At 62.5% G+C, this 57,495-nt stretch carries 49 protein-coding genes, 2 tRNA genes and 1 pseudogene (1 of these 52 only partly in view); 39 read left to right on the top strand and 13 right to left on the bottom strand.

Translation table 11 applies throughout. The features are described from left to right. Positions 1-1,927, bottom strand: the 5' portion of a protein-coding gene (gene ppc / locus O3301_RS25700; RefSeq protein WP_305057849.1) for a phosphoenolpyruvate carboxylase. It extends 914 nt beyond the left edge of the window; the window shows 1,927 of its 2,841 coding nt (coding positions 1-1,927); its start codon is at positions 1,925-1,927; the stop codon falls past the left edge of the window. A 243-nt stretch (positions 1,928-2,170) separates the two neighbouring features. On the opposite strand from ppc, the gene hemC reads away from it, so the two are divergent. From hemC to O3301_RS25680, 4 genes are read left to right on the top strand one after another with little or no spacing between them, the layout of a single operon-like run. Further along, the gene (gene hemC / locus O3301_RS25695; RefSeq protein ID WP_305057848.1) at positions 2,171-3,175 is read left to right on the top strand and encodes a hydroxymethylbilane synthase; all 1,005 of its coding nucleotides are present in this window, start codon (positions 2,171-2,173) and stop codon (positions 3,173-3,175) included. Continuing rightward, positions 3,168-3,950, top strand: a complete 783-nt coding sequence (locus O3301_RS25690; RefSeq protein WP_305057847.1) for a uroporphyrinogen-III synthase — start codon at positions 3,168-3,170, stop codon at positions 3,948-3,950. The genes hemC and O3301_RS25690 overlap by 8 nt, the downstream gene beginning before the upstream one ends. Further along, a complete protein-coding gene (locus O3301_RS25685; RefSeq protein WP_077401782.1) occupies positions 3,947-5,095 on the top strand; it encodes a uroporphyrinogen-III C-methyltransferase in 1,149 nt (382 codons plus the stop codon). The genes O3301_RS25690 and O3301_RS25685 overlap by 4 nt, the downstream gene beginning before the upstream one ends. 4 nt (positions 5,096-5,099) lie before the next feature. Beyond that, a complete protein-coding gene (locus tag O3301_RS25680) occupies positions 5,100-6,296 on the top strand; it encodes a heme biosynthesis protein HemY (protein WP_071653290.1) in 1,197 nt (398 codons plus the stop codon). A 109-nt stretch (positions 6,297-6,405) separates the two neighbouring features. Here the strand turns inward: O3301_RS25680 and O3301_RS25675 are convergent, their stop codons facing one another. Further along, a complete protein-coding gene (locus O3301_RS25675; RefSeq protein WP_251351839.1) occupies positions 6,406-8,835 on the bottom strand; it encodes a membrane-bound PQQ-dependent dehydrogenase, glucose/quinate/shikimate family in 2,430 nt (809 codons plus the stop codon). A gap of 624 nt (positions 8,836-9,459) precedes the next feature. Here O3301_RS25675 and ppa point away from each other — a divergent pair. Further along, positions 9,460-10,002, top strand: a complete 543-nt coding sequence (ppa, locus tag O3301_RS25670) for an inorganic diphosphatase (protein WP_034786159.1) — start codon at positions 9,460-9,462, stop codon at positions 10,000-10,002. A gap of 52 nt (positions 10,003-10,054) precedes the next feature. Here ppa and O3301_RS25665 read toward each other — a convergent pair whose 3' ends face one another. After that, entirely contained in the window at positions 10,055-11,188 is a 1,134-nt protein-coding gene (locus O3301_RS25665; protein WP_305057950.1) for a GNAT family N-acetyltransferase, read from the bottom strand. A gap of 90 nt (positions 11,189-11,278) precedes the next feature. Here O3301_RS25665 and O3301_RS25660 point away from each other — a divergent pair, with 90 nt between their 5' ends. Continuing rightward, positions 11,279-12,895, top strand: a complete 1,617-nt coding sequence (locus O3301_RS25660; protein WP_305057846.1) for an NAD+ synthase — start codon at positions 11,279-11,281, stop codon at positions 12,893-12,895. A gap of 41 nt (positions 12,896-12,936) precedes the next feature. Beyond that, positions 12,937-13,275 (top strand): P-II family nitrogen regulator, encoded by a 339-nt coding sequence (locus O3301_RS25655; RefSeq protein ID WP_034758685.1) that lies wholly within the window; start codon positions 12,937-12,939, stop codon positions 13,273-13,275. A 215-nt stretch (positions 13,276-13,490) separates the two neighbouring features. On the opposite strand, the gene O3301_RS25650 is transcribed toward O3301_RS25655, so the two are convergent. From O3301_RS25650 to trxB, 3 genes are all read right to left on the bottom strand, one after another. Beyond that, complete coding sequence (locus O3301_RS25650) at positions 13,491-14,120, bottom strand: trimeric intracellular cation channel family protein (protein WP_034786156.1); 630 nt, start codon at positions 14,118-14,120, stop codon at positions 13,491-13,493. Positions 14,121-14,243: 123 nt separating this feature from the next. Next, the gene (locus O3301_RS25645) at positions 14,244-14,918 is read right to left on the bottom strand and encodes a Smr/MutS family protein (protein WP_305057845.1); all 675 of its coding nucleotides are present in this window, start codon (positions 14,916-14,918) and stop codon (positions 14,244-14,246) included. Positions 14,919-14,925: 7 nt separating this feature from the next. After that, positions 14,926-15,879 carry a thioredoxin-disulfide reductase gene (gene trxB / locus O3301_RS25640; protein ID WP_034786153.1) on the bottom strand — a complete coding sequence of 318 codons (954 nt, stop codon included), beginning with the start codon at positions 15,877-15,879 and terminating at the stop codon, positions 14,926-14,928. 216 nt (positions 15,880-16,095) lie between these two features. On the opposite strand from trxB, the gene O3301_RS25635 reads away from it, so the two are divergent. From O3301_RS25635 to O3301_RS25625, 3 genes are all read left to right on the top strand, one after another. After that, the gene (locus O3301_RS25635; RefSeq protein WP_099664816.1) at positions 16,096-18,456 is read left to right on the top strand and encodes a DNA translocase FtsK; all 2,361 of its coding nucleotides are present in this window, start codon (positions 16,096-16,098) and stop codon (positions 18,454-18,456) included. A gap of 3 nt (positions 18,457-18,459) precedes the next feature. After that, the gene (gene lolA / locus O3301_RS25630) at positions 18,460-19,116 is read left to right on the top strand and encodes an outer membrane lipoprotein chaperone LolA (RefSeq protein ID WP_035826475.1); all 657 of its coding nucleotides are present in this window, start codon (positions 18,460-18,462) and stop codon (positions 19,114-19,116) included. Positions 19,117-19,189: 73 nt separating this feature from the next. Continuing rightward, on the top strand, positions 19,190-20,509 hold the full coding sequence (locus O3301_RS25625; protein ID WP_305057844.1) for a replication-associated recombination protein A: 1,320 nt from the start codon (positions 19,190-19,192) through the stop codon (positions 20,507-20,509). Positions 20,510-20,512: 3 nt separating this feature from the next. On the opposite strand, the gene O3301_RS25620 is transcribed toward O3301_RS25625, so the two are convergent. Both O3301_RS25620 and O3301_RS25615 read right to left on the bottom strand, forming a co-directional pair. Then, on the bottom strand, positions 20,513-21,253 hold the full coding sequence (locus O3301_RS25620) for an NAD(P)-dependent oxidoreductase (protein ID WP_305057843.1): 741 nt from the start codon (positions 21,251-21,253) through the stop codon (positions 20,513-20,515). Continuing rightward, complete coding sequence (locus O3301_RS25615; RefSeq protein WP_305057842.1) at positions 21,250-21,540, bottom strand: DUF2917 domain-containing protein; 291 nt, start codon at positions 21,538-21,540, stop codon at positions 21,250-21,252. The genes O3301_RS25620 and O3301_RS25615 overlap by 4 nt, the downstream gene beginning before the upstream one ends. A 180-nt stretch (positions 21,541-21,720) precedes the next feature. Between O3301_RS25615 and O3301_RS25610 the strand changes: the two genes are divergently transcribed. From O3301_RS25610 to O3301_RS25590, 5 genes are all read left to right on the top strand, one after another. After that, on the top strand, positions 21,721-23,142 hold the full coding sequence (locus O3301_RS25610; protein WP_251351833.1) for a PLP-dependent aminotransferase family protein: 1,422 nt from the start codon (positions 21,721-21,723) through the stop codon (positions 23,140-23,142). Between the two features lie 276 nt (positions 23,143-23,418). Next, complete coding sequence (locus tag O3301_RS25605; protein ID WP_099664811.1) at positions 23,419-23,616, top strand: hypothetical protein; 198 nt, start codon at positions 23,419-23,421, stop codon at positions 23,614-23,616. 146 nt (positions 23,617-23,762) lie between these two features. Next, positions 23,763-25,052, top strand: coding sequence for a serine--tRNA ligase (gene serS, locus O3301_RS25600; protein WP_305057841.1), 1,290 nt, complete (start codon positions 23,763-23,765; stop codon positions 25,050-25,052). Between the two features lie 111 nt (positions 25,053-25,163). Continuing rightward, a tRNA-Ser gene (locus O3301_RS25595) sits at positions 25,164-25,253 on the top strand. Between the two features lie 346 nt (positions 25,254-25,599). Then, positions 25,600-25,689 (top strand) — tRNA-Ser (locus O3301_RS25590). 161 nt (positions 25,690-25,850) lie between these two features. Here O3301_RS25590 and O3301_RS25585 read toward each other — a convergent pair. After that, a complete protein-coding gene (locus O3301_RS25585) occupies positions 25,851-26,471 on the bottom strand; it encodes a hypothetical protein (protein WP_305057840.1) in 621 nt (206 codons plus the stop codon). A 125-nt stretch (positions 26,472-26,596) separates the two neighbouring features. Between O3301_RS25585 and hisC the strand changes: the two genes are divergently transcribed. The 10 genes from hisC to O3301_RS25535 all read left to right on the top strand — a co-directional run bounded on the left by hisC (position 26,597) and on the right by O3301_RS25535 (position 37,449). After that, entirely contained in the window at positions 26,597-27,652 is a 1,056-nt protein-coding gene (gene hisC / locus O3301_RS25580; protein ID WP_305057839.1) for a histidinol-phosphate transaminase, read from the top strand. Positions 27,653-27,656: 4 nt separating this feature from the next. Continuing rightward, on the top strand, positions 27,657-28,094 hold the full coding sequence (locus tag O3301_RS25575; RefSeq protein WP_305057838.1) for a GNAT family N-acetyltransferase: 438 nt from the start codon (positions 27,657-27,659) through the stop codon (positions 28,092-28,094). A 63-nt stretch (positions 28,095-28,157) separates the two neighbouring features. Beyond that, positions 28,158-29,027 (top strand): NAD(P)-dependent oxidoreductase, encoded by an 870-nt coding sequence (locus O3301_RS25570; RefSeq protein ID WP_305057837.1) that lies wholly within the window; start codon positions 28,158-28,160, stop codon positions 29,025-29,027. Positions 29,028-29,231: 204 nt separating this feature from the next. Continuing rightward, the gene (locus tag O3301_RS25565) at positions 29,232-30,296 is read left to right on the top strand and encodes a YeiH family protein (protein WP_251352042.1); all 1,065 of its coding nucleotides are present in this window, start codon (positions 29,232-29,234) and stop codon (positions 30,294-30,296) included. Between the two features lie 16 nt (positions 30,297-30,312). Next, entirely contained in the window at positions 30,313-31,617 is a 1,305-nt protein-coding gene (locus tag O3301_RS25560) for a D-amino acid dehydrogenase (protein WP_305057836.1), read from the top strand. Continuing rightward, positions 31,614-32,429 (top strand): thiazole synthase, encoded by an 816-nt coding sequence (locus O3301_RS25555; RefSeq protein ID WP_305053434.1) that lies wholly within the window; start codon positions 31,614-31,616, stop codon positions 32,427-32,429. The genes O3301_RS25560 and O3301_RS25555 overlap by 4 nt, the downstream gene beginning before the upstream one ends. A gap of 83 nt (positions 32,430-32,512) precedes the next feature. Then, positions 32,513-33,523, top strand: coding sequence for a porin (locus tag O3301_RS25550; protein ID WP_305057835.1), 1,011 nt, complete (start codon positions 32,513-32,515; stop codon positions 33,521-33,523). Positions 33,524-33,748: 225 nt separating this feature from the next. Then, positions 33,749-35,563: a sulfoacetaldehyde acetyltransferase gene (xsc, locus tag O3301_RS25545; RefSeq protein ID WP_071078494.1), complete on the top strand. Its 1,815-nt coding sequence runs from the start codon at positions 33,749-33,751 to the stop codon at positions 35,561-35,563. A gap of 121 nt (positions 35,564-35,684) precedes the next feature. Next, the gene (pta, locus tag O3301_RS25540; RefSeq protein WP_099664801.1) at positions 35,685-36,686 is read left to right on the top strand and encodes a phosphate acetyltransferase; all 1,002 of its coding nucleotides are present in this window, start codon (positions 35,685-35,687) and stop codon (positions 36,684-36,686) included. A 1-nt stretch (position 36,687) separates the two neighbouring features. Then, positions 36,688-37,449, top strand: a complete 762-nt coding sequence (locus tag O3301_RS25535) for a TSUP family transporter (RefSeq protein WP_289906542.1) — start codon at positions 36,688-36,690, stop codon at positions 37,447-37,449. On the opposite strand, the gene O3301_RS25530 is transcribed toward O3301_RS25535, so the two are convergent. Beyond that, entirely contained in the window at positions 37,446-38,843 is a 1,398-nt protein-coding gene (locus O3301_RS25530) for an RtcB family protein (RefSeq protein ID WP_305057834.1), read from the bottom strand. The genes O3301_RS25535 and O3301_RS25530 overlap by 4 nt on opposite strands. A 446-nt stretch (positions 38,844-39,289) precedes the next feature. On the opposite strand from O3301_RS25530, the gene O3301_RS25525 reads away from it, so the two are divergent. The 3 genes from O3301_RS25525 to O3301_RS25515 all read left to right on the top strand — a co-directional run bounded on the left by O3301_RS25525 (position 39,290) and on the right by O3301_RS25515 (position 42,442). Beyond that, positions 39,290-40,177 (top strand): RNA ligase family protein, encoded by an 888-nt coding sequence (locus tag O3301_RS25525; RefSeq protein WP_305057833.1) that lies wholly within the window; start codon positions 39,290-39,292, stop codon positions 40,175-40,177. Next, positions 40,174-41,313, top strand: a complete 1,140-nt coding sequence (locus O3301_RS25520; RefSeq protein WP_305057832.1) for an AAA family ATPase — start codon at positions 40,174-40,176, stop codon at positions 41,311-41,313. The genes O3301_RS25525 and O3301_RS25520 overlap by 4 nt, the downstream gene beginning before the upstream one ends. A 220-nt stretch (positions 41,314-41,533) precedes the next feature. Then, positions 41,534-42,442, top strand: coding sequence for an NAD(P)H-binding protein (locus tag O3301_RS25515; protein WP_305057831.1), 909 nt, complete (start codon positions 41,534-41,536; stop codon positions 42,440-42,442). Positions 42,443-42,445: 3 nt separating this feature from the next. Here O3301_RS25515 and O3301_RS25510 read toward each other — a convergent pair whose 3' ends face one another. Genes O3301_RS25510 through O3301_RS25500 form a run of 3 tightly spaced genes read right to left on the bottom strand, consistent with a single transcriptional unit; the run spans position 42,446 to position 46,017 of the window. Next, positions 42,446-44,170: a cobalt chelatase gene (locus O3301_RS25510; RefSeq protein ID WP_305057830.1), complete on the bottom strand. Its 1,725-nt coding sequence runs from the start codon at positions 44,168-44,170 to the stop codon at positions 42,446-42,448. Further along, a complete protein-coding gene (locus O3301_RS25505) occupies positions 44,167-45,141 on the bottom strand; it encodes an AAA family ATPase (protein ID WP_305057829.1) in 975 nt (324 codons plus the stop codon). Before O3301_RS25505 ends, O3301_RS25510 begins: the two co-directional genes overlap by 4 nt. Positions 45,142-45,180: 39 nt before the next feature. After that, positions 45,181-46,017, bottom strand: a complete 837-nt coding sequence (locus O3301_RS25500) for an IclR family transcriptional regulator (RefSeq protein ID WP_369811606.1) — start codon at positions 46,015-46,017, stop codon at positions 45,181-45,183. Between the two features lie 224 nt (positions 46,018-46,241). Between O3301_RS25500 and xsc (O3301_RS25495) the strand changes: the two genes are divergently transcribed. The 11 genes and pseudogenes from xsc (O3301_RS25495) to O3301_RS25445 all read left to right on the top strand — a co-directional run. Next, on the top strand, positions 46,242-48,050 hold the full coding sequence (gene xsc, locus O3301_RS25495) for a sulfoacetaldehyde acetyltransferase (protein ID WP_305057949.1): 1,809 nt from the start codon (positions 46,242-46,244) through the stop codon (positions 48,048-48,050). Positions 48,051-48,249: 199 nt separating this feature from the next. Further along, positions 48,250-48,657 carry a nuclear transport factor 2 family protein gene (locus tag O3301_RS25490; protein ID WP_305057828.1) on the top strand — a complete coding sequence of 136 codons (408 nt, stop codon included), beginning with the start codon at positions 48,250-48,252 and terminating at the stop codon, positions 48,655-48,657. A 58-nt stretch (positions 48,658-48,715) separates the two neighbouring features. After that, on the top strand, positions 48,716-50,125 hold the full coding sequence (locus O3301_RS25485; RefSeq protein ID WP_289899364.1) for an FAD-binding oxidoreductase: 1,410 nt from the start codon (positions 48,716-48,718) through the stop codon (positions 50,123-50,125). Between the two features lie 121 nt (positions 50,126-50,246). Next, positions 50,247-51,299: a taurine ABC transporter substrate-binding protein gene (gene tauA / locus O3301_RS25480; RefSeq protein ID WP_369811605.1), complete on the top strand. Its 1,053-nt coding sequence runs from the start codon at positions 50,247-50,249 to the stop codon at positions 51,297-51,299. A gap of 84 nt (positions 51,300-51,383) precedes the next feature. Beyond that, the gene (locus O3301_RS25475; protein WP_070219220.1) at positions 51,384-52,199 is read left to right on the top strand and encodes a taurine ABC transporter ATP-binding protein; all 816 of its coding nucleotides are present in this window, start codon (positions 51,384-51,386) and stop codon (positions 52,197-52,199) included. Positions 52,200-52,278: 79 nt separating this feature from the next. Beyond that, a complete protein-coding gene (locus O3301_RS25470) occupies positions 52,279-53,073 on the top strand; it encodes an ABC transporter permease subunit (protein ID WP_058049276.1) in 795 nt (264 codons plus the stop codon). A 280-nt stretch (positions 53,074-53,353) separates the two neighbouring features. After that, positions 53,354-54,787, top strand: a complete 1,434-nt coding sequence (locus O3301_RS25465) for an amino acid permease (RefSeq protein ID WP_305053425.1) — start codon at positions 53,354-53,356, stop codon at positions 54,785-54,787. Continuing rightward, entirely contained in the window at positions 54,780-56,006 is a 1,227-nt protein-coding gene (locus tag O3301_RS25460; RefSeq protein WP_305057827.1) for a molybdopterin-dependent oxidoreductase, read from the top strand. The genes O3301_RS25465 and O3301_RS25460 overlap by 8 nt, the downstream gene beginning before the upstream one ends. Positions 56,007-56,016: 10 nt before the next feature. Continuing rightward, positions 56,017-56,631, top strand: coding sequence for a c-type cytochrome (locus O3301_RS25455; protein ID WP_305057826.1), 615 nt, complete (start codon positions 56,017-56,019; stop codon positions 56,629-56,631). A gap of 475 nt (positions 56,632-57,106) precedes the next feature. Then, positions 57,107-57,292: a hypothetical protein gene (locus O3301_RS25450; protein WP_305057825.1), complete on the top strand. Its 186-nt coding sequence runs from the start codon at positions 57,107-57,109 to the stop codon at positions 57,290-57,292. A 2-nt stretch (positions 57,293-57,294) separates the two neighbouring features. Next, positions 57,295-57,495, top strand: a pseudogene (locus O3301_RS25445) (hypothetical protein); the annotation flags it as partial.

Here is a 57,495-nt window from a genome sequence, read left to right as displayed (position 1 = left end):
AGCTGGGTCCGCCGCCACGGCCCACCGTGCCGCCGCGGCCATGGAACAGGCGCAGCTTGACGCCGGCCTTCTGGAAGTCGGCGACCAGCGCCAGTTCCGCCTTGTACAGTTCCCAGTTGGACGTGAGGAAGCCGCCATCCTTGTTCGAATCGGAATAACCGAGCATGACTTCCTGCAACTGTCCCTGCTTGGCGATCAATTGTTTGACCAAAGGCAAGGCCATGACCTGGCTCATGATGCCGGCCGCGCGCTGCAGGTCGGGGATCGTCTCGAACAGGGGGATGACCATCAGCTCGCAGATGCTGTCGCCAGTTTGCCAGTCGGTGCGCAGCAAGCCTGTTTCCTTTTGCAGCAGCAACACTTCCAGCAAGTCGGACACGGTTTCCGTGTGCGAAATGATGTAGTTGCGGATGGCCCGCGCGCCGTAGCGCTGGCGGATGCCGCGCGCCGCGCGCAAAATCGCCAGTTCGGAATCCGTTTCCGCCGCGTAGGCGATGTAGGGCGAGTACAGCAGGCGCGGCTGGGCCAGTTCGTTCAGCAGCAGCGCCTGCTTGTCTTCCTCGGACAGGGCCGTGTAATCGGCGGCCACGCCGCTTTTCGCGAACAGGTCGGCCAGCACGCGCTCGTGCACGTCCGAGGTCTGGCGCATGTCCAGCGACGCCAGGTGGAAACCGAAGATGTCGGCCGCGCGCGCCAGGGTGGCCAGGCGCGGGCGCACGAGGGCGGCGCCGTGGTGCGACTCGAGCGAGGCGACGATGGTGCGCAGGTCGGCCACAAAGGCGGCCGCGTCCGGGTAGGCGGCCGCGGCGCCCACTTCCTTGCGCAGGATGTTGGTGGCGCCCAGGGCGCGGGCCGTGGCGGCCAGGCGCGCATAGATGCCGATCAGGGCGCGGCGGTACGGCTCGTCGCTACGGTGCGGCGAGGCGTCCGGCGACTGGTCGGCCAGCGCCTGCAGTTCGGCGCTCACGCCCACCATCAGGGTCGAGACGGACAATTCCGCGCCCAGCGCATGCGCTTCGTCGAGGTAAAAGTCGAGGATGGTGGTGGCGTGGCGCGCCAGCGCGTGCTGCATGGTGCCCGCGTTGACGTTCGGGTTGCCGTCGCGGTCGCCGCCGATCCAGCTGCCCATCTGCACGTAGGCGGCGTTGATGGGCTCGATCGTGCCGTCGCCGTTCGGGTATTCGGCGGCGATATCGTCCTCGATGTCGTCATACAGGCCCGGCAGTTCGCGCAGGAAGGTGATGCGGTAGTAGGACAGGGCGTTTTCGATCTCGTCGGCCACCGTCAGCTTCGAGTAGCGCAGCATGCGCGTCTGCCACAGGGTGGCCACGCGCGAGCGCAGCAGCTGCATGTTGGCGTGCCGTTCTTTCGGCGTCTGCGGCAAATCGCGCTCGACCAGCAGGCGGGCGATGTCGTGCTCGGCGTCGAGGATGCTCTTGCGCTGCACTTCCGTCGGGTGGGCCGTCAGCACGGGGGCGATCAGTGCGTCCTGGAAGAAGGTGTCGACCGTCTTGCGCGGCACGCCGGCCAGGCGCAGTTTTCTCAGCGCGAAGCTGACGCTGCCCTTTTGCGCTGGCGAGCCGGCCAGCAGGTGGGCGCGGCGGCGGCGGATGTGGTGTTGATCTTCCGCAATGTTGGCCAGGTGCGAAAAGTAGGAAAAGGCGCGCACGACGGAAATCGTCTGTTCGCGGCTCAGTTCCTTGAGCATGGCGTCGAGTTCCAGCGCGGCGTCCGCGTCCGCTTCGCGGCGGAAGCGCACGGACGTCTGGCGTATGGTTTCCACCACATTGAAGACGGCGTCGCCTTCCTGTTCGCGCAGCACGTCGCCCAGCAGGCGGCCCAGCAGGCGGATGTCTTCTTTCAGCGGCGCGTCCTTGTCGGAGCCGGCCGCTGGAACTATTTCTGGTGCTACTGCGTCATTGAGCATAATAAAGAACCAAAGTAAGTGTAAAAGCAAGGGAATGTGGATCGCACCGGGCGTTTGGCCGCAGAGGGGAGGGGGCGCATGATAAAATTTGTGGTCTTCAACATGGACGCTAGCCTGACTTGGCCTTCTAGGCTAAGCGATAACGATTATAGCGACGCCAGGCGCCACCCGATACAAAATTGATATCAGACGGGCGAAATGGCAACGATAATGACAACGACAGCCACAGCGAAAGAACTTGTTTTGAAAGCATCCGAATTGACCCCGAACGAATTGAATATTCCTGCCCGCCTGGTGATCGCCACGCGCGAGAGCCGTCTTGCCATGTGGCAAGCTGAACACGTGCGCGCCCGCCTGGCCGCCCTGTATCCGCAGTGTAGCGTCGAAATTCTCGGCATGACCACACGCGGCGACCAGATTCTGGACCGCGCCTTGTCCAAGGTAGGCGGCAAGGGCCTGTTCGTCAAGGAGCTGGAAGTGGCGATGGAAGAAGGCCGCGCCGACCTGGCCGTGCATTCGCTGAAAGACGTGCCGATGGAGTTGCCGGAAGGCTTTGCCCTGGCCGCCATCCTCGAGCGCGAAGACCCGCGCGACGCGTTCGTGTCGAACGATTACGCCAGTCTGGCCGAGCTGCCGCACGGCGCCGTCGTCGGCACCAGCAGCCTGCGCCGCCAGTCGCTGATCGCCGCGCGCTATCCGCACCTGACGATTCTGCCCCTGCGCGGCAACCTCGATACGCGTTTGGGCAAGCTGGACCGCGGCGACTACGCGGCCATCATCCTGGCCGCCGCCGGCTTGAAACGCCTGGGCCTGGCGTCGCGCATCCGCGCCGTGCTGGCGCCGGAAGACAGCTTGCCGGCCGCCGGCCAGGGCGCCATGGCGATCGAGATCCGCAGCGGGCGCGCGGACGGCGCCGACCTGGTGCGCCTGCTGGCGCCGCTGAACCACACGGCCACGGCGCAAGCCGTCACGGCCGAGCGCAAGGTGTCGAAGATCTTCGGCGGCAGCTGCCAGATTCCGCTGGCCGCGTTCGCGACAGTCGACGGTGGCAACATGCGCTTGCGCGCCATGGTCGCCACGCCGGACGGCGCGCGCATGGCCAGCGCCGATGTTAGCGGTGCTGCCGGCGCGCCGGAACAGCTGGGCGAGCAAGTGGCCGAATTGCTGCGCGGGCAAGATGCCGCCGGCATCCTCGCCTCGTGCGCCGTCACTCCCGACAACCATGAAGGCCTGGCGCCGCATGCCTGACACCGTGGTGATCACGCGGCCCGCGGCGCAAGCGGGGCCGCTGGCCGCCCGGATCGCGGCGCTGGGCTTGCCAGTGCAACTGCTGCCGCTGCTGGAAATCCACGCGCTTGACGGCGTAGAGGAATGCGCGCGGCTGCAAGCCGTGCTGGCCCGCCTGAGCGATTACGACCTGGTGGCGTTCGTCTCGCCCAACGCCATCGATTGCGTCTTTGCGCATCTGCCCGCCTGGCCGGCCGGCCTGCCGCTGGCCGTGGTGGGCGAGGGCAGCCGGATGGCTCTGGGCGCGCATGGCGTCACGGACGCCAACGCGACCATCACGAGTCCGCTGGACACGGCGCGCAGCGACTCCGAACATTTATTATTGGCGCTGGACTTGCCGGCCCTGCGCGGCAAGCGCGTGCTGATCGTGCGCGGCGATGGCGGACGCGATTATCTGGCCGACGGCTTGCGCGCTGCGGGAGCAACTGTCGAGTTCGTCACGGCTTACCGCCGCAAGGTGCCAAGGCTGACGCCGGCCTTGCGGGCGACCCTGGAAAACCTGTTGCAGCATAATAATGACTGGATCATCACCAGCTCGGAAGCGCTGCGCGGCTTGCTGGCGCTGCTGGGCGAAATGGATGCTGAAAAGGCAGCTGTTGTGAAAATGCAACAGCAGCATCTGATCGTGCCGCACGCCCGCATTGCACAAACGGCGGCGGCCCTGGGTTTTGCCCGAGTCACCTTGACAGGATCAGGCGACGCAGGAGTGCTCGCCGCGTTACAATCACGACCATGAACGAAATGCCTACACTCTCCGAACCGAATGCAACGCCTGGCAGCGCCGTGAAGACGGCGCCGCAGGCGGCCGACCAACCTGCCGGCCGCGCGCCGACCCTGCTGGAACAGCTGCAAAAGCCCATGAGCATCGCCGTCATCGTGCTGGCCGTGCTGCTGGCTGCGCAAAGCTGGTCGACCAGCAAGCAGATCCGCAACCTGCGCGAAGAAGTGGCCAAGCGCCTGCAAAAAGGCGATGTCAGCAACGCCGAAACGGGCGTGCTGGCGCGCAACGTGCAAGAAGGCACGAAAGAGCTGCAAATCAAGGTGGGCGCGCTGGAAAACCGCCAGAGCGAAACGCAAAGCCAGCAGCTTGCGCTGGAGCAACTGTACAACGACTTGTCGAAGAACCGCGACGAGTGGGCGCTGACGGAAATCGAGCAAGTGCTGTCGACGGCCAGCCAGCAGCTGCAACTGGCCGGCAACGTGCCCGGCGCGCTGATCGCCCTGCAAAACGCGGACCGCAGCCTGTCGCGTTCCGACAAGCCGCAATTCATCACCATCCGCCGCGCCATCGGGCGCGACATGGAAAAATTGAAAGCCCTGCCCAGCGTCGATTCGACGGGCGTGGCCCTGCGCCTCGACGCCGTGATCGCCCAGGTCGACTCGCTGCCGATGCTGTCCGACGAAACGCCGGCCTTGCCGGCCGCACCGGAAAAACCGGGCAAGGCCAAGCCCGTGCGCGATGCGAGCGGCAAGCTGATGGGGCCGCCTGCGCCGGAACCGCTGCTGCAAAAAGTGCGCGACGGCTTCAATACCTGGAGCGGCGACATGTGGGCCGACGTGCGTCAATTGATACGCATCCGCCGCGTCGATACGCCGGAAGCGCTGATGCTGTCGCCGACGCAATCGTATTTCTTGCGTGAAAACGTCAAGTTGCGCCTGCTCAATGCCCGCATGGCCTTGTTGTCGCGCAATGAAACGGCTTTCCGCAACGATTTGATCGCCGCACAGGATGCGTTGGCCAAGTATTTCGACACCCGCGCCAAGAGCACGCAGACGGCGCAAGCCCTGCTGCGCCAGGTGCAGGGCAGCAACCTGGCCATCGAAATGCCAACCTTGTCCGACAGCCTGACGGCTGTGCGCAACTACAAAGCGAAGTCCTGAGCCCATGCGTCTATTTCTCTGGTTACTCGCCCTGATGGCCGCGGCGATCGGTATCGCCGTGACGGCCCGTTTCAATCCCGGCAACGTGGTGCTGTTCTATCCGCCATACCGCATCGATTTGTCGCTGAATTTCTTCCTGTTGCTGCAGGTCGTGCTGTTCGTGCTGCTGTACCTGCTGGTGCGCGCCGTGCGCGCCACCGTGCGCATGCCGGCGCAAGTGGCGGCCTACCGCCAGCGCAAGCGTGAGCGCGACGGCAACAAGGGCTTGCGCGAAGCCTTGAAAGCCCTGTTCGAAGGCCGTTTCGGCCATGCGGAAAAAGCTGCCTTGCGCGCCGCCGAGCTGGAAGAAAACGCCGGCCTGGCCGCGCTGATCGGCGCGCGCGCCGCGCACCGCATGCGCCAGTCCGAACGCCGCGACAGCTGGCTGTCGCGCGTCGAAGGCGATGCCAGCCTGAAAACGGCCCGCTTGATGACGGTGACGGAATTGCTGGTCGACGACCACCAGCCGGAAGCGGCCCTGGCCGCCGTGCGCGAACTCAATGCCAGCGGCACGCGCCACATCCACGCGCTGCAATGGTCGCTGAAAGCCGAGCAGCAGGCGAAGAACTGGCCGGAAGTGCTGCGCCTCGTGCGTTCGCTCGACAAGCACCGCGCCCTGCATCCGGCCCTGTCGTCGCGCCTGCGCGAACTGGCCTACGACCATCTGCTGTCCGACCCCTCGCATGACGCCGAGTCGCTGATGCGCGTGTGGTCCACCGTGCCAAGCGCCGACCGGGTCAAGCCATACATCGCCTGCCGCGCCGCCACGGCCCTGAATGCGCGCGGCCTGCACGATGAAGCGCGCCTCGTGTGCGAAGAATCGCTGGCCGCCGACTGGGACGAGCGCGTCGTGCGCGCCTACCGCGAAGCGGCGGCGCCAAGCGGCACGCCGGCCCTGCTGCTGCAGATCGAGCATTGCGAGCAATGGATGAAGCAGCGTCCGCTGGATGCGGAACTGGCGTTGACCCTGGGTACCTTGTGCCTCAAGCAAAAACTGTGGGGCAAGGCCCAGCGCCACCTGGAGCAGGCTTTGTCGGATGCCAACGAGCCGCAGATGGTGCGCGACGCCCACCTGAAGCTGGCGCAGATGCACGACGCCCTGCAGCAGACGGAACAGGCCGCCGCGCATTACCGGCAGTGCGCACTGGCTACCATCCTGTAAGCCGCTCGCAGACGTAAAAAAGCCGTTCAGTGCAGACTGAACGGCTTTTTTTATGCGCGCACTCCATGGCGGAGTGCGCTGCTACCTTGCTAATTTACTTCTTCGAGCTTTACTTCTTCGTTACTGCAGTGCCTTCCGGCAAGGCATACGCGACCAGGGTATCGCTCATCTTCGTGCCCAGCGAACCGTGGCCGCCGGCCATGACGACGACGAACTGGCGTCCCGACTTGTTCGACACATAGCTCATCGGGGTGGCCTGGCCGCCGGCTGGCAGGCGGGCTTTCCAGATCACCTTGCCGTTGCTGACGTCGTAGCCGCGGATGTAGTAGTCGAGCGTGCTGCTGAGGAAGGTCACGCCGCCGCCCGTGGTGACCATGCCGCCCAAGCTGGGCACGCCCAGCGGCAAGGGAATCGGCACGGGACCGCTGTCGCGCGTGGTGCCGTTCTTGTGCATCCACACTTTCTTCATGGTACGCAGATCGACGGCGGCCACATAGCCCCACGGCGGTGCCTGGCATGGGAAGCCCAGCGGCGACAGGAAGGCCTTGATTTCCACGGCGAACGGCACGCCCGTCTGCGGCTGCAAGCCCATTTCGCCACCCGTGCCGCCCTTGGCCGTCGTTTCCGCGCGCGGCACGAGTTTTTCCAGGAAGCCCATGTAGTCAGGGTTGACGATCAACAACTGGCGCACGGGGTCGATGGCCGCGCCGCCCCATTCGAAGATGCCCAGCGGGCCCGGCGAGATGACGGCGCCCTTGCCGGCCGTTTGCGGCGTGAACGGGCCTTCATAGCGGCGTTCCTTGAAGATGATGCGGCAGGCGAGCTGGTCGAACGGCGTGGTGCCCCACATGTCCGCTTCGCTGATATTGCGTTCTGGCAAGAAGGTCAGGGCCGAGAACGGCTGCGTGGGCGACAGGGTGTCGCCGGCGGCAGGATTGCTCGTCGGTACGGGTTTTTCCGGTGCCGGCACGACCAGGCTGCCGTCGCGGCGGTCGATCACGTAAATGTCGCCGCGTTTCGTCGTGGCAACAACAGAGGGTACTTTACCTTTCGGCGTGTCGATGTCGACCAGGCTCGGCTGGCCGCCGATGTCCATGTCCCAGATATCGTGGTGCACGGTCTGGTAGACCCAGCGTACTTTACCCGTCGCCAGGTCCAGCGCGACGATGGCGCTGTTGAATTTCTCGCCATTCTTGTTGCGGTTGCCGCCCCAGGTATCGGGGGTTTCATTGCCCATCGGAATGTAAACCATACCCAGCTTTTCATCGATGCTGGCCACGCCCCACGAGTTGGGCGAGTTGTTGGTGTAGTTCTTGCCTTCAGGGAAAGGCGCCGTATCTTCCGGCGTGGCCGGGTCCCAGTTCCACATCAGCTTGCCGGTGACGGGATCGTAGCCGCGGATGACGCCCGATGGCTCTTCCGTCGAATGGTTGTCCGTCACGCTGGCGGCGATCACGGCCATTTTCTGCGAGACGGCCGGCGGCGACGTTGGCATCAGGAAACCGCGCTTGATCATGGCCATGTTTTTATACAGGTTGACGACGCCGTTGTTGCCAAAGCTCTTGCACGACTCGCCCGTATCGGCATTGACGGCGATCATGGTGCCATCCATGGTCGGCGCCAGGATGCGGCGCGGGCATTCCATGCCGGCAGCTTCGGGAGCCGGATTGTTCTTCGCCCGGCCCGCGTTCACGTCCCAGTACGCCACGCCACGGCAGATCATGTGCTGGTAGCTGGCCGCGTCGCGGTTGATTTTCGGATCGTGGCGCCAGATTTCCTTGCCCGTGTCCGGGTTCAGGGCGATGACGATATTGTGCGGCGTGCACAGGTACAGCATGTCATTGACCTTCAGCGGCGTGACTTCGTTGGCGATCTCGCCCGGGTCGTTGGGACCCTTGAAGTCGCCCGTGTGGTAGGTCCAGGCTTCTTTCAGGCCGGAAATATTCGCGGGCGTAATCTGTGCGGCCGGGGCATAGCGGTCGCCATAGCCGGAGCGGCCATACGCGGACCAGTCGTTGTGCTCGACGCCGGGCGCGAAATCGCCGGAGGCCGTGGCGGCCATGTTTTCGGCCGGCACGTCGCCATGCAGGTCATGGTAGTCCTGGAACAGGGCGATGACGCCGGCGATGACGGTCAGGGCCACGGCGGCGGAGAGGGCCGTCTTGCCCGCTTGCGGCTGTTTCGCTGCGTCGGCGGGTGGGGCCAGGCGGCGGCTGACGAAGGGCAGCAGCAGCCAGACTGCGGCGGCAAACCAGATGTCGAGGCGCGGCAGCAATTGCCACCAGTCGAATTTCACTTCAATGAGGGACCAGATCAGGGTGGCGAGCAGCAGCAGCGCCATGCACGGTTGCGCGCTGCGCTTGCCCTGGAATACCAGCGCGCCGGCGATCAGCATGCCTATACCGGCCAGCAAGTAGTACCAGGAGCCGCCGAGCGTGGCCAGCCAGATGCCGCCGCCCAGCAGGGCGAGGCCAAACAGAATGAAAATAACGCCGGTGACCTTTAATAAAGGACCGGGCCGGAAAGAGGGAATCATCATATTCCTTTTTGCAAGGATTTATCGGTGGCGCGTGAGGCGCCATATTGAATTCAGGGAAGGCGTCGATTGCAGAATATACAAAGTTTGGAATCACCAGAATGTGACAGTTTATCAGAATTGATGATTGTCTTCCGGTAGTTCCATTTTTTGGCGGGGCTCTTATTTGAATCAAATAAACACTTCAAATAAGAACAAATATTATGCTGGATAAGGGTGTTTCGGGGCTGGCAGGCCGCCTGGAGGGCAGGGGACGGGGTGTCGCGCAATAATGCAGGGGCGCCGCGGAATGAATGAGAATAAAACTGTTGTTATAAGTGCCTGCAAAAAATGCAATGCGGATTATAATAACCATGCCTGGCGTGTGGCGATATTCAAATGAAAATACGCGGATATTCCATCGGCATTAATTCAAGGCGTCGGTAGTATTGCTTAAGTGTTTGTACTTATTATTGCCGATGGTTTGTTTATTCTCTCGATGGCCGGCTGTGCGCGCCGGCGGGCCAGGCACGCCACTGTTGCTGGCTGGACGCGCAAAACGCCGGCGAGCCGCTGCTGCATCGCACAAGCTGCCTGTACTTCGCTATAATTGCGCGGTTAAAACACAATCCGCTAATGAGGAACCCCATGAGTTTGAATAACGTCTCTTCCGGCCGCGATCTGCCGAACGATTTCAACGTCGTCATCGAAATCCCGATGAATGCCGATCCGATCAAGTACGAAGTCGACAAGGAAAGCGGCGCGATTTTCGTCGATCGCTTCATGGGTACCGCCATGCATTACCCGTGCAACTACGGCTACGTGCCGAACACCCTGTCGCCGGACGGCGACCCGGTCGACGTGCTGGTCATCACCCCGTTCCCGCTGATCCCGGGCGTCGTCGTGCGCTGCCGTCCTATCGGCGTGCTGAAAATGACCGACGAGTCGGGCGAAGACGCGAAAGTGCTGGCCGTGCCAGTCGACAAGGTCCTGTCGATCTACAGCCACTGGCAAAAGCCGGAAGACCTGAACGAACTGCGCCTGCGCCAGATCCAGCATTTCTTTGAGCACTACAAGGATCTGGAAAAAGGCAAATGGGTCAAGATCGACGGCTGGTATGGTCCTGAAGTGGCCAAGGAAGAAATCCTGAACGGCGTTGCCGCCTTCAAGACCGACGCCGCCAAAGCCTAAGAACACCCGGTAAGAAAAACGCTCCCCGCCTGCGATGGCCGGGAGCGTTTTTTTATGCGCGAAACGGGCTGTGCTCGTTCAATTCATCGAGGTAGGCGTCGATCCCGCCCCGTTCGCGCTCGAGGAAGCGCTGCACGGCGTCCGCAAAGGCCGGGTGCGCCAGCCAGTGGGCGGACCAGGTCTTTTGCGGCAGGAAGCCGCGCGCCATCTTGTGCTCGCCCTGGGCGCCCCCTTCGAAGGTGGCGATGCCGTTGGCGATGCAAAACTCCAGCGGCTGGTAATACGCCGTCTCGAAATGCAGGCAAGGCACGTGTTCGAGCGCGCCCCAGTAGCGGCCATACAGGGTGTCGGCCGTGTGGATCACCAGCGAGGCGGCAATGGCCCGGCCTTCGCGCTCGGCGATTACCAGGAGTATGTTCTGCGGCATGCTGGCGCCGATGCGCCGGAAGAAGTCCAGGCTCAGGTAAGGCGAGGAGCGGTGTTCCGCATAGGTATTGCTGTAGCAGCGGTGGAACAGTTTCCAGTCGGCATCAAGAGCGTCCACGCCGCGCACCTGGCGCAGGGTGACGCCCGCTTCCCGCACCTTGCGCCGCTCGGCGCGGATATTCTTGCGCTTCTTGTGTTCCAGGGTGGCGAGGAATTGCTCGAAATCCGTGTAGCCCGGATTGAGCCAGTGAAACTGCACGCCACTACGCATCAGGTAGCCGGCTTCCTCCAGCTGGCGCGCCTCGCTTTCCGGCGGGAACAGGATGTGGCAGGACGATACCTCGCTGGCTTGCTGCTGCGCCTGCAGGAAGGCCAGCAGGGCCGCGCGCGCCTCGCCATCGCGGGCCAGCAAGCGCGTGCCGCCGACGGGCGTAAACGGTATCGCGGACAGCAGTTTCGGGTAATATTCGAGACCATGTTGCTGATATGCATCGGCCCAGGCCCAGTCGAACACGTATTCGCCATACGAGTGCATCTTCAGGTACAGGGGCAGGGCGGCGGCCAGGGTCTCGCCTTGCCACAGCGCCAGGTAATTCGGTTGCCAGCCCGTATCCGCGCTGGCGCAGCCGGACTCGTGCAGCGCGTGCAAAAAGGCGTAGGAAAGGAAGGGAGTGGCGTCCGCCTGGCTTGCCAGCAGTTCAGACCAGGCCGCTTCGCCAATTTCAGCCAGGGTAGTGACGATAGCCGTGCGATAATTCATTGTTGTAGTGTGCATTCATCACTCTCGGGGCGCCGCCATCGGCCTGCGCGCCCCTGTCTTGTTTAATAGAACGAAATATCCATCATCATCATGACAGTCAAAGTCGCAATTGTTCAAATGAATAGTACGGTCGGCGATCTGGCCGGCAACCGTGCCAAGATCTTCGACCTTTCCCGCCGCGCGTTCGAGGCGGGCGCCGATATCGTGCTCACGCCGGAACTGTCGCTGGTCGGCTATCCACCCGAGGACCTGTTGCTGCGCAATGCATTCTACGCAAAAACGCAGGAAGCGTTTGCGGGACTGGCTGCCGACCTGGCCCAGTTCAAGGATTTGCACGTGGTGGTGGGCTTGCCCCTGCAGGACGAGAAGGGCGTGCGCCACAATGCCGCCTCCGTGCTGCTGAACGGCGAAGTGCTGGGCACCTATCGCAAGCACGACTTGCCGAATACGACCGTGTTCGATGAAAAACGTTACTTTACGTCATCCGACCAGGCTTTCGTGTTTGGCGTGAAAGGCGTGCGTTTCGGCATCAATATCTGCGAAGACACGTGGTTCGAGCATGCGCCCATGCGCGCCCGCGCGGCCGGCGCGCAAGTGCTGCTGGTGCCGAACGGCTCGCCCTACCACATGAACAAGCAGCATCTGCGCTATGACACCATGCGCAAGAACGTCAGCGCGCAAGGCATGGCCCTCGTCTACGCCAACCTGGTCGGTGGCCAGGATGAGCTGATTTTCGATGGCGACTCGTTTGTCATGGATGCGGCCGGCACGATCTGCGCCCAGCTGCGCCATTTCGGGGAAGACTTGCAGGTCGTCGATTTCGACGGCGCCACCCCCGTGCCGCAGCCGCTGGCCGCACCGTTGACCACCGAAGCGCAGGTGTACCAGGCGCTGGTGCTGGGCGTGCGCGACTACATAGGCAAGAACGGCTTCCCTGGCGTGCTGATCGGCATGTCGGGCGGCGTCGATTCCGCGCTGACCCTGGCCATCGCCGTCGATGCGCTGGGCGCCGACAAGGTGCGCGCCGTCATGATGCCGTCGCAATTTACGGCCGATATCTCGTGGATCGACTCGCGCGACATGGTAAAACGCCTCAATGTGCGCTACGATGAAATTCCGATCAAGCAAACTTTCGACGCCTTCCGCGCCACCCTGGCCGAGGAGTTCGCGGGACTGGCGGAAGATGCGACGGAAGAGAATATCCAGGCGCGCATCCGCGGCACCTTGCTGATGGCCCTGTCGAACAAGCATGGCAGCATCGTCTTGACGACGGGCAACAAGAGCGAGATGGCCGTCGGCTATTGCACCCTGTACGGCGACATGGCGGGTGGCTTTGCCGTGATCAAGGATATCGCCAAGACCCTCGTCTACCGCCTGTGTGCGTACCGCAACAGCGTGTCGGACGTGATACCCGAGCGCATCCTGACGCGCGGACCGTCGGCCGAGCTGCGCGCCGACCAGCTGGACCAGGATTCCTTGCCGCCGTATGAAATACTCGACGGCATCATGCAGTTGTACATGGAAGAAAATCGGCCGATCGCCGACATTATCGAGGCTGGCTACCCGCCGGCCGACGTGGCGAAAATCACGCGCCTGATCAAGATCAATGAATACAAGCGGCGCCAGTCGCCGGTGGGCATCCGCGTCACGCACCGTGGCTTCGGCCGCGACTGGCGTTATCCCATCACGTCGAAGTTTTACGAATAAGCAGCCATCTGTCCACAATCCAACAATTTTAAGGAGTAGCCATGAAACAGATTACCGCCATCATCAAACCATTCAAGCTCGACGAAGTACGCGAGGCTCTGGCCGATGTGAACGTGACGGGCTTGACCGTGACGGAAGTAAAGGGCTTTGGCCGTCAGAAAGGCCATACCGAGCTGTACCGTGGCGCCGAGTATGTGGTCGACTTCTTGCCGAAAGTCAAAGTCGAAGTGGTGGTGGACGACAGCGTGTCGGAACTGGTGGTCGACGCCATCATCAAGGCGGCCCGCACGGGCAAGATTGGCGATGGCAAGATCTTCGTGCGCGACGTGGAGCAGGTCATCCGCATCCGTACGGGCGAAACGGGTCCAGACGCCGTCTAGCACCAGCCATAAGCTACTGCGCGTCGTGCTTTGCGGCCTGCGATGCTCACCGTGCTTCAGCACGGTTGCGCTTCTTAGCCACAAATCGCTGCCGCTCGCTACGCTTCTGGCAGGCGCTATGTAGATGTTCTTCAGCAGACCGTAGGTCGGATTAGCGCCAGCGCGTAATCCGACATGAGTTGCCAATAATATTATGGATTACGCATCAGCACCGTTCAGCGCCCCAAGCGCATGTCGAATTTCCAGCAGATCAGGCGCAAGATGGTGATGCCGCTGGCGCTGGTCCACAGCGCGAAGTCGTGCTCGGCGCCGAAGTGCATCTGCAATAAATAAGCCCAGCAGCCGAAAAACGCGCAGATCGCATACGGTTTGCCGTCGCGAAACACCATCGGCACTTCGTTACAGACGATGTCGCGCATCACGCCGCCGAAAATCCCCGTAATCACCCCCATCATCGAGGCAATAAAGATCGGCATGCCGGCGCGCATGGCTTCGGCCACGCCCGCGATGGCGAACATGCCCAGGCCGATGGCGTCGGCGATGACGATCAGGCGTTCCGAGACGATCTGGCGCAAATGCTGGATCAGGGGCGCGGCCGTCAGGGCCAGCACGAAGATCAAAATTGCGTATTCCTGGTGCGACACCCAGAACAGGGGCCGCTTGTCGAGCAGGATGTCGCGCAGGGTGCCGCCGCCGAATGCCGTGATGAAGGCCACGACGAACACGCCGACCAGGTCCATGCGCTTGCGGCGCGCTTCGATGAAGCCGGAAAACGCGCCCACCAGGATGGCGATGACCTCAATGATCTTGATCAGCGAGCCAGGCGGCAATTGGGGTGGCATCATGGGTGGAGCGCTTGAGCAGGAAATAATTGTCACAGGTTAACATGACACGGCCCCGAATGGTGACAAACGGGGCCGTGTGCAGTGCGGAACTGGTGACTGAATTGTAATTGCTTGCTGTCAAGCCTAGCGGATGGGCTGCAGTGCGGAAGAAAGCAATACCACCAGCGCGCCATCGCCCCCTTCGGAGCGGCGCGCCTGGCAAAAGGCGATGACTTCATCCTTTTGCACGAGCCAGCTGTGCACCATCGATTTCAAGACCGGTTCCTGGCCTTTCGAGCCGAAACCCTTGCCGTGGATCACGCGCACGCAGCGTAGCTTGCGCCTTGTCGCCTGGTTCAGGAAGGCGCCGATGCCGTCGCGCGCCTCGTCGCGGCGCAAGCCGTGCAAGTCCAGCTCATCCTGCACGGGCCAGTGGCCCTTGCGCATCTTTTTTACGACGTCCGGTCCCACGCCGGGGCGGGCGTAGTTCAGGGCCGGATCGTTTTCCAGGTAATGGTCGACTTCGAATAAGTCCGACAGCGATTCGCGCAGCACGGCCGCATCGTCCTCTTCCGGCGACAGCTTGCGGGCCGGCTGCTGGGCCGCCATGGCGCCGGCCTTGGGCAGGCTGGGCACGTAGCGGTCCGACTCGGGCAGGCGCTTGACGCCGCCGATGCTGGCCTTGAACAGATTGCTTTCCACGGCTTGCACCTTGGCTTGCTGGACGCGCTGCGCCGCAACTTGCGCGCGCGCGTCCGCCTGCTCCTTGAGCTGCTTGCTGACCGCTTTCAGGTCGGCAAAGTCTTTCATCGACGCCATGCGACGCTTACTCCTGGCCTTCCAGGTAGCGCTGGGCGTCCAGTGCTGCCATGCAACCCGTGCCGGCGCTGGTGATGGCCTGGCGGTAGATGTGGTCTTGCACGTCGCCGGCGGCAAACACGCCCGGCGCGCTGGTGGCGGTGGCCATGCCTTCCAGGCCCGTCTTGGTCTTGATGTAGCCGTTGTGCATTTCCAGCTGGCCTTCGAAGATGCCCGTGTTCGGCTTGTGGCCGATGGCGATGAACACGCCGTGCACGCTCAGCGCTTCAACCTTGCCGTCGATGGTCGACTTGATGTTCAAGCCCGTCACGCCGCCTTCGTTGCCCGTCACTTCGTCCAGGGTGTGGTTATATTTCAACACAATCTTGCCTTCGGCAACCTTGGCGTTCAGGCGGTCGATCAAAATCGCTTCCGCGCGGAACTTGTCGCGGCGGTGGATCAGGGTGACTTTATTGGCGATGTTCGACAGGTACAGCGCTTCTTCGACGGCCGTGTTGCCGCCGCCGACGACGGCCACTTCCTGGTTGCGGTAGAAGAAGCCATCGCAGGTGGCGCAGGCGGAGACGCCCTTGCCCATGAATTCCGCTTCCGATGGCAGGCCCAGGTATTGCGCGGATGCGCCCGTGGCGATGATCAGGGTATCGCACGTGTATTCGTGGCTGTCGCCCTTCAGGCGGATCGGTTTTTCATTCAGGAAAGTGGTGTGGATGTGGTCAAACACGATTTCCGTATTGAAACGCTCGGCATGCTGCAGCAGGCGCTGCATCAGGTCCGGACCTTGCACGCCCATCGGGTCGCCTGGCCAGTTTTCCACGTCGGTGGTGGTCATCAGCTGACCGCCTTGTTCCACGCCGGTGACCAGCATCGGGTTCAGGTTGGCGCGGGCGGCGTAGACGGCGGCGCTGTAGCCGGCTGGGCCGGAGCCGAGGATCAAAACGCGGGCGTGTTTGGTAGTGGTCATAATGAGGCTTCTCTATGAGTGGGGTCTATCCGAATTGGGGGCATACGCGCGAAGAACAAGGGCGTATTGCGCTTGCGCAAGCAATCCACGATTATAGACCAAGCCGCCTGTAGCGACGAATCGTGGGGCCGTCCGCGGCATATATGGCTTAGAATACTTCCTTATTATGGGAAATTCCCTTTCAGAAACATTTTTCACCTTGCAGCGCTTCCCAGAATGACTAAACCAGCCCAGGCCAATCAAAATAGCTACACCCGAAAACCGGTCGAACGCCGGCCCCTGCCCAACCGGCTGGTGCGGCTGTTGTCCGAGGCGCGCTGGTTCGCGCTGGCCGCGTTTGCCTTGTATTTCGTGCTGATCCTGGCCAGCTTCAACAAGCTCGATCCGGGCTGGTCGCATGCCACCAACGTCGACAAGGTCGCCAACCTGGGCGGCAAGCTCGGTGCCACCTTCTCCGACCTGTTGCTGTATATCTTCGGCTTTTCCGCCTGGTGGTGGTGCGTGTGGCTGCTGCGCACGGTGTGGCATGGCTACCGGCGCCTGAGTAAGCGCTTCCTGCTGGAAGAGGAAGAGGTGGAGCGCGAGCACCATGTCGAGATGCTGATCCGCATCGTCGGCTTCTCCATCATGCTGATCGGCAGCATGGGCCTCGAATACCTGCGCATGGCGAAAAGCCTGCACGTGCAGCTGCCGCGCGATCCGGGCGGCGTGCTGGGCCAGCTGGTGGGGCACTCGGCCCACGTGGCCTTCGGTTTCACGGGCGCCACTTTATTGCTGTTGCTGCTGTTTGGCCTGGGTTTCAGCCTGTTCTTCCATGTGTCCTGGCTGCAAGTGGCCGAGCGCATCGGCGGCGCCATCGAAGACGCTTTCAACTGGTTCGTGCTGCGCTACCAGGACCGCGAAGACCGCCGCCAGGGCGAAGTGGCCGCCGTGCGCCGCGACGAAGTGGTGGTCATCGAGCGGGCCAAGCACGTGGAAAAGCACGTGGCCGCGCCGCCGGTGAAGATCGAGCCGCAGGTTGTGACGGTGGTGAAATCCGAGCGCGTGGAAAAGGAACGCCAGGCCCATCTGTTCGAGAACCTGGGCGATGGCAAGCTGCCGCCTTTGTCGCTGCTGGACGAGGCGCCACCCGTGGTGGAAACGGTTTCCGTGGAAACCCTGGAATTCACGAGCCGCCTGATCGAAAAGAAATTGTCTGACTTTGGCGTGGATGCCAAGGTAGTGGCCGCTTACCCCGGCCCTGTGGTGACGCGCTATGAAATCGAGCCGGCCACGGGCGTCAAAGGCAGCCAGATCGTCGGCCTGGCGCGCGACCTGGCCCGTTCGCTGTCGCTGACGTCGATCCGGGTGGTGGAAACCATTCCCGGCAAGAATTACATGGCCTTGGAATTGCCGAACAGCAAGCGCCAGATCGTGCGCCTGACGGAAATCCTCGGCTCCAAGGTCTACAACGATGGCGTGTCCAGCCTGACGATTGCGCTGGGCAAGGATATCGCCGGCAAGCCCGTCGTGGCCGACCTGGCCAAGATGCCCCACTTGCTGGTGGCCGGTACCACCGGTTCCGGTAAATCCGTGGGCATCAATGCGACCATCCTGTCGCTGCTGTACAAATCCGACCCGCTCGACGTGCGTTTGATCCTGATCGATCCGAAGATGCTGGAAATGTCCGTCTACGAAGGCATCCCGCACTTGCTGGCGCCCGTCGTGACGGACATGCGCCAGGCCGGCCACGCGCTGAACTGGGCCGTGAACGAGATGGAACGCCGCTACAAGCTGATGAGCAAGATGGGCGTGCGTAACCTGGCCGGCTACAACGCGAAGATTGCCGACGCGAAAAAGCGCGAAGAACACATCCCGAATCCGTTCAGCCTGACGCCGGATTCGCCGGAACCGCTGGAAAAACTGCCGACCATCGTCATCATCATCGACGAGCTGGCCGATCTGATGATGGTGGTGGGCAAAAAAGTCGAGGAATTGATCGCGCGTATCGCGCAAAAGGCGCGCGCCGCCGGCTTGCACTTGATTCTGGCCACGCAGCGCCCATCTGTAGACGTGATCACGGGCTTGATCAAGGCCAACATTCCTACGCGTATCGCCTTCCAGGTGTCGTCGAAGATCGACTCGCGCACCATTTTGGACCAGATGGGCGCGGAAACCCTGCTGGGCATGGGTGACATGCTGTACATGCCGCCCGGCACCGGCTTGCCGATGCGCGTGCACGGCGCGTTTGTGTCCGATGAAGAAGTCCACCGCGTCGTCAGCCATTTGAAGCTGCAGGGCGAACCGAATTACATCGAGGGCATCCTCGAAGGCGGCACTCTGGAAGGCGACGGCGCCGAAGGTGGCGCGCCGGGAGAGGGCGGCGGCGAGGCCGATGCCCTGTACGACCAGGCGGTGGCGGTGGTGCTGAAAAACCGCCGCGCCTCGATTTCGCTGGTGCAGCGCCATTTGCGCATCGGCTACAACCGCGCCGCCCGTCTGCTCGAGCAGATGGAGCAGAGCGGGGTGGTATCAACCATGCAATCCAATGGCAACCGGGAAATCCTGGTGCCGGCGGCAAGTGCCGAACAAGGGTAAAGAATGAAAAGCAATACTTTCGCAGCAAAAATGATGATCGGCGCGGCCAGCGTTGCCTGCAGCCTGTTGTTCGCTGCCAGCGCCTCGGCCAGCGCGTTGGAGCAATTCAAGAGCTTTGCTGCCGGCACCAAGTCGGCCAAGGGCGAGTTCGTGCAGCGTCAAGTCAAGAAGGCGGACGCCAGCGGCAAGGCGAAAGTGTCGACGCCCGCCAGCGGCACGTTCGAGTTTGCCCGTCCGGGCAAGTTCATCTGGACCTACCTGAAGCCGTACGAGCAGTTGCTGCAAGCCGACGGCGACAAGCTGTATATCTACGACAAGGACTTGAGCCAGGTGACGGTCAAGAAACTGGGCGACGCGCTCGGTTCCTCGCCGGCGGCCATCTTGTTCGGCAGCAACGACCTGGAAAAGAATTTCACCCTGGCCGAAGCGGGCACGCGCGATGGCCTGGAATGGCTGAAAGCGACGCCGAAAGCCAAGGATACGACGTTCGACGAAATCACCATCGGCCTGCGCAACGGCGTGCCGGAAGCGATGGAATTGCGCGATTCGTTCGGTCAGACCTCGGTGCTGGCGTTCAAGAACTTCCAGAAGAATCCGGCGCTTTCGGCCAATCACTTTAAATTTGTCATGCCCAAGGGCGCCGACGTCATTAATAATTAAGACTGTCGCGCCTTGCGTATGAGCCGGCCTCGCAGCAATGCGGGGCTTTTGCATTCTTATTAGGTAACTCATTATGGCGGATCTCTTTTCCACCGCGCCGCGCCAGCCGCTGGCCGAAGCCTTGCGGCCAGCCACCCTGAACGAAGTCATCGGCCAGACGCACCTGCTGGGCGCTGGCAAGCCGCTGCGCCTCGCGTTCGAGGCGGGCAAGGCCCATTCGATGATTTTATGGGGACCGCCCGGCGTGGGCAAGACCACCCTGGCGCGCCTGATGGCGAATGCCTTCGACAGTGAATTCATCGCCTTGTCGGCCGTGTTTGCTGGCGTGAAAGATATCCGCGCAGCCATGGACCAGGCGCGCCACAGCCTGGACCAGTTCGGCAAGCACACCTTATTGTTCGTCGATGAAATCCACCGGTTTAATAAATCGCAACAGGACGCCTTGCTGCCCTTCGTCGAATCGGGCCTGGTGACGTTCATCGGCGCGACGACGGAAAACCCCAGCTTCGAAGTCAATTCGGCGCTGTTGTCGCGCGCGCAAGTGTATGTGTTGAAATCGCTCAACGAAGACGAGATGAAGCAGTTGCTGGCCAAGGCGCAAAGCACGGCCTTGACGCACCTGAGCTTCGACGAGGCGGCGGCCGACACCCTGATCGGCTACGCGGACGGCGATGCGCGGCGCTTCCTGAATTTGCTGGAGCAGGCCGAAACGGCCGCCAGCTCGACGGGCACAACGAAGATTGACGCGGCCTTCGTCGACAATGCGCTGACCTTGAATTCGCGCCGCTTCGACAAGGGCGGCGACAATTTCTATGACCAGATTTCCGCCCTGCACAAGTCCGTGCGCGGTTCCAACCCGGACGCGGCCCTGTACTGGTTTTGCCGCATGATCGACGGCGGCGCCGACCCCCGTTATTTGTCGCGGCGCATCGTGCGCATGGCCTGGGAAGACATCGGTCTGGCCGATCCCCGTGCCTTGACCATGGTCAATGATGCGGTGGAAACATATGAACGGCTCGGTTCGCCCGAAGGCGAGCTGGCGCTGGGCCAGGCCGTGATTTACCTGGCCATTGCCGCAAAAAGCAATGCCGGCTACAACGCGTTCAACACGGCCATGGCCTTCGTCAAGAAAGATAAATCGAAGGAAGTGCCCGTGCACTTGCGCAATGCGCCGACGAAGCTGATGAAGGAGCTGGGCTACGGCCATGCCTACCGCTACGCGCACGATGAACCTGATGCGTATGCGGCCGGCGAAACCTACTTTCCGGACGGCATGGCGGAACCGGGCTGGTACCAGCCCGTGCCCCGCGGCCTGGAAAGCAAGATTGCCGACAAGCTGGCCTGGCTGCGCGAGCTGGACAGAAAAGCAGGAAAACCAGCAGGGAAGGGCTGAGGCTTACAGGCCCAGCAAAGTAAAACCGTCATCCTGCGGCGCGTAGCCCACCAGCTGGCGCGTCGCCGCGATCGACAGCCGTTTATAACGGTTGTCCGACACGCCATGCACGACGTGGTAGCCGGGCGGCACGTCGGCGGCGATGCAGCGGGCCAGCAATTGCACCACGTCGCGCTCGCTGATGAAGGCGGCGACGTCGCGCGCGCTGTGTTGTTGACCTTTCTCAAACTGCGCCACGTTGGCGATGCGCACAGCGATCGCCGTCATGCCATGCTGGTGGACGAATGCGCAGGCCACGCCTTCGCCGAAGGCCTTGCTGGCGCCATACATGTTCGCCGGGCGCGCCGGCATGTGCTCGTGCACCTGTACGTCGAGCGGGTAGCCTTCGATGGCTTGTGCGCTGCTGGCGAACACGACTCTTTTCACGCCTTGCGCCTGCGCCGCGCGGAAGATGTTGTGCGTGCCGATGACGTTCGGTTGCAGCAGTTGCGCATCGAAATCGGCGCTGGCGTGCGGCACGCCGGCCAGGTGCAGCACCACGTCGATGTTGGCGCAGGCGGCCAGGCAGGCGGCGTAGTCGCTCACGTCGAGCTGAATGAACGGGCAGGGCGCTTCGGCCAGCTTGCCTGTGTGCAGGTCGGCCAGGCGCAGGGAAAATTCCCCGTGCCGGCTCTTCCAGAAAACGGTGCCGATGACGCCGGCGGCGCCCGTGACGAGGACGCGCAGTGGTGGTGCTTGAGTCATGTATTCCTAGTATTCAAGGTGTGAGGCAGTGCCAGGTTCAGCCAGCGCAGCAGGGCGGGGCGCGGTGCGGCCGTGCCATGGACGCGGATGTGTCCGCTACCCACGGCTTCGACCAGCACCAGGCCGTCATTCGGTATCGTGTAGCGTTCGCCGCTGCGCAGCACGCAATCCTCGAACTGGGCGTAGGCCGTGATCCACGCCATGCCGGACAGGCATTCGATGACCTTGGCGCGCCCTTTTTCCAGGCGCAAGGGCCGTTCGCTGCGTAATTCGTGGTCGGTATGCATGGCGTCGCTCCTGTTGTGCTGACAGGAACAGCTTAGGCCCTTGCGGTGAACCATGACAGATGCAGGAAAACGAAATTGTGATGAATACAGTACACTTCGCCGTAGACTGTGCTTATCAAAAAAGCGGGCAACTGTATCTGTGCCGGCCCCGCGCGGCCGCCGCATACTGAAGGGATGAACATGAGCGCGCATTTGAATCTGTATGAGCACCTGGCCAACGAGCTGGGCGCGCTGATCGACTCGCGCGTGTTCGCGCCCGGCGACCGCCTGCCGTCGATACGCCACCTGGCGCAGCAAAAGCGCATTTCCATCAGTACCGTGATGCAAGCCTTGCGCCTGATGGAAGACCGGGGGCAAGTCGATGCGCGGCCCCAGTCCGGCTATTTCGTGCGCCACCGGGCGCCGCGCCGGCCCTGCAGCGCCGACGCCCAGCACCTGAAGGAGCCGGCCTTCGTCGGCATCAACAATCTGTTGATGCGCGTGTTGAAGGATAACGAAACGGCGAATATCGTGCAGTTGGGCACGGCATGGCCGCCCGACGAAATCTTGCCGATCAAGCGCATGCAGCGCACCATCAGCGCCGTGGCGCGGCGCGATCCCGTGCTGCTGAGTAAAGTCAGCTGCTACGACATCAGCGAAGGCAATTTCCTGCGCCAGGTGGCACGCCGGGCGCTGGATTGGGGCAAGCTCGACCCGCACGAGATCGTCGTGACGAATTCCTGCACGGAAGCGATCAGCCTGTGCCTGCGCGCCGTCGCCAAGCCGGGCGACACCATCGCCATCGAGTCGGCCACGTATTTCGTGCTGCTGCAAATGATCGAAAGCCTGGGCATGAAGGCGCTGGAAATTCCCACTGACCCGAAGACGGGGCCGTCGCTCGACGCGCTGGAACTGGCCTTGCGCGCCGGCCTCGTGCAAGCGTGCCTGTTCGTGCCGAACGCGAACAATCCGCTCGGTTGCGTCATGCCGGAAGCAAACAAGAAGCGGCTGGCGGGGCTGCTGTCGGAATTCAATATTCCGCTGGTGGAAGACGACGTGTATGGCGACCTGTGCTTTGCACCGCAGCGTCCGTGGCCCGTGAAGGCTTACGACACGAGCGGCAACGTTTTATTGTGTTCCTCGTTTTCCAAGGCGATCACGCCCGCGTCGCGCGTGGGCTACGTGCTGGCCGGGCGTTTCGCGCAGGAAGTGGCGCTGCTGAAAACCGTGTCGAGCGGCGCCACCAGCCATTTCTTCCAGGCCGTGCTGGCCGACTTTCTGGAAGGCAGCAGCTACGACCAGCAGCTGCGCAAGATGCGGCGCACCCTGGTGCAGCGCATCGCCCGCATGTCCGACGCCGTGGCGGCCAGCTTTCCGGCGGACTGCATGCTGTCCGAGCCGCAGGGCGGTTTCGTGCTGTGGGTGCAGATGCCGCCGCAAGTCGATGCGCTGGCCCTGCATGGCCAGGCCATCGCGGACGGCGTGGCGTATATGCCGGGCCAGCTGTTCTCGGCCTCGGGCAAGTTCGGCAATTATCTGCGCCTCAATTGCGGCAATGCGTGGACGCCGCGCATCGAGCAGGCTATCGGCCGCTTAGGGCGTCTGGTCAAGGACGCCTTGTAGAACGCCTGTCAAAACCTACTGCGCGGCGCGCTTTGCGGCCTGCGATGCTCACCGTGCTCTAGCACGGTTGCGCTTCTTAGCCACAAATCACTGTCGCTCGCTACGGTTTTGTCAGGCGTTGTTCATTCCCTTGTTTTACCTTCAGTCCCCCATTTTCACCGTTCACTCCCTGTTTTTCGCCGCTGGTCGCAAGCCGGTGGCGTTGTTTGCGGCCGTTGGCTAAAGTACCACCATACCAGCAGCAGTCAACGAAACAAACTAACCAGGAGTCACATCATGAACGCACTGAAAAACATGGAAATCACCTTTGTCGCCGCCGCCATCATCGCCATCGGCGCCAGCTTCGCCACCGCCGGCGCGAATACCCTGGAAGTGAGCGCCAGCAGCAGCGTGATCGCCCAGGCCGCAGACATGCCTGTCGTTACCGTCAGCGCCCGCCGCCTGACCGCTGCCGAAAAAGCCGCGTTCATTTAAGCAATAAGCCAAGCAGAAAATGTAAAGCGGGCGCGAGTGCCCGGCCAGGCCGCCATGACGATGGTTGACCTTGCGCAAAACTCATCGAAGTGAACTGGGTCTTGGTACAATGAGTGCTTTCGATACATCGGCACCGCCATCCACCCATGATAGATATCCAACTTCTCCGTAAAGACATCGCCACCGTCGCAGAACGCCTGGCGACGCGCAAATTCCAGCTCGACGTGGCAGGCTTTACCGCCCTCGAAGCCGAACGCAAGGCGATCCAGACGCGCACCGAAGAGCTGCAGGGCAAGCGCAATGCGCTGTCCAAGCAAATCGGCATGTTGAAAGGCAAGGGGGAAGACACCTCGGCCGTGATGGCGCAAGTGGCTGGCCTGGGCGATGAATTGAAAGCCGATGAAGCGGCCCTGACCCTGGTTCAAGCCAAGCTGAGCGATTTCATCATGGCCGTGCCGAATTTGCCGCATGAATCGTCGCCCCTGGGCACGGACGAGTCGGGCAACGTGGAAGTACGCAAGGTCGGCACGCCGCGCACCTTCGATTTCGAGGTCAAGGATCACGTCGACGTGGGCGCCCCGCTGGGCCTCGACTTCGAAGTGGCCACGAAGCTGACCGGTTCGCGCTTCTCCGTCATGAAGGGCGGCATCGCCCGTTTGCACCGCGCACTGGCGCAATTCATGCTGAATACGCATGTGGACGAGCACGGCTACACGGAATGCTATACCCCGTACATGGTCAACGCCGATTCCTTGCGCGGCACGGGCCAGTTGCCGAAATTCGAAGCCGATCTGTTCTCGGTGAAAAAAGGCGGCGCGGAAGGCGAGGGCGAAACCTTCTACCTGATCCCCACGTCGGAAGTGTCGCTGACCAACATCGCGCGCGATGAAATCCTTGCGCTCGATCAACTGCCCCTGAAAATGACGGCCCACACGCCATGCTTCCGCTCGGAAGCGGGCAGCTACGGCCGCGACACGCGCGGCATGATCCGCCAGCACCAGTTCGACAAGGTGGAAATGGTGCAAGTAGTGCATCCGGACACGTCGTACCAGGTGCTGGAAGAAATGGTCGGCCATGCGGAAGCCATCTTGCAACGCCTGGGTCTGCCATACCGCGTGATGTCGCTGTGCACGGGCGACATGGGTTTCGGCGCCACCAAGACCTTCGACCTGGAAGTATGGCTGCCGGCGCAAAACACCTATCGTGAGATTTCGTCCCTGTCGAACTGCGAAGCCTTCCAGGCCCGCCGCATGCAGGCGCGTTTCCGCAACGCGGCCGGCAAGCCGGAACTGGCGCACACCCTGAACGGCTCCGGCCTGGCAGTGGGCCGCACCCTGGTCGCCGTGCTGGAAAACTACCAGCAAGCGGATGGCAGCGTCGAGATTCCAGCCGTGCTGCGCCCGTACATGGGCGGCTTGACGCACCTGAAGGCTTGAAAGGTTCGCGCGGCCCGGTGAATGGAAGGCGCAAAATAGTCCTTCCATTTTTTCAAACGGCTGCTATAATCTTGCCTTCCCGCAGCAATGCAGGAAAAGACCGCAGCAAATGGAGAGGTGGCAGAGTGGTCGAATGTACTTGACTCGAAATCAAGCGTACGTTAAATCGTACCGTGGGTTCGAATCCCACCCTCTCCGCCAGAACAAATAGAGAAAGCTCCCGCAAGGGAGCTTTTTTTATTTGTGGCGGCGAAGAGGAGCAAGGCGCCTGCGCGCCTTGCGCGTGGGATTCGAAGACGAGCGCGTACTCGCGCGAGGCTCCCCGAATCGTCCAATTGGTTTTCACGCGTGCGCCAAGGCGGCGTCTACAAAGGCGAGCCGCGCCTTTACGAGGCTCTCCGAATCGCCCGATTGGTTTTTTGGTTTGGCCACCAGCCCTCAGTTGCAAATCACCAATAAAACCCCTACCCAACCCAACAATCCCCATGCTAAAATAGCGCCTCGTTCAAACAGGCACGTCAGTTTGAACGAATAGACCGCAGTAAACGGAGAGGTGGCAGAGTGGTCGAATGTACTTGACTCGAAATCAAGCGTACGTTAAATCGTACCGTGGGTTCGAATCCCACCCTCTCCGCCAGAATACATAAGAGAAGCTCCCGCAAGGGAGCTTTTTTTATTCCCCCAAGGTCAAAAGACCACCAGCGCAAAGTCCAGGTAGAAAAACCGCCCAAAGCGCGCAGCGCAAGGCGTTTTTTCCTCCATTCAGACTTTGAAAGCCAGCGTCCCCACTACCGCAAGCTAGTGCACGAGCTTGGCCACCGCAAACGCGACGCCCGACATGGCAATGATCGTCCCCACGCACGACAGGATGACAGCCGACTTCGCCTCAGCCACATCTGACTTGGTCGCATAATTGGAGCGCACCACAGCGAGGTCCAGTTTCAAGCCACTGACATCCGTCTTGAGAACGCCGACATCGGTCTTGAGAGCAGTGACATCCGTTTTCAGACCAGCAACATCCACCTTGATGTCAGCCACATCGACCTTTACATCCTTTACGTCCAGTTTCACACTGGCCATGTCTTTTGCCAGTGCGTTGACTTGCTCGTCCATGGCGCAATCCTCCGTGCTTGTCACTGCATGCTCCTCGCTTTTTTCACCGCTGTCAAACAGTGTCCCGAGGGTATCGCGCATGGCTTTGCTATTGCTTGCCAGCCGTTGCGCCAGCGCCGTCACGCGCTGCAAGTCGGCCATTCCTTCGCCCTGTAGCTGCTCCGTGGCAGTCTGCAATTCCACGGTGATCTGCTCGCTGAGACTGGCTGCGACCTGCAGCCACGCATCGATCTTGCGCTGGCGTGACTGTGGCGTCAGCGCGCCATGCCGCACGTGCGTATCGCTCAGCTTGTGCATGCTGTTCATGCTGCGTCCTCTTCGCGTTGGGGCCGATATCGCCCACGCTACTCTTCGCCGATGGTGTCCGCCTTGACCCCGCTCACCCTATGGTAATCTACCGTACCCCCATCCTGCCCCCACCAATAAAACCAATGAGCCGATTCTGGAGCACCATCGTCAGCGAGCTGACCCCCTACATCCCGGGCGAGCAACCGAAACTGCCCGGCCTGGTCAAACTCAACACCAACGAAAACCCCTACGGCCCGTCACCGCAGGTGCTGGCCGCGCTGCGCGCAGCGGCCAACGACAGCCTGCGCCTCTACCCGGACCCTTCCGCCAGCGAACTGAAGCAAACCCTGGCCACTTACCACGGCTTGAGCAGCGCGCAAGTGTTCGTCGGCAACGGTTCCGACGAAGTGCTGGCGCTGGCCTTCATGGCCTTGCTCAAGCACGATGCGCCGCTGCTGTTCCCGGACATCAGCTACAGCTTCTATCCCGTGTATTGCAAGCTGTACGGCATCGATTACCGCACGGTAGCGCTCGACGAGTCCATGCGCATCCGTCCGGAAGACTACCAGGGGCCGTGCGGCGCCATCATCTTCCCCAATCCCAACGCGCCGACAGGCGTGGACTTGCCGCTGGCCGGCGTGGAAGCGCTGCTGCGCGACCATCCCGACGCCGTCGTGGTGGTCGATGAAGCGTATGTGGATTTTGGCGGCGAGAGCGCCGTGGCCCTGGTCGAGCGTTATCCGAACTTGCTGGTGGTGCAGACGTTCTCGAAATCGCGCTCGCTCGCCGGTTTGCGCGTGGGCAGTGCCTTCGGGCATCCGGACCTCATCGAGGCGCTGGAGCGCGTGAAGAACAGTTTCAATTCGTATCCGCTGGACCGGCTGGCGCTGGCCGGTGCCGTCGCGTCGCTGCACGACGAAGCGTATTTCCAGCAGACGCGCCAGGCCGTGATCGCCAGCCGCGAACAGCTGACTGCGGACCTGGCGGCGCTGGGATTCGAGGTGTTGCCTTCGGTGGCCAATTTCGTGTTTGCCCGCCACCCGCAGCATGACGCGGCGCAACTGGCCGCCGGCTTGCGCGCCCGCTCCGTGATCGTGCGCCATTTCAACGCGCCGCGCATCAGCCAGTATTTGCGCATCAGCATCGGCAACCCGGACGAATGCGCAGCCCTGGTGGCGGCGCTGCGCGACCTGCTGTGACGCCATGCTGACCTTCTTGCCTGCCAGCCTGGCCGATGGCGAGGCGCTGGCCAGCCTGCGCGTGGCTGCCATGCGCGCAAGCCTGGAGCGCATCGGCCGCTATGATCCGCAGCGCGCGCGTGATCGTTTCCTGGCCAGCTACGACCCAGCCCGCACCTGGCAGTTGCGCCATGACGACACGCTGGCCGGCTTCTATGTGTTGCGGCCGCAAGCGGACTATCTGTTGCTCGACCACCTCTACCTGGCGCCCGGCTACCAGCGGCAAGGCATGGGCGCGGCCGTGCTGGCGCGCGTGTTTGCCGAGGCCGATGCGGCCCGCCAGAGCGTGCGCGTGGGCGCCTTGCGCGGCAGCGAGGCGAACCGCTTCTATGTGCGTCACGGCTTCGTGCCCGATGGCGAGGAAGAGTTCGACCTGTATTATCGGCGCGCCCCCGCGCCTTGATGCTGCCGGCGGCGACTGTTTGTGCAACAATAATCGGATTCATTCATCGACAGGACGGACAATATGGCAAAAGTGGCATTCATCGGTTTGGGCGTCATGGGTTTTCCCATGGCAGGTCACCTGGCGGCGGGCGGGCACGACGTCACCGTGTACAACCGCAATCCGGCCCGCGCGGCCGCCTGGCTGGAACAGCACAAGGGCAGCAGCGCCGCCACGCCGGCCGCCGCCGCTGCAGGCGCCGAGTTCGTGTTTACGTGCATCGGCAACGATAATGATCTGTATCAAGTCATCCTGGAAGAGGGCGGCTTGCTGTCCGCCATGGCGCCGGGCAGCATCCTGATCGACCATACAACGGCCTCGGCCGAAGCGGCGCGTACCATCCACGTGGCGGCGAAAGAGCGGGGCGTGTTCTTCCTCGATGCGCCCGTGTCCGGTGGCCAGGCGGGCGCGGAAAACGGCAAGCTGACCGTGATGGTGGGCGGCGATGCGGAAGCGTATGCAAGGGCCGAGCCCGTCATCGCGCTGTTCTCGCGCGCCGTCACCTACATGGGTGCTTCCGGTTCCGGCCAGCTCACAAAAATGGTCAACCAGATCTGCATCGCGGGCCTCGTGCAAGCCTTGAGCGAAGGCATTGCCTTTGCGGAAAACGCGGGCCTCGATGCGGCTCTCGTCGTCGACGTGATTTCCAAGGGCGCGGCGCAGTCGTGGCAGCTGGAAAACCGGGGCAAGACCATGATCGAACGCAAGTTCGACTTCGGTTTCGCCGTCGACCTGATGCGCAAGGACCTGGGCATCTGCCTCGCCGAAGCCAAGCGCAACGGCAGCGACTTGCCCGTGACGACCTTGACGGACCAGTTCTATGGCGAAGTGCAGCAGGCGGGCGGCAACCGCTACGATACGTCCAGCCTGATTACCCGCCTGAACAAAAAGTAATCTTTCAAGCACCAGCAACGGCGGCGCATCCCTGCGAAGGGCCGCGCCGCTTGTCGTTTACGCCAACATCAACCTTAAAACGTCAGTTTCCGGAACATCCGGTTTCGATTTTCATGGAAAAGCATGGACTTCGCTAGCTCATCGTGTATTATTAAAAAACGAGATGAAATGTCCCAATTTTTAAAACATTATGAGCGGACCCGCATGAAAACTAACTCCTCAGCGATAACACGCGTTGTCGACAAGAACATTCCCTACCTGTCTTCCGCCGTCGCCATCTGGCGCCCCCGCGCCGTGCTGCGCAGCTGGCCCGGCGTGGCCATCGCGCTGGTGATCGCCCTGTCGGCCACCTTTATTTCCAGCAATTACGGCGGCCCCCAGTTGCTGTACGCGCTGTTCTTCGGCTTGGCCTTCCACTTCCTCGCATCCGACCCCACCTGCAAGCCCGGCATCGAGTTTTGCAGCAAGGTGCTGCTGCGCACGGGCGTGGCCCTGCTGGGCGCGCGCATCACCTTCAACCAGATCGCTTCCGTGGGCGTGACGCCCTTATTGATCGTCGTCGGCGGCCTGGTCGCCACCCTGGGTTTCGGCTATATGCTGGCCAGGTGGCTGAAGCGTCCCATCACGGAAGGGATTTTGTCGGGTGGTTCCGTGGCCATCTGCGGCGCCTCGGCCGCGCTGGCCATCTCGGCCGTGCTGCCGCAAACCAAGGAAAACGAAAAATTTACGCTGCTGACGGTGGTGGGCGTGACGTCGCTGTCCACCCTGGCCATGATCGTCTACCCGCTGCTGGTCAAGCTGCTGGGCTTTGACCCGACGGAGGCGGGCGTATTCATCGGCGGCACCATTCATGATGTAGCGCAAGTGGTGGGCGCCGGCTACCTGGTCAGCAACCACACGGGCGACGTGGCCACCTTCGTGAAACTGACGCGCGTCGCGTGCCTCGTGCCCGTCGTGCTGGGCCTGTCGATCATGTTCAAGCGCAAGGATGGCAAGAGCGAAGTCGATGCGCCGCCGCTCGTACCGTTCTTCCTGATCGGCTTTGTCTGGCTCGTCATCACGAACAGCCTGGGCCTGATTCCGCAGGAAGTGAATGGCTGGATCAACAATGCCTCGCGCGCCTGTCTCGTCATCGCCATCGCCGCGCTGGGCGTGAAAACCTCGTTCCAGTCGCTGGCCTCGCTGGGCTGGCGTCCCGTGATCATGCTGGTGATGGAAACGGTGTGGATCGCCGCCTTCGTCGCCATCGCCGTCCTGCTGACGCGCTAAGCGAAGCGGGCCCGCCATGAAGATCCTCGTCCTCGGCGCCGGCGTGGTCGGCACGGCATCGGCCTGGTATTTGCGCCAGGCGGGCCACGACGTGCGCGTGTTCGAGCGCCAGGCGGGCGCCGCGCAGGAAACCAGCTTCGGCAACGGCGGACAGATTTCCGTCTCGCATGCGGAACCGTGGGCGAATCCCGCCACCCTGCGCAAGGTCGTGCGCTGGCTGGGCAAGGACGATGCGCCGCTGCTGTTCCGTCCTCGCCTCGATACGTTGCAATGGCAGTGGGCGCTGCATTACCTGCGCGAGTGCTTGCCGTCGCGCGTGTCGCGCAATATGCGGCAGATCGTTGTCCTGGCCGAGTACAGTCGGCAGAGTTTGCAAGCCTTGCGGCGCGAGACGGGCATCGCGTATGACCACCTGGAGCGGGGCATCCTGCATTTTTATACGGACCAGCAAGAGTTTGACAAATCGCAAGCGGGCGCCGCGCTGTTGCGCGACCTGGGCTGCCCGCGCAACACCGTCAGCGCCGACGAGGTGATACGGCTGGAACCTGCCCTGGCCCATGCCCGCCGGCACATCGTCGGCGGCGATTTCACGGCCAGCGACGAGTCGGGCGACGTGCACCTGTTTACCACGGCGCTGGCCGCCCGCGCCGCGGCGGCCGGCGTGGATTTCCAGTACGGCACCACCGTGACGCGCCTGCTGGCCGATGGCGAACGCATCGCGGGCGTGGAATGCATCGATGCGCACGGGCGCCACTGCCTGGAATACGCGGACGCCGTGGTGGTGGCCATGGGCAGCTTTTCCGCGCCCCTGCTGCAGCCGCTGGGCATACGCTTGATGTTGTATCCGGGCAAAGGTTATTCCGCCACCTATCCCATCCTTGACCCGTCCGCCGCACCGACCGTCTCGCTGACGGACGATGGCCATAAATTGGTGTTTTCGCGCCTGGGCGAGCGCCTGCGCGTGGCGGGCACGTGCGAGCTGAACGGCTACACGCGGGAACTCAACCCCGTGCGCTGCGCCGCCATCACGCGCCGCGTGCAGGCGCTGTTTCCCCACGCCTGCGATTACAGCGACCCCGTCTACTGGGCCGGCCTGCGCCCCCTGACGCCGTCGAACGTGCCCTATATCGGCGCGACGCGCTACCGCCAGCTGTTCCTCAACACGGGTCACGGCACCCTGGGCTGGACCATGGGCTGCGGCGCGGGCAGGGCGATCGCCGACCTCGTGTCGGGACGCCAGCCGGAAGTCGATTTTGCGTTTTGCGGCGAGCCGCCCCGGCAAGAGACCGCTTTGGTTCAACTTAGGAGAGCACCACGATGAGAGACGACGCCACCCCCAGCCAGCCACCCAGCGGCCTGACCCTGGCCGGCACCACCTACCAGTCGCGCCTGCTGGTGGGTACCGGCAAGTACAAGGATTTCGAGGAAACGCGCCTGGCCATCGAAGAGAGCGGCGCCGACATCGTCACCGTGACGATACGCCGCGTGAATATCGGCCAGGAGAAGGGCGAGCCGAATCTGCTCGACTTCATTCCGCCATCGAAATACACGATTCTGCCCAACACGGGCGGCTGCTACAACGCGCGCGACGCCGTCTACACCCTGCAACTGGCGCGCGAGCTGCTGGGCGGCCACCCGCTGTGCAAGCTGGAAGTGCTGGGCGATGAAAAGACCTTGTTCCCGAACATGCCGGAAACCTTGAAGGCGGCCGGGGAGCTGGTGCGCGACGGCTTCCAGGTGATGGTGTATTGCAGCGACGATCCCATCCAGGCGCGCATGCTGGAAGACCTCGGCTGCATCGCCGTCATGCCGCTGGCCTCCCTGATCGGTTCGGGCATGGGCATTTTGAATCCGTGGAATTTGTCGCTGATCATCGAGCAAGCCCGCGTCCCCGTGCTGGTCGACGCGGGCGTGGGCACGGCGTCGGACGCGGCCATCGCCATGGAACTCGGTTGCGACGGCATCCTGATGAATACCGCCATCGCGGCGGCGCGCGAACCGATACGCATGGCGCGCGCCATGAAACTGGCAGTGCAGGGCGGGCGCGAGGCTTACCTGGCCGGACGCATGCCCCGGAGAGCGGACGCCATGAGCGCTTCGCCCTCGTCGCCGATGGCCGGGCTGATCGCCTGAGCCGCCGCATTTACCCGCAATTGCAGCACCGTAGTCGATTATCGTTTCAAGCGTTTATAAAAACCACAATACCTGGAGATGACATGAAACACACACTCGTAGCGGCAGCCATCCTGGCCTCCTTCTTCGCCGGCAACGCCAGCGCCCAATCGTCCGTCACCGTGTACGGCTTGCTCGACGCGGGCCTGACGTCCGAACACGGTGGCGCGGACGGTTCCGTCACCAAGCTGGCCACCGGCGTGCAGTCGGGCAGCCGCATTGGCTTCAAGGGCACGGAAGACCTGGGCAATAATCTGAAAGCTAACTTCTTGCTGGAAAATGGCCTCGACCTCGACACGGGCGCCAACCGCCAGGGCGCCTTGTTCGGGCGCAAGGCTTACGTGGGCCTGTCGGGCGGCTTCGGCGCCGTGAACCTGGGTTTGCAGCACAACCCGCTGTTCACCGCGCTGGACAATATCGACCCGTTCGAGACGGGCATGACGGGCGCCTCGATCAACCTGATGAGCGTGGCCAGCCTGCGCACGAAAAATTCCATCATGTACGAGACGCCGAAGGTGAACGGCTTGTCGGCCGCCGTCATGGTTGGCCTGGGCGAAAAGCCGGACAGCAACACGCTGGGCCGCACCATCGACTTTTCCATCGACTACGCCAATGGCCCGCTCGTGCTGACCCTGGCCCACGACAACCGCAAGGATACGCCGCTGAACACGGCGAAAGTCACCTTGCTGGGCGGCACCTACGACTTCGGTCCCGCCAAGCTGCACGCCGCGTATGAGACGGACAAGGACGATGCGGGCACGGATTTCCGCAACTACATGCTGGGCGCATCGGCCCCCGTGGGCGCGGCGGGCAGCGTGATGGCTTCGTACATCCGCAAGGATGACCGCACGAATGCGCGCCGCGGCGGGCGCCAGCTGGCCATCGGCTACACGTATGCCTTGTCCAAGCGCACGAATCTGTACACCTCGTACGGCCGTATCAGCAACGATGGCGCGGGTACCAACTTCGTCGGCGATGCATCGAGCGGCGGCAGCGTGCCCTTGCCTGGGCATAACTCGAGCGCCTTTACGGCCGGCATGCGCCTGAAGTTCTAAGCGCGACGGCGCAGCGAGGGATGGCGGCTTGTCTGTTGCGGATAAGCCGCCATTGTTGTTTCAGGAGTGGGGCAAAGTCGCGGATTCCGGATTCAGGAATGAAACAGTCCGATTTTTCATGAAATTTCATTGACAGCGCATTTCGCAACCGTTAAATTGAACACGTATTTCAAATATCGGAACAAAATATACCGATTTTTCATAAAACCGTAAGGAGACTGAGCCATGACCGATTTGTCCGACCAAAAAGCCGCCGCCGCAGCGATACCTGTAGGCCCGCAAAAGATGACGCCTTCCGAAGCGTTCGTGGAAACCCTGGCCGCCAATGGCGTGACCGACATGTTCGGCATCATGGGCTCGGCCTTCATGGACCCGATGGATATCTTCGCCCCGGCCGGCATCCGCCTGATCCCCGTCGTGCACGAGCAGGGCGCCGGCCACATGGCCGACGGTTATGCGCGCGTTTCGGGCCGCCATGGCGTCGTCATCGGCCAGAACGGCCCCGGCATCAGCAATTGCGTGACCGCCATCGCCGCTGCCTACTGGGCGCACACCCCCGTCGTGATCATTACGCCGGAAACGGGCACGATGAGCATGGGCCTGGGCGGCTTCCAGGAAGCGAACCAGTTGCCGATGTTCGAGGAATTTACGAAATATCAAGGCCACGTGACGAATCCCGCCCGCATGGCGGAATTCACGGGCCGCTGCTTTGACCGCGCCATGTCGGAAATGGGCCCGACGCAGCTGAACATCCCGCGCGACTATTTCTATGGCGAAATCAAGGCCGAGATCCCGAAACCGAACCGCCTGGACCGCGGCGCCGGTGGCGAGCAAAGCCTGAACGATGCGGCGGAACTGCTGGCGAAGGCCAAGTTCCCCGTGATTATCTCGGGCGGCGGCGTCGTCATGGGTGAAGCCATCGAAGAGTGCAAGGCCCTGGCCGAGCGCCTGGGCGCGCCCGTCGTGAACAGCTATCTGCACAATGACTCCTTCCCCGCCAGCCACCCGCTGTGGTGCGGCCCCCTCGGCTACCAGGGTTCCAAGGCGGCAATGAAACTGATCGCCCAGGCCGACGTCGTCGTGGCCCTCGGTTCGCGCCTGGGACCGTTCGGCACCTTGCCGCAGCACGGCATGGATTACTGGCCGAAAAACGCCAAGATCATCCAGATCGACGCGGACAACAAGATGCTGGGCCTGGTCAAAAAGATTTCGGTGGGCATCTGCGGCGACGCCAAGGCGGCCGCCAAGGCGATTATTGCCCGCCTGGATGGCAAGAAGCTCGATTGCGACGCCACGCGCGAGGAACGCTATGCCACCGTGCAAGCCGAAAAGGCTGCATGGGAAGAAGAATTGACGAACTGGACGCACGAGAAAGATGCGTACAGCCTGGACATGATCGAAGAGCAGAAGAAAGAGCCGGGCAATTACCTGCACCCGCGCCAGGTCTTGCGCGAGCTGGAAAAAGCCATGCCGGAAGACGTGATGGTGTCGACCGACATCGGCAACATCAACTCGGTGGCCAATAGTTACTTGCGCTTCGAAAAGCCGCGCAGCTTCTTTGCGGCGATGAGCTTTGGCAATTGCGGCTATGCCTTCCCGACGATTATCGGCGCCAAGGTTGCCGCGCCGCACCGTCCGGCCGTGTCGTATGCGGGCGACGGCGCATGGGGCATGAGCTTGATGGAAACGATGACTTGCGTGCGCCATAACATTCCCGTGACGGCCGTGGTGTTCCACAACCGCCAGTGGGGCGCGGAAAAGAAAAACCAGGTGGATTTCTACAACCGCCGCTTCGTCGCCGGGGAACTCGACAACCAGAGCTTCGCGGAAATCGCACGCGCCATGGGCGCCGAAGGCATCACAGTCGACAAGCTGGAAGACGTGGGCCCGGCCCTGAAAAAGGCCATCGACATGCAGATGAATGAGGGCAAGACCACCATCATCGAAATCATGTGCACGCGCGAGCTGGGCGACCCGTTCCGCCGCGATGCGCTGAGCAAGCCGATCCGCCACCTGGACAAGTACAAAGACTACGTGTAATCAGTCTGCCCGATCCTTGTATGACCCCGGCTTGCCGGGTTTTATGTGCCGGAATCATGTTTCATGTCTCATGCTTCATGCTTGCGTGGTTCCGGCATTTTTTTACCGAATTGGAGTCGCCATGAAAGCCCTGCACCGCATCATCGCGCAAGCCCGCGCCGTGCCGAAAAACATCGTCTTGTGCGAGGGCGGCGACGTGCGCGTGCTGCAGGCGGCCGCGCGGGCGGCCAGCGACGGCCTGGCGCACATCACCATCGTCGGCAAGCCGGCCGCCATCCTGGCCCTGGCGCGCGAACAGGCGCTGGACCTGGATGCCGTGCGCCTGGTCGACCCGGAAACGTCCGACGAGTCGGAACACTATGCCCAGCAATTGTTTGTGCTGCGTCAAGCCAAGGGCATGACGGTGGAGCAGGCGAGGATCGCCGTGCAAGATCCCTTGTGCTACGCCAACCTGATGGTGCGGCTGGGCGACGCGGACGGTTGCGTGGCGGGGGCCGTGCACACGACGGCCGACGTGGTGCGCAGCGCCATCCAGATCATCGGCGTCGACCCGGCCTTCAAGCTCGTGTCGAGCTTTTTCCTGATGATGCTGTGCGAACCGTTTCATAGCCTGAAGGGCGGTTTCATCTTTTCCGACTGCGCCCTCGTCGTCGACCCGAAGGCGGAGGAATTGGCCGACATCGCCATGGCTGCCGCCGACAGCGCGCAAGCCTTGCTGATGGAAGAGCCGCGCGTGGCCATGCTGTCGTTTTCCACCAGCGGCAGCGCCCACCACGCGGCCGTCGACAAGGTGCATGCGGCCACGGACCGGGTCAAGGCCCAGCGTCCGCTGCTGGCCATCGATGGCGACGTGCAGCTCGATGCGGCCATCGTGGCCGAGATTTCGCAAAGAAAAGTCAAGGATTCCGTCGTCAACGGCCGCGCGAACGTGCTGGTGTTCCCGAACCTGGACGCGGGCAATATCGGCTATAAATTGGCCGAACGCATGGGCGGCGCCGTCGCCATCGGTCCCTTGCTGCAAGGCTTGAACAAACCGGCCAACGATCTGTCGCGCGGTTGCTGCGCCGACGACGTGTATAACGTGATTGCCGTCACGTCCGTGCAGGCCCAGGGTGGGCGCTGAGTTGTTCAGCTTGCCCGTGCTGGCGCTGCTGGGCGTGGTGGCGGCGGGCACATATTTCCAGACCGTCACGGGTTTCGGACTGGGCATGATCGTCATGGGCGTGGCCAGCGGCCTGGGCCTGGCGTCCGTGCCCGCGCTGGCGGCCCTCGTCAGTTTGTTGTCCCTGGCCAATTGCCTCGTGGCCTTGCCGGGCGCCTTGCACCATCTGGACTGGCGCGCCATCCGCGCCGCCAGCATCGGCTTGCTGCCGGCCATGGCGGCCGGTGTCTTGCTGTTAGGATACCTGGACCAGGCGTATGCGCCCATCCTGAAACTGTTATTGGGCGCGGCCATCGTGTATGGCGGTGTCAGCATCCTGCTGCAGGCGCCGCCGGGACCGGGCGCGGCCGACAAGCGCAGCTTCTTCATCAGCGGCGTGTGCGGCGGCCTGTTTTCGGGCCTGTTTTCGCTGGCGGGACCGCCGCTCGTGTACCAGTTTTATCGCCAGGAAATGAGTCTGACCACCATCCGCTACAGCCTGATCTTCCTGTTCGCCATCAGCGCGGGCGGGCGCTCGCTGATGGCGGGCAGCCAGGGCCAGCTCGATGCGAAAGTCTTGCTGCTGTGCACGCTGGCCTTGCCCGTGGGCGTGCTGGCCACGATGGCCGGCAAGCGCTATCCGCCGCCGATCGCCCAGCGCGGCATGCGCCGCATCGCGTTTGCCGTGCTGACCGCCATCGGCATTTCGCTGATGGCGGCGGCCGTGCCGCAGCTGCTGGCCTAGGCCTTGAACGTCAATAAAGGTTTCAGGCGGGCCACCGATTGCAGCAAGCCCGCTTCCTCCTGCGCGGCGATGACGGGACCGATCTTTTTATACGCCATCGGCGCTTCCTCGACGCGGCGTTCCTCGCGCAAAGTCACGCACTGGAACGCCATCTCGTCGCCGCCCACCGTGGGCCGCATGGCGCGCATGGCCTGGCGGCGGATGCTGCGCCCCGCGCCGTGCGAGCACGACCACAGCCAGTCGGGATTGCCCATGCCCGTTGCCACATAGGAATAATCGCCCATGGAACCGGGGATCAGCGCCAGGTCGCCTTCGCGTGCCGGCGTGGCGCCCTTGCGGTGGATATTCATGCCGTGCTCGCGCAGGATGACGTTGTGCGGCACGTCCACCACCAGCCGGGATTGATCTTGCGCAAACACCTGCGCCAGGCTGTCGCGCACCAGCTCGGCCAATACCATGCGGTTGACCCAGGCATAGCGCGACGCCACGCCCATTGCGTCCATGTATTCGCCGGCCAGTTCGCCCGTCAAGCCGTACAGGCCGGACTTCGGATGGCGCAGGCCTGCCGGCCACGCCTCTTTGGCACGGTCCATCCAGCGGCTGCCGACAAAAAAGCCCACGTCGCGGCTGCCGCTGTGGATCATGACGACCACTTCGCCGGGCACCAGTCCGTGCCGGTACGCGGCATGGCGGTCCATGACGGCATCGACCAGCTGGATTTCCACGAAGTGGTTGCCCGATCCCGTGGTGCCCAGGCTGGGGTCGCGTATCACTTCGCGCGTGCCCACCAGCGCTTCGGGCGCATGGCGCAAGCCGCCGCCCAGTTCGCGCAAGGCGATGCAATCGTCGAGCTCGCGCAGCAAGCGCTGCTTGTCGACGCGTGGCCACAAGCCATCATTGTGCAGGCTGTCGATGAACGCTTCCGGCCCCACGTCGAACAGGGCGGCAAACGCTTTCGAGCGCAGCGGCACGTTGCGGCCGTCTTCCAGCAGCACATGTTTGAGCTTGGCGAGCAGCTGCGGCTTGCGCGCCTCGAACTGCGCCAGGGTCAAACCCGTCGTGATCAGGCGCATGCCGCAGGCGATGTCCGTGCCGGGGATGGCGGGGATCACCATGTCGGGGCTGGTGGCAACGATGCTGCCCACGGGGGCGATGCTGCCCGGGTGAAAGTCGGGCGTGGCGCACGCTTTGCACACATGGCCATCCTGGCCGGGCACGGCGACGGCGGCAAACTCCATCAGCTGGCGCACGGCTTTTTCCTCGAGGGGAAAGTTGTGGGGCAGCAGCACGGACGCCTGGGCGTGCGGATTGCTGAGTGTATAAATGCCGTCGGCATAGGCGACAGCGATGCCCTGGCGGCGCAGGGCTTTTTGTAATCTGGATAGGGGAAACACGATTCTGCTCCGGAAATAACGAATGCACGGCCCTTTTGCAAGGGCCATGTTTGTTTTCCACGCAGCAGCGACAGGAAGTGCCGCCAGCTTAGCAAACTTTGTGCCGCTTGCAAAGCCGCTGGCCCCGACAGTGCACACAAGAGTGCGCACGATACGCAGCGCCACTTGCAAAATAATCAAACAGCCTTTATATTCGCGGTTCTTTCTCGAACCTCTTCCTTATTGGAGCCAAAAGTGCCTCGCTTCTTCGCCATCACCTGCTAACGCTGACGAAATGCTCTCTGCAGCATCGTTCGGCGCGTTGATGCCCCCGATTGCTGCGGCACTGTTTTTGCTCTCTCCGCACACGTATCCAGGACCACCGTCCTGATCGTCCACGCCCGAACACGTCGTCAGCACCCCTGACCCTGTATGGACACGCCCCGGTGAACGCGGCGTGGGACGCTATGTTTTTACAATCTTTGCCCTTATTTAAATACCCGCGCACGCCGCACCTGGAAGGTTCGCGCCTGCAGGATGGCGACGACAGTTCCGACCAGATGCCCCTGAAAAAGCTGGCCGGCCAGTACGTCGTCATCGAGGAAAAAATCGATGGCGCCAACTCCGCCGTGTCGTTCAGCGACGCGGGCGAGGTGCTGCTGCAGTCGCGCGGCCATTACCTGGCGGGCGGCGGCAGCGAACGCCAGTTCAACCTGCTCAAACCGTGGGCTCATGCGCACGAACATGCGTTGCTGGGCTTGCTGGAAGACCAGTATGTGCTGTTTGGCGAATGGTCTTACAGCAAGCATTCCGTGTTTTACGACTGCTTGCCCCATTACTTCAACGAGTTCGACGTGTATTGCCGCCGCACGCAGATGTTTTTGTCGACGGCGCGCCGCCACGCCATGCTGGCCGGCTCGCCCGTGCTGTCCGTCCCCGTGCTGTACGCGGGTTTGATGCCGACTTCGCCCAAGCAGCTGTGGCAGCTGCTGCGCCATTCGCTGGCCAAGTCCCGCCTGTGGCGCGACGCTTTCGAAGGCGTGGTGGCGCGCGAACGCCTGCCGCTGGACCTGTGCTGGAAGCAGACGGACAAGTCCGACCACGCGGAAGGCTTGTACCTGAAAGTGGAAGACGACGAGCAGGTGCTGGCCCGCTACAAGCTGGTGCGGCATGACTTTACGCAAACCATCCTCGACAGCGGCTCGCACCACAGCACGCGTCCATTGATCCCGAATCTGCTGGCCGAGGGCGTCGACCTGTACGCGCCGCAGCCGCTGGTGACTTGGGAGAGCCTGGGCTTGCACACCTGCCAGTCGTTGGACGAACTGGCAATATTTTCAAGGAGTACTAGATGAACTGGAAACAGTTACAACAACTGGTGCCGCCGGCGGGCCAGTCGCCCGATTTCAACGCCTGCCTGGCCGCCTTCCCGCAGCTGGAATTGGCGAAGACGACGCCGCAAAACCCCGTGTACCACGCGGAAGGCGACGTGTGGACGCATACGATGATGGTGGTGGAATCTCTGCTGGCCATGCCCGATTACCAGCAAGCCACGCGGGCGCAGCAGGAAATCGTGTTCCTGGCCGCCTTGCTGCACGACGTGGCCAAGTGCAGCACCACCGTGATCGACCCCGTCACGGGCGCCATCGGCCAGCCCGGCCACTCGCGCAAGGGCGCCCTCGATGCGCGCATCGCCCTGTGGGACGTGGACGTGCCGTTTGCCGTGCGCGAGGAAATCTGCCGCCTGATTAATGTACATCAAGTGCCGTTTTTCGCGCTGGAAACCTCGCGGCGCGGCGTCACGCCCGAGTTCACCGTGCGCGAACTGTCGTGGCAAGTCGATATCCGCTTGCTGGCCATGCTGGCCGAGGCCGATATCCGCGGCAGGATCTGTCCCGATCCGCAGCGCATTTTAGATGCCATCGAGCTGTTCCGCGAACTGGCGCGCGAGGAGGGCTGCTATGGCCAGCGCAGGGTGTTTGTCGACGATCACACGCGCGTCAAATACTTTCGCGGCGCCGAGGCGCATCCCGATTATTCCCTGTTCCAGGAGCCGGGCTCGCACGTGATCGTCATGTCGGGCTTGCCCGCGTCGGGCAAGAATACGTGGGTGGACAAGCACCATCCGCGCCTGCCCGTCGTCTCCTTCGACGATGCGCGCATCGCCTTGGGCTTGAAGCACGGCAAGAATGAAGGGCAGGTGGGCGACTATGCGGAAGAGCGGGCGCGCGAGCTGCTGCGCAAGGGTGAACCGTTCGTGTGGAACGCCACGCATCTGTCCAAGCTGATGCGCGAAAAGACGCTCAACCTGCTGTACAAATACCATGCGCAGGTGGAACTCGTGTACCTGGAGCAGCCGCGCAAGGAATTACTGCGGCGCAACGGCCAGCGCGACACGTCGCTCAGCAACAAGAAGTTGCAGTCGATGCTGTGGAACTGGGAAATCCCGCTGCCGATGGAAGCGCATGCCGTGCGTTACTGCGTCGACTAGCCCTGCCGCCGTCAAGCGCCATCGAAAGCGCTTGACCAGGCGGGCGCCACGCGCCATGCTGGGCGCATGATCCTTGTTTTCCCTTCTTTCCTGTAAGCCAGCCGCAGTTTCGCCCCGCAAGGGGCGGGCCGCCGCATGGCCGCCTTTGATTCCCCTACATCATCGTCGCGCGCTGCCGCCCCATCCGGGGTGCGCCCGCGCGCGCCACAAGGAAAAGAACATGAAAACAATGCATCTCGCCGTCGCCGGCGCTTCCGGCCAACTGGGCTCCCTCGTCGTCAATGAACTCATCGGGCATCGCGCCGGCCGGCCCGGCATGGCGCTCACGGCCATCACCCGCACGCCAGGGCGCCACGCGGCGTGGCAGCAGCAGGGCGTCGGCGTGCGCTGCGGCGACTTTGACCAGCCGCAAGGCCTGGCTAGCGCCTTCCACGGCGTCGAGCGTTTGCTGTTGATCAGCACGAATACCCTCGACGGCACGGGCCGCCGCGTCGCGCAGCACCAGCACGCCATCGAGGCGGCGCGCCGGGCGGGCGTGGCGCATATCGTCTACACCTCGTTCCTGCAGCCGCAGGAGGGCAAGCGCTCGCTGCTGAACGACGACCACCGGGCCACGGAAGCGCTGCTGGCCGGCAGCGGCATGGCCCATACGATCTTGCGCAACGCGTTTTACCAGGATTTGCTGCTGGCGGTGCTGGGCACTGCCGCCGTGGACGGCCGGCTGCGAACGGCCATGGGAACAGGCCACGTGTCGTACGTGGCGCGCGAAGATTGCGCGCATGCGGCGGCTGCGGCGCTATCGGATGGCTATCCTGGCAGCCGCATCCTCGACATCACGGGGCCCGCCGCCCCCGATGCGCCGGCGCTGGCCGCCATGGCCGCCTTGCTGTCTGGCAAGCCTGTCGAGGTCGTGAATCTCGATGCGGAGGAACGGGCGCGCCATTTCATCGCCACCGGCATGCCGGCGCCGATGGCGCAGATGCTGGCAGGCATCGAGCGCTGGCTGGCCACCGATGCGATGCACATCGTCAGCGATGACTATCGCGCGCTGACGGGCCGGCAGGCGTCGCCCGTGCCAGCCTTCCTGCACGCGCATCGCCGCCAGTTGCTGGCGCTTCCGCCGGCATAGCGACTACTTTTTGCGTCCACCGAGCAACTGCGCGATCTCGCTGAACAGCTCATTGTTCAGCGAGGCGGGCAGGGTGGTGGCCAGGCTGCGGCTGTAGTAGGCGCCCAGGTCCAGGCCCAGTCCCAGCCCGCAGATTTCCACCGCGCCCTGCGTTTCGCGGCGCGCCACCACTTGCTTTAAATGTTGCGCCAGATAAAACTCGTCGTTGGCCAGATTCGTGGCTGTATCCATCGGGCAACCGTCGGACACGACGAGCAGGATGCGCCGCCGTTCCGGGCGCGCCAGCATGCGCGTGCACGCCCAGTCCACGGCTTCGCCATCGACGCCTTCGCGGTACAGGTCCGCTTTCAGCAAGGCCGCGATGTCGGGCCGCGCGCGACGCCAGCTCGTGTCGCCATCCTTGAAGACCATGTGCACCAGTTCGTTCAAGCGGCCCGGCTGGACGGGCGAGCGGGCGCGCATCCAGTCGCGCTTGACTCTTCCCCCGTTCCACGCGCCCGTCGTAAAGCCCAGCAACTCCGTGCTGATCCCCGCCTGGTCCAGCGCGCGCAGCAGAATGTCGAGCAGCACGGCCACGGATTCCGCATGCGTCTTCATGGAGCCGGAGCAATCGACGAGGAAGGTGACGAGGCAATCGGCGTGCGGCAGGAATTGTTCCTTGCGGAACAGCCGGCGTTCCGACGGGGAACTGATCAGCTGAGCCAGGCGGCGCCCGTCGATATAGCCCTCTTCCTCGCCGAACGACCAGCCGTCGCGTTGCGGCACGGCCAGCAGTTGCGTGAAACGCCGCGCCAGGCGGGCCGTGTTGATGCCCAGGCTGGCAATGCGCGCATCCATGCGTTCGCGGTATTCGAGCAGCAGGGCGCGGCGCACCAGTTCACCCGCTTTTTCTTCGCGGTCATATGCCGTAGAGTACGCCTTGTAGGCGCCCTTGCCATCGCTGAAGGCACGGCTGTCGCCCAGCGGCGCGGCATCGGGCAGGTGGTCGCTGTCGAAATCGAGCAGCAGCTTGAAGGCCGCCTGCGCCCTGGCGTCGCCCGCGTCGTCCTGTTGGCCCTCGCGCTTCGCCTGCGCCTCTTGCAGCATGGCGTCGACGGCGTGGGCGATGGCCAGAGCGTGGCGCGCAAAGGCCGCCTGGTCCGTTCGGTGGCGGCGCAAGCCCGCCAGGTCGCCGCTCAGTTGCGCAGAGACGGACCAGCGCGTCGCCTCGATGAAATCTTCCGTCTTTTCCAGCACGGGCCTGGCCGTCAGGCGCGACCAGCACATCTGGAACACCGTGTACAACAGCAGGCCCGACGCGCCTTCGGCCAGGCCGGAATCGTAAAACGCGTGCGACCAGGCCGTGAAACGGTGGCGCAGGTTGTGCGCCACGCCCGCATGTTGATCTGGCGCAAGCGTTTCCACCCTGAGCTGTTCCAGCAATTCGAAGACGAGGCGCGCCACGGGTTCCACCGGGCACAAGGACTTGTGCAAGGCGGCGTCCGTGTGCAGCAGGCGCAGGGCCACGCTGTCGGCCGCACCGCGCAGCGAGGGCAAATCCTGCAGCGCGGCATCGGGCTGCAGATGGGCGGAGTGGATGGGCAGCGGGCGGTGGCCGTCGTGCAGGCGCCGGCCCCGGTAGCGGATGGAGGCAACGCCGCTCAGCGCGCGGATGGCGCCCGCGCACAACTCGTCCGTTTCCTGCTGCTCGCGCGTGTAGGCGGCAGGCGCGGTGGCTTCCGTACTCATGCCTGGCTCGCCAGCAATTCCTCATTGAAACAGCGCTGGTAATACTCGGCCACCATGGGGCGCTCGGCCTCGTCGCATTTGTTGAGGAAGGACAAGCGGAAGGCCAGCGCCGGGTCGCGGAAGATCTGGCAATTTTCCGCCCAGGTAATGACCGTGCGCGGCGACATCAGGCACGCCAGGTCGCCCGCCGCATAGCCGTGGCGCGTCAGGCTGGCCACTGCCACCATGGCGGCTGCCAGCTGGCGGCCCGCCTCGTCGTTCATGGAAGGGACCCTGGCCAGCACGATTGCCGCTTCTTCCGCCTGCGGCAAATAGTTCAGGGTGGCAACGATGTTCCAGCGGTCGATCTGCGCGTGATTGAGCACTTGCGTGCCGTGGTACATGCCGTTCAAGTTGCCGAGTCCCACCGTATTCGACGTGGCGAACAAGCGGAAGTGGGGATGCGGCGTGATGACCCGGTTCTGGTCGAGCAGGGTGAACTTGCCGTCGCGCTCGAGGATGCGCTGGATGACGAACATCACGTCGGGCCGGCCTGCGTCGTACTCGTCGAAGATCAGGGCCACGGGGCGCTGCAGCGACCAGGGCACGATGCCTTCCTGGAATTCCGTCACCTGCTGCTGTTCGCGCAGCACGATGGCGTCCTTGCCGACCAGGTCCAGGCGGCTGATGTGGCCGTCGAGGTTGACGCGCACGCAAGGCCAGTTCAGGCGCGCCGCCACCTGCTCGATGTGCGTGGACTTGCCCGTGCCGTGCAAGCCTTGCACCATCACGCGGCGGTTGTGGGTGAAGCCGGCCAGGATCGCCAGGGTGACATCCTTGTTGAAGCGGTAGGCGGGGTCGATGTCGGGCACGTGCGGGTCGCGTTCCGTGAAGACGGGCACGAGCAGGTCGCTGTCGATGTGGAACAGGCTGCGTACGGACTGCAAGGTTTGCGCCGCTGCGGCGGGGGGATGTTGGCGTGAATCTGGCACCTTGTTCTCCTGTGAAACCGCAGCGGGGGCGCTACGGGGTTATGAGTTACCTGCCTGCAATGCGTCGTCGTCCCCGCCCGTCGTCGGCATGGTTTCCGATTCGATGGCGGCCAGGGCTTGCGCGGCGCGTTGCAATGCTGGCAAGAAATGTAAAGCCTTGTCGTGCGTCAAACGGATGATGGGCGCCTGGATGGCCACGGCCAGGTTCGAGCGGCCGTTCGGGTTCGGCACCAGCACGGCCACGCACAGCAGGCCGGGCAGGAATTCTTCGTCGTCCAGCGCATAGCCGTTGCGGCGCACCAGTTCCAGTTCGCGCTCCAGCTTGACGGGGTCCGTTTCCGTCTTGTCCGTAAAGCGCGTCAATTCCATGTGGCCCAGCAGGCGGCGACGTTGCACGGGCGTCATTTGCGCCAGGAACAGCTTGCCGCTGGACGAGCAGTGGGCCGGCACCCGCGAACCGGGATGCAGGTAGAAGCGCAGCGGGGCCGCCGTTTCCACCCGGTCCAGGTACACGACTTCGCTGCCGCTGAAGGCCGTCAGGTTGCAGCTTTCGCCCACTTCCTCGACCAGCTGGCGCAAGACCATGCGGCGGGCGCCATGGAACGTGTTGTTAATCAGCAGGTTCGATGCGAGGCGGCGCAGGCGCACGCCCGTGCTGTAGTGGCGGCCATCGCTTTCGCGCTGCAGCACGCCCACGCTTTCCAGCTGTTGCAGCATGCGGTGCAGGGTGGGCTTCGGCAAGCCCGTTTCTTCCACCAGCGCTTGCAGCGACAGCAACTGGTCTTTTTCGGCAATCACTTCCAGCAAGGCAAACAAACGCATCGTGGGCGTGTCGCCTTCCAGTTTTTCCGGCTCAAGTTTTGGGGATGAAATCATGTCCATGGTGGCCTCGGTTGGGTAGCTCTGAGTGTGACGTCAGCTTATTTCATTTTCGAACTCAAATTGTACCGTTTCCTTGAAAATCTGTTTGACTTTTGATTGCCGAACGCTTAAATTGAATTGTATATCAAATTTCGGAACAAAATATACCGATTTTTGATAAATTAATTGATAATTCGCTGCACTTCATCACCACAGACCAGGAGACACCCATGAATGACATGACCGAGCAAAAAGCCGCCGCCGCAGCGGCCATCCCCACCGGCCCGCAAAAGATGACGCCTTCCGAAGCGTTCGTGGAAACCCTGGCCGCCAATGGCGTGACCGACATGTTCGGCATCATGGGCTCGGCCTTCATGGATCCGATGGATATCTTCGCCCCCGCCGGCATCCGCCTGATCCCCGTCGTGCACGAGCAGGGCGCCGGCCACATGGCTGACGGCTATGCGCGCGTTTCGGGCCGCCATGGCGTCGTCATCGGCCAGAACGGCCCCGGCATCAGCAATTGCGTGACCGCCATCGCCGCCGCCTACTGGGCGCATACGCCCGTCGTGATCATTACGCCGGAAACGGGCACGATGAGCATGGGCCTGGGCGGCTTCCAGGAAGCGAACCAGTTACCGATGTTCGAGGAATTTACGAAATATCAAGGCCACGTCACGAATCCCGCCCGCATGGCGGAATTCACGGGCCGCTGCTTTGACCGCGCCATGTCGGAAATGGGCCCGACGCAATTGAACATCCCGCGTGACTATTTCTATGGCGAAATCAAGGCGGAAATCCCGAAACCGAACCGCCTGGACCGCGGCGCCGGCGGCGAGCAAAGCCTGAACGATGCGGCGGAATTGCTGGCCAAGGCCAAGTTCCCTGTGATCATCTCGGGCGGCGGCGTCGTCATGGGCGAAGCCATCGAAGAGTGCAAGGCCCTGGCCGAGCGCCTGGGCGCGCCTGTCGTCAACAGCTATCTGCACAATGACTCGTTCCCCGCCAGCCACCCGCTGTGGTGCGGTCCGCTCGGCTACCAGGGTTCCAAGGCGGCAATGAAACTGATCGCCCAGGCCGACGTCGTCGTGGCCCTCGGCTCGCGCTTGGGACCGTTCGGCACCTTGCCGCAGCACGGCATGGATTACTGGCCAAAGAACGCCAAGATCATCCAGATCGACGCCGACAACAAGATGCTGGGCCTGGTCAAAAAGATTTCGGTGGGCATCTGCGGCGACGCCAAGGCGGCCGCCAAGGCGATTATTGCCCGCCTGGATGGCAAGAAGCTCGATTGCGACGCCACGCGCGAGGAACGCTATGCCACCGTGCAAGCGGAAAAGGCGGCGTGGGAAGAGGAATTGACGAACTGGACCCATGAAAAGGATGCGTACAGCCTGGACATGATCGAGGAACAGAAGAAGGAGCCGGGCAACTATCTGCACCCGCGCCAGGTCTTGCGCGAGCTGGAAAAAGCCATGCCGGAAGACGTGATGGTGTCGACCGACATCGGCAACATCAACTCGGTGGCCAATAGTTACTTGCGCTTTGAAAAGCCGCGCAGCTTCTTTGCGGCGATGAGCTTTGGCAATTGCGGTTATGCGTTCCCGACGATTATCGGCGCCAAGGTTGCCGCGCCGCACCGTCCGGCCGTGTCGTATGCAGGCGACGGCGCATGGGGCATGAGCTTGATGGAAACGATGACTTGCGTGCGCCATAACATTCCCGTGACGGCCGTGGTGTTCCACAACCGCCAGTGGGGCGCGGAAAAGAAAAACCAGGTGGATTTCTACAACCGCCGCTTCGTCGCCGGGGAACTCGACAACCAGAGCTTCGCGGAAATCGCACGCGCCATGGGCGCCGAAGGCATCACAGTCGACAAGCTGGAAGACGTGGGCCCGGCCCTGAAAAAGGCCATCGACATGCAGATGAATGAAGGCAAGACCACCATCATCGAAATCATGTGCACGCGCGAGCTGGGCGACCCGTTCCGCCGCGATGCGCTGAGCAAACCGATCCGCCACCTGGACAAGTACAAAGACTATGTTTAATTAAGTGAGCCAGCCTGTGGGAATGGGCTGTGACCAAATTCTCACAGATTGTCACGAAAGCATCATAATTTCATTAAAGAATACAAGGCGTCCCGTTTTTTGAATTATTTGATTTGACAAGGCCATGCTTAAGGCTTAAATTCAATAAAAGACAAAAAAACGGAACGTAGCGTATCAAAAACGATTTACGGAGACAACCATGAACCACCCTGTACCGCACACTGACGCCGTCACCACGGATTTCCTGCAAGCGTTCGGCGATGCCTGGAACCGCCACGATATCGAGGCCCTGATGGCCGCCATGGCCGACGATTGCGAATTCCATGCCGTCGCCGGTCCTGAGCTTCTGGGCAAGAGCTTCATCGGCCGCGACGCCGTGCGCGCCGGCTTCGAGCTGGCCTGGCAAACCTTCCCCGACGCGGCCTGGCTCAACCCCGTGCATTTCGTCAGCGGCGAACGCGGTGTGACGGAGTCGACCTTTGCCGGCACCAAGGCGGACGGCACGCGCATCGAAGCGCGCATGGTCGATATCTTCACCTTCCGCGACGGCAAGATCGCAGTCAAGAATGCTTTCCGCAAGGATCGCCCACCCGTCGTCAAAGTCTGAGCCAGCACGTTCACCAGGAATGACCATGAACAAACCTGTCGACACCCCGCCTGGCGTAATGGGCAACAACAGCACCGCCGCCCGCACGCCCTACGACCCCGCCTTCGATCCGCTGGTGGCCCAGCGCCCCGGCCATGGCAATGCCTATGCGCCCACCTACTGGATCGGCACGGCCGGCGAGCCGCCCGCCGACGACGGCCCCATCACGCATGACATCGACGTCGACGTGGCCATCATCGGCTCGGGTTTTACCGGCCTGTCCTGCGCCATTTTTTTGGCCCAGGAACACGGCATCAAGGCCACCGTGCTGGAAGCGAACCGGGTCAGCTGGGGCTGCAGCACGCGCAATGGCGGCCAGGCCCAGTGCACGACGGGCCGCCTGAAGCGCTCGCAGTGGATAGACCGTTATGGCCTGGACACGGCCCTGAAACTGCACGCGGAAGTGTGCGACGCAATGGAAACGTTCAAGAAGATCACGGCCGACATCGATTGCGATCCGCAGCCGGGCGGCCACCTGTACATCGCCCACAAGGCGAAAGCCATGCCTGCGCTGGAAAAAGAAGCCAAGGTCATGCGCGAGATCTTCAAGTACGACGCCCGCATCCTCGACGCCGACACCGTCAAGCGCGAGTACGTCGACGACAAGGAAGCGGCCGGCGCGCTGCACGAGCCGGAAGGCATCGGCATCCATGCGGGCAAGCTGGCCTTCGGCTACCTGCGCAAGGCGCGCGCGCTGGGCGCCAAGGTGCATCCGTCCAGCCCCGTGATGGGCTGGGAAACGCGCAATGGCGTGCATTATCTGCAAACGCCGGGCGGCGTGGTGCGTGCCCGTTCCGTGGCCGTGGCCACGGGCGGCTATACCTCGCCCCATCTGCATCCGCAAGTGAAGAACCGCTTGCTGCCGATCCTGTCGAACTCGCTCGTCACGCGCCCGTTGACCCCGGCGGAAATCGAGGCGTGCAACTTCCGCACCCATCAGGTGATCACGGATACGCGCATCTTGCGCCACTACTACCGCTTGATGCCGGACAACCGCGTGCAGATCGGCAGCCGCAGCGCCATCACGGGCGCCGACGCGCCGGACGACAAATACAAACAGTTTTTGATCAACGATCTGCACCGCAAGTTCCCCGCGCTGACGGGCATCGGCATCGATTACTCGTGGTGGGGCTGGGTCGACGTCAGCCACGACATGATGCCGCGCATCGTGCAACCGGACCCGAAGCAATCGATCTTTTATTCGCTCGGTTACGGCGGCAACGGCGTCATGTACTCGGCGCAGGCGGGCCGGCGCATGGCCGAGCGCATCGCGGGCAAGGCCAGCGACACGGGCTTGCCGATCTTTAATTCGAAATTGCCGTATCCCAACATGATGGAACTGGTCGAATCGCAAGCGTTCGCCCCGTTCCGCCGCCTGGGCCAGCGCTTCCTGTACCGCTGGTATCACTTGAAGGATGAAGTGTTTTAAATAGTAATAGCAGTAGCCGTACTAAGCCGCCGTATGAGTTGACATAGAGCAACCAACGGCGCCTCCCGCAAGGGATGAGATTGCCCGCACGTTCACACATAACAATAACTTGGAGTGAGACATGAACACATACACGAGCAAAAACACGGTATTTTCAACGATGCGCCGCGCCGTCCTCGGCACCCTGGTGCTGGGTGTCGTTGCCGCCTCCAGCGGCACGGCCTTCGCGCAAGGCAAGGAAGTGACGATTGCCTACCAGGAAATCAACGGTCCCTTCCTGGTGGCCATCGCCAGCGGCGAAGTGGAAAAAACCACCGGCTATAAAATCAACTGGCGCAAATTCGATTCGGGCGCCAAGGTGGCCACCGGCATGGCGTCCGGCGACGTGCAGATCGGCGTCATCGGTTCCAGCCCCCTGACGGCGGCCGTCAGCCGCGGCGTCGACTTGCAGCTGTTCTGGATCATAGACGACATCAACGAAGCCGAAGCGATGGTGGCGCGCAACGGCGCCGGCATCAGCAAGCCCACGGATTTGCGCGGCAAGAAGATTGCCGTGCCATTTGTTTCCACCACGCACTTCCACACCATGTTCGCGCTGGAAACGTGGGGCATCAAGCCCACGGAAGTGAAATTGCTGAACATGCAGCCGAACCAGATCGCCGCCGCCTGGGAGCGGGGCGACATCGACGCGGCCTTCGTGTGGGACCCGGCCTTGAGCAAGCTCAAGCAAAATGGCAAGGTGCTCGTCACTTCCGGAGAACTGAGCAAGAAGGGCAAGGCCACGTTTGACGGCATGGCCGTCGAGCGCGCCTGGGGCGAAGCGAACGCGGACTTCATGGCCAAGTTCGTCAAGGTGATGGCCGCTGCCGACGCCGACTACCGCGCCAATCCGAAGGCGTGGACCATCGATTCCCCGCAAGTGAAGGCCAACGTCAAGCATTCGGGCGCGGCCGCCAAGGACGTGGCCGCTTCCGTGGCCCTGTACGCCTACCCATCGCTGCAGGAACAGGCGTCGCCGGCCTGGCTCGGTGGCGGCGCGAAGGGCGGCGTGGCGCAAGCCTTGCTGGCCACGGCGCAATTTTTGAAGGGCGAAGGCAAGATCGACACCCTGGCAAGCGATTACGCCAAATATGTGACACCCAAGTATGCACAGGCCGCCGGCCTGCTGAAGTAAACGTTGTGCGATGGCGCGCCTGCGGGCGCGCTGACTGAACAGAATACGTTGAACTGAAGTGACTACACCTATGCGGGGCACACGATGGAAAATCTCTACGTCAAGGATGTCAGCGTGATTTATCCGGGCAAGACGGCCGGTGAACGCGTACATGCCTTAAACAATATCAATCTCACCATCAATAGCGGCGACTTCGTCGTCGCGCTGGGCGCCTCGGGCTGCGGCAAGACCACCTTGCTGAGCCTGATGGCAGGCTTTATCGCCCCCTCCAAGGGCGAGATCATGCTCGGCGACAATAAAGTGGAAGGGCCGGGCGCCGACCGTGGCGTCGTATTCCAGAAACATGCCTTGCTGCCCTGGCTGAACGTGATGGAAAACGTGGAATTCGGCTTGAAGCTGCAAGGCGTGCCGAAAGCCGTGCGGCGCGAACAGGCGGCAAAGAACCTGGCGCTCGTCGGCTTGAAGGACTTTCACGACAATATGATTTATCAATTGTCGGGCGGCATGCAGCAAAGGGTGGGCATCGCCCGCGCCCTGACCAGCAATCCCGCCATGCTGCTGATGGATGAACCGATGGCGGCGCTCGACGCGCTGACCCGCGAAACCATCCAGGAGTTGCTGCTCGATATCTGGGCCAAGTCCAGCACCATGTTCTTCTTCATTACCCACAGCGTCGACGAGGCGCTGTTCCTGGCGAACCGGCTGATCGTCATGTCGCCCCGTCCGGGCCGCATCACGCACACGTATGAACTCGATTTCAACAAGCGCTTCCTCGAGTGCCGCGATGCGCGCGCCGTGAAATCGAGCCCGGACTTCATCAAGATGCGCGAAACGGTGCTCAACATCATTTATGGCGACGAGCGCGCCGTCAATAAAGAGCTGGAGGTGTCCCATGCATAGCCCATCCGTCGTGGGATTTCCTCCCACCACCGCCAAGCGCGCCGGTTTTTTTGGCCGCCTGTTCGCCCCCCGCTGCGCCATGCCCGGCGAAGCGTTCGGCGCGCCGGGGCAGGGCAATTCCAGCCGCATCGCCACCGTCACCGTCATCGCCGTGCTCTTGCTGTGGTTTGGCGTGACGGCCAGCGGCATGGTGAAACCCTTGTTTTTACCTTCGCCGCAAGCCGTGTATGAAAAATTCATCATGGCGGCCACCACCGGTTTCGGCGGCGCCACCCTGTGGGAACACACGGTGGCCAGCCTGGTGCGCGTGTTCGGCGCCTTTGGCCTGGCTTGCCTGTTTGCCATTCCCGTCGGCGTGATGATGGGCGTCAACCGCGTGGCGCGGGGCATCTTCGATCCCTTGATCGAGTTCTACCGTCCATTGCCGCCGCTTGCTTACTTGCCACTGGTCATCATCTGGTTCGGCATCGGCGAGTTTTCGAAGGTCTACCTGATCTTCCTGGCCATCTTCGCGCCGATGGCGATCGCGGCCCGCGCCGGCGTCAGCTCCGTGTCGCTGGAGCAAATCCACGCGGCCTACTCGATGGGCGCTACCCGTTTCCAGGTGATCGTGCACGTGATTTTGCGCGCGGCGATACCGGAAATCCTCACCGGCATGCGCATCGGCATCGGCGTGGGCTGGACCACCCTGGTGGCGGGCGAAATGGTGGCGGCCACGCGCGGCCTCGGCTACATGGTGCTCAGCGCGTCCGAGTTCCTGGCCAGCGACGTGGTGATCATGGGCATTATCGTGATCGGCTTCTTCGCTTTCCTGTTTGATTTGATGATGCGTTACCTCGAACGTACCCTCGTGCCATGGAAGGGCAAGGTGTAAGACGTTCCCGGGAGTGGCGCGCACGCCACAAGTGTTGCCGCCGCTCCCTTTTTTTAATCCGCAATAAGCCGTACTTACCCTCCAGCGCGCTTGCCCCTTGGGCGCCGCGCCGGGCCGCTGCATTTCCAGATTGACTTATGGAATGCGGCCAACCAGACTGATTCACACGATGTATCGATGCTGCTTGACGGTGTTGCCTAAATAAAACAAAGCCGCGCGGCAAGAACAAGCCGCAGCAGGCAGGGCGCACCGAGCTTCAGAGATTTTCAGGAGACAAAACATGATTAGCGAATCGCATAACAGTACCGGCTTGCAGCACTCGCTCAAGCAACGCCACATGAGCATGATCGCCATCGGCGGCGTGATCGGCGCCGGCCTCTTTGTCGGCAGCGGCGTCATCGCCAAGGCCGCCGGCCCGGCCGCCATCCTTTCCTTCCTGCTCACGGGCGGCCTCGTCGTCCTGATCATGCGCATGCTGGGCGAGTTGGCCTCGTCCCTGCCCGTGGTCGGCTCCTTTTACGAATATGCGCGCCTGGCCTTCGACGACAAGCCGAAAGTGTCGAAATTCCTCGGCTTCATGAGCGGCTGGATGTACTGGTATTTCTGGGTCGTCGTCGTGGCCCTGGAAGCCATTGCTGGTGCGAAATTGGTCAACTTCTGGCTGCCCGACGTGCCGTCGTGGTCGATCAGCCTGGTGCTGCTCGTGTCGATGACCATCCTGAACCTGTTCTCCGTGAAGGCGTTTGGCGAATTCGAGTTCTGGTTCGCCTCGATCAAGGTGGTCGCCATCGTCGTCTTCCTGTTTGTCGGCGCCTTGTTCATCACGGGAAGCTTGCCTAACAGCATCCCGACCCTGGGCTTTTTGACCAGCAACGGCGGCTTCATGCCGCATGGCTGGGGCCCCGTGCTCAGCGGCGCCGTCGCCGCCACGGCCTTTTACTCGGGTGCCGAGATCGTCACCATCGCCGCCGCCGAAACGTCGGACCCGGCCAAGGCCATTGCCCGCGCCACCAATTCCGTCATCACGCGCGTGCTGATGTTCTATGTCGGTTCCATGTTCGTCGTCGTCTGCATCGTGCCCTGGGATTCGCCGGCCATCGCCACGCCTTTCGTCAGCGCCCTGACCGTCATGAACATCCCGTACGCGGCCCACATCATGAACGCCATCATCCTGACGGCCGTGCTGTCGGCCTTGAATTCCAGCCTGTACGCCTCGTCGCGCATGATCTTTGCGCTGACGCGCCGCGGCGATGCGCCCACAGGCCTCGTGAAACTGAGCAAGAACGGCGTGCCGATCCGCGCCATCCTGTTCAGCACCTTGTTCGCCTACTTTGCCATTGCCGTCTCGTATGTGTCGGCCGACCTCGTGTTCCCCTTCATCGTCAACTCTTACGGCATCCTGATCCTGTTTGTGTACCTGCTCATTGCGATATCTCAATTGCGCCTGCGTCGCCGCCTGGAACGCGAATGCCCGGAACGCATCAAGGTGCGCATGTGGCTGTTTCCTTACCTGACCTACTTCACCATCATCGCCATGCTGGTGATCCTGGGCGCCATGAGCGTGTCGTCCGATACGGAGCAGCGCGTGTCGTTCTGGTTCGGCTTGTTGAGCGTGGTCATCCTGAGCGTCATGTACTACATCAAGAAACTGGTCAACGATGACCGCAACGGCGGTGAGGCGGCCGACACCAAAGTGGAGCTCAAACATGTCTGACACGACCTTGTTGCCCGCAGGCCGGCGCCGCTTCCTGCGCACGACGGCCGCCTTGGGCGCCGCCGCAGTGGCGGGGCCTGGGTCAGCCTTGGCCGCTTCCGTCACCTTGCCGTTTGAAAATGGCGAGCGCGAACTGGTGGCCTTCCCGCAAAAGCGCCCGCTGATCCTGCTGACCAGCCGTCCGCCGCAGCTGGAAACGCCGTTCGGCGTGTTCAATGAAGGCGCGATCACGCCCAACGACGCGTTTTTCGTGCGTTATCACTGGAGCGGCTTGCCCACCAGCATAGATGGCGACAGCTACCGGCTGCGCATCGCCGGCCTCGTCAAGACGCCCTTGGAACTGTCGCTGGCGCAACTGAAGCAGCTGGCCGAGCCCGTCGACGTGGTGGCCGTGACGCAATGTTCAGGCAACAGCCGCGGCTTTTTTGCTCCCCGTGCGAATGGCGGGCAGCTGGGCAATGGCGCCATGGGCAATGCCCGCTGGACGGGCATCCCCCTGAAAACCGTGCTGGAAAAGGCCGGCATCGCGGCTAATGCCGTGCAAGTGGCCTTCAATGGCCTGGAAACGCCGCCCGTGGGCGACGGTCCCGACTTTCAAAAGGCCCTGTCCGTCGAGCACATCATGGCGGGCGACGTCATGCTGGCCTGGGCCATGAATGGCGAGGACATTCCTTTCCTCAACGGCTATCCGCTGCGCCTGATCGTGCCCGGCTATTACGGGACTTACTGGGTCAAGCACTTGAGCGACATCACCGTGCTGGACAAGCCGTTTGACGGCTTCTGGATGAGCACGGGCTACCGTATTCCCGACAATGGTTCCGGCTTCATCGAACCGGGCGCGCCCGTGGGCAAGACGACGCCGATCAGCCGCCTCAACGTGCGCTCCTTCATTACCAGCGTGCAAGATGGCGCGCAAGTGAAGGCGGGACGCGACCTGGCCCTGCGCGGCATCGCGTTTGACAGCGGCCACGGCATCAGCGAGGTGACCGTCTCGGTGGATGGCGGCCAGAGCTGGCAGGAAGCCAGGCTGGGCAAGGACCTGGGACGCTTTTCGTTCCGCGAGTGGACGATGGTCATGAAGGCGCCGCGCAAGGGCAAGCATGTGCTGATGGTGCGCGCCGTCAACCGCATCGGCCAGAGCCAGCCCATGAAAGCCCTGTGGAATCCCATGGGTTATATGCGCAACGTGGTGGAAACCACGCGCATCCAGGCAGTCTGAGGAGAACCATATGAAGAGATTACTTGCCGCGCTGGCACTGTCGGCGGCGGGCGGCGCGTGCGCGCTGGACATCCACTTGCCGCCGGAAACGGCGACCTATAAACCCAGCGAATTGCCTGGCTACCAGCTGGTACAGCGCAACTGCATGACGTGCCATGCGGCCCAGTACGCATCGACCCAGCCGCCCGCTTCGCCGCGCGCCTACTGGGAAGCGACCGTCAAGAAGATGAAAAAGCCGTTCGGCGCCCAGTTTGACGACGCGGACGTGCCGGCCATGGTCGATTACCTGGTAAAAACCTATGGCGCAGAGCGGGGCGCCGCCGTGCCTGCCGCCGCCGTCGCCAAGCCCGTGGCAGCCGCCGTCCCGGCTACCGGCGGCAAGGATGTCAAAAGCTTGCTGGCGGCGAATGGCTGCATGGCGTGCCACGCCCTCGACCAGAAAGTGGTCGGCCCCGGCTTTGCGGAAGTGGCCGCCAGGTACAAGGGCAAGGACGGCATTGCCGCCGTGGCGGCCAACATCCGCAGTGGCGGCGCCGGCAAATGGGGCCCCGTGCCCATGCCGCCGTTCAGCCAGCTCAGCGAAGCCGATGCGGCGACCCTGGCGAAATACGTGCTGTCCAGGTAACGCCTGGCCGGGTCCGCCCGGCACCATCCCTCATCTTCCCGCTTTTTTCGCAGCCATCCGGTATGCCAGCTTCATGCTGACGTGCCGGGTGGGCCTCCCATTTTCTTCGCAGCGCCGGCCGTCGCGTGCCAGCAGTGGCATGGTCAAGGGATGGATTTGCAAGTTCGTAATATTTTTTTTATATCTCATTTTCATAAGTGTGTGACATGCCAGCGTGCAGCACGAAAGTACGGCGCTGGAGGCATATCTTGATGTCGGGAAAATAACATTGTTTTATATTGCGATAATAATAATTCACCATCCATTTTTTCCCACACCGGCCTGCGTGGAATAGCATTTTGCCAGTGGCAGACAGTCAACGTTGTTGCATAAGGACAACGCCTTTTTCTTTGAAACGCAGCATTTTTACGCTACTTCGCGGATGTTGGCGCTGCTCGTATACAAGCTGCACCAAAACGGTGAATGAGGCCTTCGGATGGGTATTTCCCCGTTCAATGGCGCGCTAAAATGGATCAATGTTGCTGGTGGGAATTTTATTTTTTCATTGTCATTGTATTTAACATTGATATCAAAAAAGTATTTTTCCATTCAGCTCTTGTATTCCCCGTCAGTGCAGCCGCAAGCGGCGAGCCTGGCGCGGGCGCGCCGCCTGAAAGGATGATCTTGAACACCAAATTACTTCCGTTGACCCTGCTGCCCTTGCTGGCGCTGATACAGACCGCCTGGGCCGTCGATCCTCCCGGTGCCGGCAGCCAGCTGCAGCAGATTCCCGTAGCGCCATCGCTGCCGAAAGCGCCGCCCGCCATCCGCGTGCAGCAGGGCAATGTGCCCGCCACCACGGTGGGCGACACGACGCGCATCGCC

This window comes from Janthinobacterium sp. SUN211 (genome assembly GCF_030587315.1).
Lineage (GTDB): Bacteria > Pseudomonadota > Gammaproteobacteria > Burkholderiales > Burkholderiaceae_D > Janthinobacterium > Janthinobacterium kumbetense.
Note: the sequence above shows the minus strand (reverse complement) of the source record. Positions and strands in the feature narration are given on the sequence as shown.

Coding starts and splice junctions, on each gene's coding strand:
- O3301_RS25635 (WP_099664816.1), top strand. CDS start 16,096: ATGACTAAACCAGCCCAGGCCAATCAAAATAGCTACACCCGAAAACCG.
- O3301_RS25675 (WP_251351839.1), bottom strand. CDS start 8,835: ATGATGATTCCCTCTTTCCGGCCCGGTCCTTTATTAAAGGTCACCGGC.
- xsc (WP_305057949.1), top strand. CDS start 46,242: ATGACCGAGCAAAAAGCCGCCGCCGCAGCGGCCATCCCCACCGGCCCG.
- O3301_RS25525 (WP_305057833.1), top strand. CDS start 39,290: ATGTTTTTACAATCTTTGCCCTTATTTAAATACCCGCGCACGCCGCAC.
- ppa (WP_034786159.1), top strand. CDS start 9,460: ATGAGTTTGAATAACGTCTCTTCCGGCCGCGATCTGCCGAACGATTTC.
- trxB (WP_034786153.1), bottom strand. CDS start 15,879: ATGACCACTACCAAACACGCCCGCGTTTTGATCCTCGGCTCCGGCCCA.
- O3301_RS25485 (WP_289899364.1), top strand. CDS start 48,716: ATGGGCAACAACAGCACCGCCGCCCGCACGCCCTACGACCCCGCCTTC.
- O3301_RS25655 (WP_034758685.1), top strand. CDS start 12,937: ATGAAACAGATTACCGCCATCATCAAACCATTCAAGCTCGACGAAGTA.
- O3301_RS25680 (WP_071653290.1), top strand. CDS start 5,100: ATGCGTCTATTTCTCTGGTTACTCGCCCTGATGGCCGCGGCGATCGGT.
- pta (WP_099664801.1), top strand. CDS start 35,685: ATGAAAGCCCTGCACCGCATCATCGCGCAAGCCCGCGCCGTGCCGAAA.
- O3301_RS25550 (WP_305057835.1), top strand. CDS start 32,513: ATGAAACACACACTCGTAGCGGCAGCCATCCTGGCCTCCTTCTTCGCC.
- O3301_RS25690 (WP_305057847.1), top strand. CDS start 3,168: ATGCCTGACACCGTGGTGATCACGCGGCCCGCGGCGCAAGCGGGGCCG.
- O3301_RS25610 (WP_251351833.1), top strand. CDS start 21,721: ATGAGCGCGCATTTGAATCTGTATGAGCACCTGGCCAACGAGCTGGGC.
- O3301_RS25645 (WP_305057845.1), bottom strand. CDS start 14,918: ATGGCGTCGATGAAAGACTTTGCCGACCTGAAAGCGGTCAGCAAGCAG.
- O3301_RS25515 (WP_305057831.1), top strand. CDS start 41,534: ATGAAAACAATGCATCTCGCCGTCGCCGGCGCTTCCGGCCAACTGGGC.
- O3301_RS25565 (WP_251352042.1), top strand. CDS start 29,232: ATGAAAACTAACTCCTCAGCGATAACACGCGTTGTCGACAAGAACATT.
- O3301_RS25560 (WP_305057836.1), top strand. CDS start 30,313: ATGAAGATCCTCGTCCTCGGCGCCGGCGTGGTCGGCACGGCATCGGCC.
- O3301_RS25460 (WP_305057827.1), top strand. CDS start 54,780: ATGTCTGACACGACCTTGTTGCCCGCAGGCCGGCGCCGCTTCCTGCGC.
- O3301_RS25605 (WP_099664811.1), top strand. CDS start 23,419: ATGAACGCACTGAAAAACATGGAAATCACCTTTGTCGCCGCCGCCATC.
- O3301_RS25470 (WP_058049276.1), top strand. CDS start 52,279: ATGCCCGGCGAAGCGTTCGGCGCGCCGGGGCAGGGCAATTCCAGCCGC.
- O3301_RS25620 (WP_305057843.1), bottom strand. CDS start 21,253: ATGACTCAAGCACCACCACTGCGCGTCCTCGTCACGGGCGCCGCCGGC.
- O3301_RS25490 (WP_305057828.1), top strand. CDS start 48,250: ATGAACCACCCTGTACCGCACACTGACGCCGTCACCACGGATTTCCTG.
- O3301_RS25615 (WP_305057842.1), bottom strand. CDS start 21,540: ATGCATACCGACCACGAATTACGCAGCGAACGGCCCTTGCGCCTGGAA.
- O3301_RS25520 (WP_305057832.1), top strand. CDS start 40,174: ATGAACTGGAAACAGTTACAACAACTGGTGCCGCCGGCGGGCCAGTCG.
- lolA (WP_035826475.1), top strand. CDS start 18,460: ATGAAAAGCAATACTTTCGCAGCAAAAATGATGATCGGCGCGGCCAGC.
- O3301_RS25650 (WP_034786156.1), bottom strand. CDS start 14,120: ATGATGCCACCCCAATTGCCGCCTGGCTCGCTGATCAAGATCATTGAG.
- O3301_RS25685 (WP_077401782.1), top strand. CDS start 3,947: ATGAACGAAATGCCTACACTCTCCGAACCGAATGCAACGCCTGGCAGC.
- O3301_RS25585 (WP_305057840.1), bottom strand. CDS start 26,471: ATGAACAGCATGCACAAGCTGAGCGATACGCACGTGCGGCATGGCGCG.
- serS (WP_305057841.1), top strand. CDS start 23,763: ATGATAGATATCCAACTTCTCCGTAAAGACATCGCCACCGTCGCAGAA.
- O3301_RS25450 (WP_305057825.1), top strand. CDS start 57,107: ATGGGTATTTCCCCGTTCAATGGCGCGCTAAAATGGATCAATGTTGCT.
- O3301_RS25475 (WP_070219220.1), top strand. CDS start 51,384: ATGGAAAATCTCTACGTCAAGGATGTCAGCGTGATTTATCCGGGCAAG.
- O3301_RS25500 (WP_369811606.1), bottom strand. CDS start 46,017: ATGATTTCATCCCCAAAACTTGAGCCGGAAAAACTGGAAGGCGACACG.
- O3301_RS25575 (WP_305057838.1), top strand. CDS start 27,657: ATGCTGACCTTCTTGCCTGCCAGCCTGGCCGATGGCGAGGCGCTGGCC.
- hisC (WP_305057839.1), top strand. CDS start 26,597: ATGAGCCGATTCTGGAGCACCATCGTCAGCGAGCTGACCCCCTACATC.
- O3301_RS25465 (WP_305053425.1), top strand. CDS start 53,354: ATGATTAGCGAATCGCATAACAGTACCGGCTTGCAGCACTCGCTCAAG.
- O3301_RS25570 (WP_305057837.1), top strand. CDS start 28,158: ATGGCAAAAGTGGCATTCATCGGTTTGGGCGTCATGGGTTTTCCCATG.
- O3301_RS25665 (WP_305057950.1), bottom strand. CDS start 11,188: ATGAATTATCGCACGGCTATCGTCACTACCCTGGCTGAAATTGGCGAA.
- O3301_RS25625 (WP_305057844.1), top strand. CDS start 19,190: ATGGCGGATCTCTTTTCCACCGCGCCGCGCCAGCCGCTGGCCGAAGCC.
- O3301_RS25555 (WP_305053434.1), top strand. CDS start 31,614: ATGAGAGACGACGCCACCCCCAGCCAGCCACCCAGCGGCCTGACCCTG.
- xsc (WP_071078494.1), top strand. CDS start 33,749: ATGACCGATTTGTCCGACCAAAAAGCCGCCGCCGCAGCGATACCTGTA.
- O3301_RS25660 (WP_305057846.1), top strand. CDS start 11,279: ATGACAGTCAAAGTCGCAATTGTTCAAATGAATAGTACGGTCGGCGAT.
- O3301_RS25455 (WP_305057826.1), top strand. CDS start 56,017: ATGAAGAGATTACTTGCCGCGCTGGCACTGTCGGCGGCGGGCGGCGCG.
- O3301_RS25510 (WP_305057830.1), bottom strand. CDS start 44,170: ATGAGTACGGAAGCCACCGCGCCTGCCGCCTACACGCGCGAGCAGCAG.
- tauA (WP_369811605.1), top strand. CDS start 50,247: ATGAACACATACACGAGCAAAAACACGGTATTTTCAACGATGCGCCGC.